The organism is Streptomyces sp. NPDC098789 (assembly GCF_044759975.1).
GTDB lineage: Bacteria > Actinomycetota > Actinomycetes > Streptomycetales > Streptomycetaceae > Streptomyces.
Map to the genome: position 1 here is coordinate 57,672 of NZ_JBIWAJ010000027.1, position 57,671 is coordinate 115,342.

The 57,671-nt window shown below is 75.3% G+C and carries 26 protein-coding genes (2 of these 26 cut by a window edge); 2 read left to right on the top strand and 24 right to left on the bottom strand.

Annotated features, from left to right (window positions below; translation table 11 throughout):
- Together lanL and ACIQWR_RS36940 are read right to left on the bottom strand one after the other, a co-directional pair.
- Positions 1 to 799: the beginning of a class IV lanthionine synthetase LanL gene (lanL, locus tag ACIQWR_RS36935; RefSeq protein ID WP_404019076.1), read on the bottom strand. Its footprint begins 2,114 nt before the window's first position; the window shows 799 of its 2,913 coding nt (coding positions 1-799); its start codon is at positions 797 to 799; its stop codon lies beyond the left edge, outside the window.
- 48 nt (positions 800 to 847) lie between these two features.
- Positions 848 to 1,039, bottom strand: a complete 192-nt coding sequence (locus ACIQWR_RS36940) for a hypothetical protein (RefSeq protein ID WP_404019078.1) — start codon at positions 1,037 to 1,039, stop codon at positions 848 to 850.
- A 217-nt stretch (positions 1,040 to 1,256) separates the two neighbouring features.
- On the opposite strand from ACIQWR_RS36940, the gene ACIQWR_RS36945 reads away from it, so the two are divergent.
- Positions 1,257 to 2,432 carry a hypothetical protein gene (locus ACIQWR_RS36945; RefSeq protein ID WP_404019081.1) on the top strand — a complete coding sequence of 392 codons (1,176 nt, stop codon included), beginning with the start codon at positions 1,257 to 1,259 and terminating at the stop codon, positions 2,430 to 2,432.
- Between the two features lie 36 nt (positions 2,433 to 2,468).
- On the opposite strand, the gene ACIQWR_RS36950 is transcribed toward ACIQWR_RS36945, so the two are convergent.
- From ACIQWR_RS36950 to ACIQWR_RS37050, 21 genes are all read right to left on the bottom strand, one after another.
- Positions 2,469 to 3,371 (bottom strand): hypothetical protein, encoded by a 903-nt coding sequence (locus tag ACIQWR_RS36950; protein WP_404019084.1) that lies wholly within the window; start codon positions 3,369 to 3,371, stop codon positions 2,469 to 2,471.
- Between the two features lie 119 nt (positions 3,372 to 3,490).
- Positions 3,491 to 4,450 (bottom strand): GNAT family N-acetyltransferase, encoded by a 960-nt coding sequence (locus tag ACIQWR_RS36955; RefSeq protein ID WP_404019087.1) that lies wholly within the window; start codon positions 4,448 to 4,450, stop codon positions 3,491 to 3,493.
- A gap of 277 nt (positions 4,451 to 4,727) precedes the next feature.
- A complete protein-coding gene (locus ACIQWR_RS36960; RefSeq protein WP_404019090.1) occupies positions 4,728 to 6,134 on the bottom strand; it encodes an MFS transporter in 1,407 nt (468 codons plus the stop codon).
- A gap of 358 nt (positions 6,135 to 6,492) precedes the next feature.
- On the bottom strand, positions 6,493 to 17,031 hold the full coding sequence (locus tag ACIQWR_RS36965; RefSeq protein ID WP_404019093.1) for an amino acid adenylation domain-containing protein: 10,539 nt from the start codon (positions 17,029 to 17,031) through the stop codon (positions 6,493 to 6,495).
- A gap of 283 nt (positions 17,032 to 17,314) precedes the next feature.
- Entirely contained in the window at positions 17,315 to 18,346 is a 1,032-nt protein-coding gene (gntD, locus tag ACIQWR_RS36970; protein WP_404019095.1) for a guanitoxin biosynthesis L-enduracididine beta-hydroxylase GntD, read from the bottom strand.
- Positions 18,347 to 18,403: 57 nt separating this feature from the next.
- Positions 18,404 to 19,513 carry a capreomycidine synthase gene (vioD, locus tag ACIQWR_RS36975; protein WP_404019098.1) on the bottom strand — a complete coding sequence of 370 codons (1,110 nt, stop codon included), beginning with the start codon at positions 19,511 to 19,513 and terminating at the stop codon, positions 18,404 to 18,406.
- 143 nt (positions 19,514 to 19,656) lie between these two features.
- Positions 19,657 to 26,097, bottom strand: coding sequence for an amino acid adenylation domain-containing protein (locus ACIQWR_RS36980; RefSeq protein WP_404019101.1), 6,441 nt, complete (start codon positions 26,095 to 26,097; stop codon positions 19,657 to 19,659).
- 89 nt (positions 26,098 to 26,186) lie between these two features.
- Complete coding sequence (locus ACIQWR_RS36985) at positions 26,187 to 30,764, bottom strand: amino acid adenylation domain-containing protein (RefSeq protein ID WP_404019104.1); 4,578 nt, start codon at positions 30,762 to 30,764, stop codon at positions 26,187 to 26,189.
- 36 nt (positions 30,765 to 30,800) lie between these two features.
- Complete coding sequence (gene glyA / locus ACIQWR_RS36990; RefSeq protein ID WP_404019107.1) at positions 30,801 to 32,165, bottom strand: serine hydroxymethyltransferase; 1,365 nt, start codon at positions 32,163 to 32,165, stop codon at positions 30,801 to 30,803.
- Positions 32,162 to 35,521: an amino acid adenylation domain-containing protein gene (locus ACIQWR_RS36995; RefSeq protein WP_404019109.1), complete on the bottom strand. Its 3,360-nt coding sequence runs from the start codon at positions 35,519 to 35,521 to the stop codon at positions 32,162 to 32,164. The genes glyA and ACIQWR_RS36995 overlap by 4 nt, the downstream gene beginning before the upstream one ends.
- Entirely contained in the window at positions 35,518 to 36,873 is a 1,356-nt protein-coding gene (locus ACIQWR_RS37000) for a cysteate synthase (protein WP_404019112.1), read from the bottom strand. The genes ACIQWR_RS36995 and ACIQWR_RS37000 overlap by 4 nt, the downstream gene beginning before the upstream one ends.
- Complete coding sequence (locus tag ACIQWR_RS37005) at positions 36,870 to 42,299, bottom strand: amino acid adenylation domain-containing protein (protein ID WP_404019114.1); 5,430 nt, start codon at positions 42,297 to 42,299, stop codon at positions 36,870 to 36,872. The genes ACIQWR_RS37000 and ACIQWR_RS37005 overlap by 4 nt, the downstream gene beginning before the upstream one ends.
- A gap of 94 nt (positions 42,300 to 42,393) precedes the next feature.
- On the bottom strand, positions 42,394 to 42,630 hold the full coding sequence (locus ACIQWR_RS37010) for an MbtH family protein (protein ID WP_399256485.1): 237 nt from the start codon (positions 42,628 to 42,630) through the stop codon (positions 42,394 to 42,396).
- Positions 42,631 to 42,882: 252 nt separating this feature from the next.
- Positions 42,883 to 44,178 carry a hypothetical protein gene (locus ACIQWR_RS37015; RefSeq protein WP_404019116.1) on the bottom strand — a complete coding sequence of 432 codons (1,296 nt, stop codon included), beginning with the start codon at positions 44,176 to 44,178 and terminating at the stop codon, positions 42,883 to 42,885.
- A 302-nt stretch (positions 44,179 to 44,480) separates the two neighbouring features.
- Positions 44,481 to 45,506 (bottom strand): TauD/TfdA family dioxygenase, encoded by a 1,026-nt coding sequence (locus ACIQWR_RS37020; RefSeq protein ID WP_404019145.1) that lies wholly within the window; start codon positions 45,504 to 45,506, stop codon positions 44,481 to 44,483.
- Between the two features lie 30 nt (positions 45,507 to 45,536).
- Entirely contained in the window at positions 45,537 to 45,806 is a 270-nt protein-coding gene (locus tag ACIQWR_RS37025; RefSeq protein ID WP_399256481.1) for a phosphopantetheine-binding protein, read from the bottom strand.
- Positions 45,807 to 45,811: 5 nt separating this feature from the next.
- On the bottom strand, positions 45,812 to 47,263 hold the full coding sequence (locus tag ACIQWR_RS37030) for a type III PLP-dependent enzyme (protein ID WP_404019119.1): 1,452 nt from the start codon (positions 47,261 to 47,263) through the stop codon (positions 45,812 to 45,814).
- A complete protein-coding gene (locus ACIQWR_RS37035; protein WP_404019122.1) occupies positions 47,253 to 48,833 on the bottom strand; it encodes a class I adenylate-forming enzyme family protein in 1,581 nt (526 codons plus the stop codon). The genes ACIQWR_RS37030 and ACIQWR_RS37035 overlap by 11 nt, the downstream gene beginning before the upstream one ends.
- Entirely contained in the window at positions 48,830 to 49,888 is a 1,059-nt protein-coding gene (locus ACIQWR_RS37040) for a ketoacyl-ACP synthase III family protein (RefSeq protein WP_404019125.1), read from the bottom strand. The genes ACIQWR_RS37035 and ACIQWR_RS37040 overlap by 4 nt, the downstream gene beginning before the upstream one ends.
- 416 nt (positions 49,889 to 50,304) lie before the next feature.
- On the bottom strand, positions 50,305 to 53,082 hold the full coding sequence (locus tag ACIQWR_RS37045) for a penicillin acylase family protein (protein ID WP_404019128.1): 2,778 nt from the start codon (positions 53,080 to 53,082) through the stop codon (positions 50,305 to 50,307).
- 188 nt (positions 53,083 to 53,270) lie between these two features.
- Entirely contained in the window at positions 53,271 to 54,263 is a 993-nt protein-coding gene (locus ACIQWR_RS37050) for a BTAD domain-containing putative transcriptional regulator (protein WP_404019131.1), read from the bottom strand.
- 357 nt (positions 54,264 to 54,620) lie between these two features.
- Between ACIQWR_RS37050 and ACIQWR_RS37055 the strand changes: the two genes are divergently transcribed.
- Positions 54,621 to 54,800, top strand: a complete 180-nt coding sequence (locus ACIQWR_RS37055) for a hypothetical protein (protein WP_404019134.1) — start codon at positions 54,621 to 54,623, stop codon at positions 54,798 to 54,800.
- 109 nt (positions 54,801 to 54,909) lie between these two features.
- Here the strand turns inward: ACIQWR_RS37055 and ACIQWR_RS37060 are convergent, their stop codons facing one another.
- A protein-coding gene (locus tag ACIQWR_RS37060; RefSeq protein WP_404019137.1) for an AfsR/SARP family transcriptional regulator crosses the window boundary here: on the bottom strand, positions 54,910 to 57,671 show its 3' portion. The gene runs 247 nt beyond the window's last position; only the last 2,762 of its 3,009 coding nucleotides appear in the window; the start codon falls outside the window, past its right edge; it ends in the stop codon at positions 54,910 to 54,912.

Consider the following 57,671-nt stretch of genomic DNA (forward strand, 5'->3'; position numbering starts at 1 on the left):
CGCCCTTGTTGGAGTGTTGGATGGCGCCGCGCACCAGGTACCGGCCGCCGAGCAGGACCGGCTTGGCGGTGGCGGCGCTGCGGACGGGAGCCGCCGCACGCTCCGGGAAGGGATCGCCCGCCCAAGCGGGCGGACTGAACCAGGCGTTGCGCTCGTCGGCCACCTTGCGCCCCTCGGGGTCGGTCAGGAGAGTGGCGAAGCAGCCGTCGGCGGTGAGCTCCTGGACGCCGGCGAACACCCCGAAACGGTAGGAGACCTGACTGTCCGGCAGGTAGCGGCGGTCGGAGAGGACTGCGGGCCCGGGCAACCCCAGGGTGGCCCGGTGGAGTTCCTCGGCGAGCACGCGGAACTGGTCGTCGTCCGAGGGGTACACGGTGATGAACTTGCCGCCCCCGCCCCGGGCGAAGCGCCCCGAGACCAGGGCCGCGACCCGGGCCGGCGTCCCGGCGAACTTGAAGGCGGCGCGGTGGGCCACCAGCACCTCGGCGGCGCGGGCCAGGGCCAGCGGCGCGGCCAGCGGGGTGGCCGAGACGTGCAGCTTCCACCCCTGGGTGCGCCGGACCGGGGCGCCCGGCATCACGTGGCACCAGAACTCACCAGGAGTCACCGCCCAGTCGACCGTCCGCGCACCCTCGCCGTCGGACCCCGCCGAGCCGCCGTCACCCCGCTGCGCCCGCGGCGCGGACCGGGCGATCACGGCGCGCACCAGGTCGGGCAGGAGCGCGAGGTCCGCCGGACTCTCGGCCCCCTCTCGGGGCCCGTGTCCGGACCGGGAGGGGGTCACAGGCAGGGATGACACGTTCTGGGGCCTTTCACTTCGGGTCGGACGGGACTGGGGTGCGACCCCCTAGTGCTGCGGCGCGATGTAGCCGTCGCCCCAACTCGTGTCCAGGGGCCTGGCCGCGAGCGTGTTCACCGCCGCGGATCCGTCCCGGTGCCCCGCGGCGCCGGGTCCGGGCCCGTCCCCCACGGTGAGCGCGGACGCACCGCACGCCAGCAGGACCGTGAGGGCGAGGAAGCAGCGGCTGGCTCCGGGCATGGTGCGACTCCTGAGTCGGGAGGTGGTTGCATGGATCGCGAACACCACCGGTGGGGGATTCGCCATGCGATGTCCGCCTGAGGGGGTTTGTGTGGCGGACACCCGAATCTCCTCACGCCACGCCCCGTGGGTCCAGCGCTCCGATCTGGCAATACCCTGCAGGGCACGGAAGTAGCAGGGCCGCATAGGGGGTACGAGCATCGATACCGGGACAGAATTGACCGACTTGCCGCGACTGGACGCGGCTGCCGTGGCCGTCTTCGAACACGTCCTGGCTCGGGGGGCCCTCCCGCGGTACCCGCTCGACGTCCCCTCTGACCTCGGCTTGAGCACGCAGGAGGCGGAGCGGGCGTGCCACACGCTGCTCCGGCTGCGGCTCCTGCGCACGGTCCCGGGAAGCCCGGACGAGCTGATGGCGGTCAGTCCGGACGCCGCCGCGGCGGAGGCGGTCGGTCCGCTGGAGGCGCGGCTCGCGCGCAGCGCCGCGCACGCCCAGTCCGTCCGGGACGACCTGCGTTCCCTGATGCCGCGCTACCGGGCCACCCGGCACGAGCAGGCCCGCCGCGAGGGCATCGACTCGCTGCCCGACCTGGCCGCCGTATCGGCCCTGCTCGCCCAGCACTCGGCGCGGTGCCGGGAGGAGGTCTTCACCATCCAGCCGGGCGGCGGGAGGCCGCCGCACCGGCTGGGCGACGCCATCGAGCGGGACCTGGCGATGCTCGACCGGGGCGTGCGCATGCGCACCCTCTACCAGCACCCGGCCCGCTCCAACCTGGCCACCCAGGGGTACGTGGAGACGCTCACCGCGGCCGGCGCGGAGTACCGCACCGCCGCCGAACTCCCCGACCGGGCGATCGTGTTCGACCGCAGCGTGGCGTTCCTGCCCCGTCGTTCGGACGGCGGGAGCGGCGAGGGGGCCGTGTTGGTCCGGGACCCCGACGTGGTGGCGTACCTGTGCCGGGTCTTCGAGCAGCACTGGTCCGCCGCGGACCCCTTCCTGGGCAGCAGCGGAGCCGCGTACAAGGAGGTCGGCCACAGCCTGCGGCGGGCCCTGGTGCGGCTGCTGGTGGAGGGCGCCAAGGACGAGGTGATCGCACGGCGGATGGGCATGTCGCTGCGCACCTGCCGCCGCCACATCGCGGAGCTGCTGGAGGAACTGGGCGCCGAGAGCCGCTTCCAGGGCGGCGCGCTGGCCGAACGGGCCGGCCTGGCCGCCCCGGACGCACCCGCCCCGGAGGACGAAGCCCCGGTGGCCGGCTGTCCGGACGCACCCGGGCCGGACGTCCGCGGGTCGGACGACCTCCTGCCGGACGAACTCCTGTCGGACGACCTCGTGTCGGAAGCGCGCGTCCAGGAGGCCCGCGCCCGGGAGGCCCTCGCCCCGGACGCCTGACCTGCCGCGCGGGCCGCGGTCCGGCCGGCGGCGGTGCTACTTCGCCGACAGCACGATCCGGACCAGGTACGGCAGTACCTCGTTCACCCGGGCGTCGTGGTCCAGCAGCACCGCGACCGGGCTGTGGCCCTCGGAGTGCAGGGCGTCCAGCGGGCGGGACCACTGGGCGCAGGGGGCCGGGCCGGGGGCGTCGCTCTCGCGCTCCCGGCCGACGGCGGGGAAGGCGCGCGGGACCGGGCGGCCGGCCTCGTGGGCCCGGCGGCGCGACAGCGCGCGCTCCACCGCGGTACGGGCCGCCTCGGCCAGGGTCGCGCCCGTGGCGATGACGGTCTCGCACCCGCCCTCGCGGCCGTCGCCCCCGGGGCGCGGGGCGAGCGCGACGGCGCAGGCGGGCAGGGAGAGCAGCTCGGTCAGGTCGTGCGCGGCGGGCTCCCCCTCGGCGTGCACGTCGCGCAGCAGCGCGTGGGGCACCTCGACTCCCCCGTCGCCGAGGCGCAGCCGGGGCACCCGGGTCCCGGGGGCTTCCAGGCGGCGCGCGAGGAGCGCCGCGCAGTGCTGGGCGAGACCCTCTTCGAGCGCGCCCACCCAGGTCAGGCCCGCCGCGACGCCCACCGGGGAGCCGGACCCGGCGACGCGCACCCGGCGCAGCCCGCCCGTGGCAAGATCGAGGCCCCAGGAGGTGGGTTGCGCGGACCCGGCGGGGCCGGCCGCCACCGGGTGCGTCGCCGCGCGGGCGGCGAGGTGGCCCAGTACCGCCTCGATGTCCGTGGTGGCGGCGTCCACCGCGCCGGGCAACAGTTCCGGAGCCCGCTCCAGCACCGTGCGCGCGCCGACCGCCGGGCCGCCGGCCCGGGAGAGGAAGGCGGCCCGGGCCTCGGCTTCGGTCACGGCGGCGGCCTGGGCCGCGGGCCGGTCGGCGGTCAACTCTTCGGTGCTCATCTTCGGTCGTCCCTCTCCACGGCGTTCTTCACGGGGCCCATGGAAGCGAGGGAGGATATTCACCGGATAGACGCGCGATCTCGGCCACCCGCTCGCACGGCGGTGGCCGGGCCCGCGTCTCAGTGCGCGGACAGCACCAGGCGTCGGGCGTCGTTGCGGTAGCCCACCCGCTCGAAGGCAGCGGCCATCGGCACGTTGGTCAGGTCGGTGTCGGCGCGGACCTTCTCCGGATCGGTTTCGACCACCAGGATCCGGGTGATCTCGGCGAGGATCTCGTCGGCGTACCCATGACCCCGGTGCTCGGGGACCACGCCCAGGTATCCGACCACCGGAAAGGCGTGGTTGCGGGAGGGGAGGCCGAAGCCGACGGGCTCGCCCTCGGGCGTACGGGCGACCCGCCACCAGGAGCGGTCCCCCGGCATCGTGTCGCGGTAGAACTCGACGTCCCCGCGGGCCTGGGCCTCGGCGCCCATGCTCTCGGCCTCCTTGGTGGAGTCCGTGTCCAGACTGTCCGTCAGGACCCGGCGGAACAGGTCGACGAAGACCTCGTCGTCGGGCTCGGCGGCGAAGACCAGGCGCCCTTGGGGCTCCGGAAGACCGCACTGCGGCGTCCATTCGTAGCGCAGCCGCTCCAGCGACACCGGGAGCCCCGCGCGGCGGGCCGCTTCCCGCCGCCAGGTCACGGCCTCGACCACATCGGGCCGTTCGCGCCAGTCACCGGGGAGGGAGAGGTGGTAGTCGGGCGCGGTATCCGCACCGGCGGCGGCGTAGGCCTCGTGTCCGGCGGCGAGCAACTCCGCCGCCCATCCGGTGCGTTCGGCGGCGGGCCCGGTCGACTCGGCGACGAAGAGGCCGTCCAGGGCGTTCGGCAGGGCGTCGTCCGGGCCTCCCCACCACACCGCGAGGGCGAGCGGTGCGCCGCCCGCACCGTCTTCGGCCACCCAGGTCCACTCGGGGCGGTACTCGCCCGCGGCGAGCCGGGTCGTGTAGGTGTCGGCGGTCATCCCGCCCGCCGCGTCGGTGACGATGAGCGGGAGGAAGCGGTCGAGGTCGGACGCGAGGGTGGGGCGGAAGATCACAGTGACTCCGGATCGGTGGGAGGGAGATCGGTGGAGGAGGATCGCGGGACCCCGAGCCTAGGGGGTGTCCGACGGATGTCCGCGGCGTCGCGGCGCCCGGCACGCACTCTCGCCGCACCGACCGAAAGCCCGAGTACGTCCAGTACGCGGACTTCCGCTCGGCACGCCGAGAGCACGCACCGGACACCGCTCCTTCCCCACGGACATCCGTCGGACACCCCCTTGGCGGATCAGGCCGTCGGGGCGGGGCGGGGCGGAGGATGCGGTGCGCAGGCGCTCAGGGGCGGGCCGCAGGGCCCGTGGCGACCGGGGGCCCGGCCCCGTCCGCCGCGCCGTCCGGTTCCGCGGGTGACGGGCCCCGCGCGGCTGACGCCGTCCCGGTGGGCGTCGCCCCCTCGTCCGGTGGCGCCGGCAGGGCGGTGATGGTGTGGCGGCGCCCGATCAGGGCGGTGACGGCCAGGATCAGTCCGGTACAGCAGAGGAGCAGGGCGCTGCCGCGGTCGCGGGTCGAGCCGAGCAGCCGGCCCAGGGTGGCGGCGAGCGGTCCGCCGGGGTCCACCAACGGGCCGAACACCTGCGAGGCGAGCGGTCCGGCCAGCAAGTAGCCCAGCAGGATGCCGCCTTGGGTGAACATGCGCCGCAGGGCGAAGACCCGTCCCTGGGCCTCGGCCGCCACCGCGGACTGCCAGAGCACCTGCGCACAGCTACTGACCACCGGTAGGCCGAGGAAGAAGGTGAAGGCCGCCGCCGCCAACGGGACCGGGCGCGGGAAGAACCCGGCTTGGAGCACCGCGAGGCCGCTCACGAGGGTCGCGGCGGTGACCCAGGCCAACGGGCGGCGCGGGGTCCCCCAGATGGACATGGCGATGCTGCTGATCGCGAGGCCGAGCCCGCCGGCGGTGCTGACCATGGCCACCGCGGCGTTCTGGTCCGCCTCGGGGGTGGCCGCCAGGACCAGGGGGAGCAGCAGGGCGGTGGCGGTGGCCTCGGCCGCGTTGAGGACCGTGACCAGGCGGAGCAGGTACTTCAATCCGGGTTGGCTGGTGAGCAGCCGGCGCCCTTCGGTCAACTCCGCTCGCCAGCCCGGGCCTTGTTCGTGCGGTCCGGCGCGTTTCGGGGAGCCGGGCGGTTCGGGGAAGCGGGCGGCCAACAGGGTGAGCACGCCCAGCGCGAACGAGATGACGTCGACCACCAGGACGGCGCGGAGCCCGCCCGCGCCGAGGAGTACGGCGGCGAGCATCGGACCCAACAACTGGGCTCCGGCGAGCGCGGTTTGGGTCATCGCGCTGGCCCGGCCGCGTTGTTCGGGCCGGACCATGCCGGTGACGGCGGCGGCGAGCGCGGGCCATTGGAAGGCCGCGCAACAGGATTCGACGACGATGACCGCGTACACCTGCCAGACGGCGAGGTGCCCGGTCGCTTGGGCGGCGAACAGGGCCACCGCTCCGAGCATGGCCACCGCGTCGGCGCAGAGCAGTACGATGCGGCGCCGGTGCCGGTCCACCAGCACCCCGGCGACCGGGGCGGCCAGCATCCCCGGGGCGAAGGCGAGCAACAATCCGGTGGCGAACTGGGTGACGGAGCCGGTCTGTTGATAGATCCACAGGCCGAGGGCGAAGCCGGAGATGCTGGATCCGAGTGCGGTGACCAGGCGGCCCGCCCAGACGAGCGCGAAGGTGGTCATGGCAGGCCCACCAGGGGCGGGGCGAGGGACAGGGTCAGGGGCAGGGGCACGGGTGAGCTCCGTTCGGGGGCCGCGGCGGGACGGGACGTCATGGGCCGGGCTGGGGGGCGGTACCGAGGGCCGGGCAGGGGAAAGCGCGTCCGGGCAGGACGAAGCGGGGCAAGGCGAAGCGGGGCGAGGCGAAGCGGAACGGGGCCTGAGGGGGACGACACGGGGCCGGGCAGTGCGCCGGGCGGCATGCGGTCGGGCGCGGCGGGGCGGGTGGCGGGGCGGGGCCGGGCGGCGCGCCCGGCGCCGGTGCGTGGGGCACCGGGCACCGGACGCCGGACGCCGGACGCGTCACCCTCGGGGCGGCCGGTCAGCGCAGGTGGGCGGCGAGGACCGGGCCGATCTCGGCGAGTGCCTCGGGGGTGGTGAAGCGGCTGTGCGGGATGTCCAGCGGGTGGTTCTCGACCGGGCCGTCCACGTGCGCGGCCCACAGCTCGGCCAGCGGGGTGCCGTCGGCGCCCCGGCCCGGCAGGGCTTCGAAGAAGAGCACGGGACCCCGGTAGCGGCCCGGCCGCTCACCCTGGGCCAGCGCGATGTTGTTGGCCGTCACCCGCACCAGCCGAACCAGCGCCGCCGGATCCAGGCCGCCCAGCACGCTGCCGCGCTCCCGCAGCAGCTCCAGCACGGCCGTGGCACCGGGCAGACCGTCACCCAGGGCCTCCTCGCCGTCCTCCGGGGCGGTGGCTGCGAGGGCGTCCAGCCCGTCGAGGTCGAGTCCGTCCAGCGCGAGGGAGAGGATCTCCTTGGCGCTGGGGCGGCCGGCGTGCCGGAAGCGGCCCGTCGGGTGCGAGTCGAGCATCGCCAGCAGCGCGACCTCCTCGCCCGCCTCCTGCAGCTGTCGCGCCAGCTCGTGCGCGACCGTACCGCCGAAGGACCAGCCGAGCAGGTGGTACGGGCCCTCGGGCTGGACCTCGCGGATCAGGCGCAGGTAATCGGCCGCCATCTCGGGTACGGAGCCCGGCAGTTCACCCACGCCGTCGAGACCACGGGCCTGGAGGGCGAACAGCGGCCGGTCGCGGTCCAGGTGGCGGGCGAGGCCCGAGTAGCACCAGCCGAGGCCGCCGCCGGGGTGCACGGCGAAGAGCGGGGCACGGGTGCCGCCGGTGCGCAGCGCCAGCATCTGCCCCAGGCCGTCGGAGGATCCGGCGCCGCCGTCAGCGCCGATCCGCTCGGCCAACAGGGCCACGGTGGGGGTCTCGAAGAGGGCCCGCAGGCCGATCTCGACACCGAGTTCCTCACGGACCCGGGCGGTGAGTCGGGCGGCGAGCAGGGAGTGGCCGCCGAGGTCGAAGAAGTTGTCGTCGATGCCGACGTGGTCGACGGCGAGGGTGGTGGCGAAGAGGCCGCAGAGGACGTCTTCCCGCGGGGTGCGCGGGGCCCTCGTGGGGGCGGTGGTCGTGGTGGGGGCGGGCAGGGCCCGGCGGTCGAGCTTGCCGTTGGGAGTGAGCGGGAGCGTGTCCAGCAGGACCACGGCGGAGGGCACCAGATAGGCGGGCAGGTGCGCGGCGGCGTACGCGCGCAGCTCCGCCGCGTCCGGCACCGCACCCGAACCGGCGGCGGGGTCGGCGGCGGGGACCAGGTAGGCGACCAGGCGCTGATCGCCCGGGTTGTCCTCGCGCAGCAGCACCGCGGCCTGCGCGATGTCACCGCGGCCCGTGAAGTGGGCCTCGATCTCCGCCGGTTCGATCCGGAAACCGCGCAGCTTGATCTGGTCGTCGGTACGACCCAGGAACTCCAGCCGCCCCTCACCCCGCTCGTCGTACTGCCAACGCCCCAGGTCACCCGTGCGGTACATCCGCCCACCCGGCTCACCGAAGGGATCCGGCAGGAACCGCTCCGCCGTCAGCCCCGGACGCCCCAGATAACCCCGGGTCACCAGGTCGCCGGCGATGAAGAGCTCGCCGCCGACCCCGACCGGAAGCGCCCGGAAGGACTCGTCCAGCACGTACATCCGGGTGTTCCAGATCGGACGCCCGATGGTGATCACGCCGGAGGGCGCGGTGTCGCCGGGCTCGATGCGGAACTCGGTGCAGCCGACCGTGGTCTCGGTCGGGCCGTACTCGTTGATCACGGTGGCACCGGGGTGGTGGCGCCGCCACTCGTCCAGCACCTCTCCCATCAGCGATTCCCCGCCGAGCACGAGCTGCTCGCTGGGCGAGAAGCGCTCGGGCAGTGCGGTCAGCAGGGCCAGGTGGCTCGGCGTGGCCTTGACGAAGGTCGGGCGCTCCCACTCCCCCGCCGTGGCCGCGCGCTCGTCCAGCTCGATGAGCTGTACGGCGCCACCACTGGTCAGCGGGGCGAACAGGCCGGTCACGGTGAGGTCGAAGGAGACCGGCGAGTGGACCAGGGCCCGGCCGGCGACGCCGGCGTACGCCTCACGGGCCCAGGCGAGGTAGGCGTCCAGGGAGTGGTGCTCGACCACGACGCCCTTGGGGCGTCCGGTGGAGCCCGAGGTGTAGATCACGTAGGCCGGGTTGCGCAGCGACAGCGGAGCGGACCGGTCGTGGTCGGTGAGGTCGTGCGCGGGCAGGGCGGCCAGCGCGGCGGCCGTGTCCGGCGCGTCGAGCAGCAGGAGCGGGTCCTCGGTGACGGGCAGTTGTCCGGCCGCCCCGACGGTGGTGAGGACGCACAGCGGTCGGGCGTCGGCCAGGGTGTAGGCGATCCGCTCGCCGGGGTGGGTGAGGTCGATCGGCAGGTACGCCGCCCCGGACTTGAGCACCGCCAGCACGGAGACCAGGGTCTCCACAGAGCGCGGCACGGCCAGCGCGACCAGGCGCTCCGGGCCCGCTCCCCGGGCCACCAGGTGGCGGGCCAGGCGGTTGGCGGCGGTGTCGAGCTGGGCGTAGCTGAGGCTGCCGCTCTCGCAGACGACGGCGGTGGCGTCGGGGGTACGGGCGACCTGGGCGGCGAACAGCTCCGGCAGGGTGCGGCCGGGGAGGGCGCGCGACGGGCCGTTCCAGTCGGTGAACAGGGCCCGGCGCTCGTGCTCGGCGAGCAGGTCGATGTCGTGGAGGCGGGTGTCGGGGTGCTCGGCGGCGGCGCGCAGGATGCGCTGGAACTGCTCCGCCAGCCGGGCGATGGTGGTGGGATCGAACAGGTCGGTCGCGTACTCGATGGTCACGGTCAACCCGCCCTCGGCGCCCTCGGCGTCGTGGTGCTCGGTCACCGTGAACGACAGGTCGAACTTCGCCGCGCCCTCCGACGCGACATCGCTCTCACCATGGCCGTCGGCGGATCCGGCGGCGCTGTTGAAGGTGAGGACGGTCTGGAAGAGCGGGTGCCGGTGCGGAGCACGGCCCGGATTCAGGGCCTCCACCACACGCTCGAACGGCAGGTCCTGGTGCGAGAGCGCCGCCAGGTTCACCTCACGCGCACGACCCAGCAGCTCCGTGTGCGTCGGATTGCCACGCGTGTCCGTCCGCAACACCAACGTGTTCACGAAGAATCCGATCAAACCGTCCAGCTCACGGTGCCCACGACCCGCAGTCGGCGTACCGATCGTCACGTCCGTCCCCGCACCGTTGCGCGTCAACAACACCGCCAGAGCCGCGTGCACCGCGTGGAACACCGTCGCCCGCTCACCCCGCGCATGCGCCGCCAGCTTCCCGTGCACCACACCGTCGACGAACCCGGTGTGCACCCGAGCCCGCAGCGTAGGCCGCACCGACCGGGAACGGTCCACCGGAAGCGCGATCTCCTCCGGCAACCCCGCCAACTCGTCGCTCCAGAACGCCAACTGCTCGTTCAACACCGTCCCCGGCGTCTGCGGATCACCCAGATACCGGTGCTGCCACAACGCGAAGTCCGCGTACTGCACCGGCAACGGCGCCCACCCCGGAACCTCACCCCGCACCCGAGCCCGATACGCATCCGTCACGTCCCGCGTCAACGGACCCATCGACAAACCGTCGCCCGCGATGTGGTGCAACACCACCACCAACACGTGCTCCCGCTCGCCCAACACGAACAGCGCGGCACGCAAAGGCAACTCCGACGACAGATCGAAAGGCCGCGCGGACAACTCCGCGATCCGCTCCCGCGCACCACCCTCGTCCGTCACCACCACCTCCAACGGCACCAGAGCGGCAGCCGCCGGCAACACCACCTGGCACGGCTCACCACCCGACTCCGGGAACACCGTCCGCAACGTCTCGTGCCGCTCCACCACATCGTCCAACGCGGCCTGCAACGCCACCGCGTCCACCGCCTCCGCCAACCGCAACACCACCGGGATGTTGTACGAGGCGCGCTCGGTCTCCTCCATCCGGTTGAGGAACCACAGCCGGGCCTGCGCGTAGGAGAGCGGTACGGACTCCGGGCGGGGCTCGACGCGGGTCAGCGGCGCCACCGCGGCGGCGGTGTCGGCGTCGCCGATCAGCTCGGCCAGCAGGGCCACCGTCGGCGCCTCGAACACGTCACGGACACCCACCTCCACGCCCAACTCGCCCCGCACCGCGGCCACCAACCGCATCGCCAGCAGGGAGTGGCCGCCGAGGTCGAAGAAGTTGTCGTCGATGCCGACGTGGTCGACGGCGAGGGTGCTGGCGAAGAGGCCGCAGAGGACCTCTTCCCGCGGGGTGCGCGGGGCCCTCGTGGGGGCGGTCGTCGTGGTGGGGGCCGGCAGAGCCCGGCGGTCCAGCTTGCCGTTCGGAGTGAGCGGGAGCGTGTCCAGCAGGACCACGGCGGAGGGCACCAGATAGGCGGGCAGGTGCGCGGCGGCGTACGCGCGCAGCTCCGCCGCGTCCGGCACCGCACCCGAACCGGCGGCGGGGTCGGCGGCGGGGACCAGGTAGGCGACCAGGCGCTGATCGCCCGGGTTGTCCTCGCGCAGCAGCACCGCGGCCTGCGCGATGTCACCGCGACCCGTGAAGTGGGCCTCGATCTCCGCCGGTTCGATCCGGAAACCGCGCAGCTTGATCTGGTCGTCGGTACGACCCAGGAACTCCAGCCGCCCCTCACCCCGCTCGTCGTACTGCCAACGCCCCAGGTCACCCGTGCGGTACATCCGCCCACCCGGCTCACCGAAGGGATCCGGCAGGAACCGCTCCGCCGTCAACCCCGGCCGCCCCAGATAACCCCGGGCCAGTCCCGCGCCGGCGATGAACAGTTCGCCGGGCACGCCGGGCGGGACCTGTCGCAGCGTCGGGTCCAGCGCCTGGACGCGCATGTTGTCCAGCGGGCGGCCGATCGGCACGGTGGCGCCGAGCGGGTCCCCGGCGGTGATGGAGTGCCGGGTGGCGAAGACGGTGGTCTCGGTCGGGCCGTAGCCGTCGACCACCCGCAGCCCCGGGTGGGCGGCGAGCACGCGGCGCACGGCGGCCGCCGGGACCACGTCTCCGCCGGTCATGACCTCGCGCACGCCGGCCAGGCTCTGCGGAGCGTCTTCGGCGAGCAGCCGGAACAGGCCCGCGGTGAGCCAGAGCGCCGTGATCCGGTGCTCGGCGACCAGTCGCCCGATCCGCTCGGCGTCCAGATCGCCGGCGGGCGCGACCACGACCTGGCCGCCGCTCAGCAGCGGCACCCACAGCTCGTAGGTGGCGGCGTCGAAGGCCTGCGGGGAGTGGAAGAGCACCCGCTCGTGGTGACCGAACCGCTGCCACCAGCGGTCGGTGGCCAGCGCGGCGACGTCCGCGTGGGTGACGGCTACGCCCTTGGGGGTGCCGGTGGATCCGGAGGTGTACATCACGTAGGCGAGCCGGTCCGGCTGGACCGCGGGGACGGGGCGGGCGGGGGCGTCCGGCAGCGGGGCGCTGACGTCCACCACCCGCACCCCGGCGGCGGCGCGGGCCCGTACGACCGGCAGGTCGCGGGTGGCCGCGTCCACCAGCAGCAGTTCGGCGCCGGTGTCGGCCAGGACGAGGGCGACGCGCTCGTCGGGCCAGCTCTCGGACAGCGGCACGTACGCGCCGCCCGCCCGCACCACGGCGAGCGTGCTGGTCACGAGCGCCGCCGAGCGCCGCATCAGCAGGGCGACCCGGTGCTCCGGGCCCGCGCCGAGGGCGGTGAGGTGGCGGGCGAGCCGGTCGGTGGCGGTGTCGAGCTGGGCGTAGCTGAGGCTGCCGCTCTCGCAGACCACGGCGGTGGCGTCGGGGGTACGGGCGACCTGGGCGGCGAAGAGTTCGGGCAGGGCGAGCGCGGGGAGCGGGTGCACCGCTCCCGTGGCCAGGGCGGCCAGTTCGGTGCGGCCGGTCGCGCCCAGCAGGTCGATGTCCTGGAGGCGGGTGTCGGGGTGCTCGGCGGCGGCGCGCAGGATGCGCTGGAACTGCTCCGCCAGCCGGGCGATCGTCGCGGGCTCGAAGAGATCGGCCGCGTACTCGATCGTCACGGTCAACCCGCCCGCGGCGCCCTCGGCGTCGTGGTGCTCGGTCACCGTGAACGACAGGTCGAACTTCACCGCACCCTCGGACGCGACATCACTCTCACCCCCGCCCTGCTCCTCGGCAGTCCCGGTCACGCTGTTGAAAGTGAGGACGGTCTGGAAAAGCGGGTGCCGGTGCGGAGCACGCCCCGGATTCAACGCCTCCACCACACGCTCGAACGGCAGGTCCTGGTGCGAGAGCGCCGCCAGGTTCACCTCACGCGCACGACCCAGCAGCTCCGTGTGCGTCGGATTGCCACGCGTGTCCGTCCGCAACACCAACGTGTTCACAAAGAATCCGATCAAACCGTCCAGCTCACGGTGCCCACGACCCGCAGTCGGCGTACCGATCGGCACATCCACACCCGCACCGTTGCGCGTCAACAACACCGCCAGAGCCGCGTGCACCGCATGGAACACCGTCGCCCGCTCACCCCGCGCATGCGCCGCCAACCGCGCATGCACCCCACGATCCGTGAACCCCGTGTGCACCCGCGCCCGATGAGACGGACGCACCGGCCGCGAACGGTCCACCGGAAGCGCGATCTCCTCCGGCAACCCCGCCAACTCGTCGCTCCAGAAAGCCAACTGCTCGTTCAACACCGTCCCCGGCGTCTGCGGATCCCCCAGAACACGGTGCTGCCACAACGCGAAGTCCGCGTACTGCACCGGCAACGGCGACCACCCCGGCACCTCACCCCGCACCCGAGCCCGATACGCGTCCGTCACGTCCCGCGTCAACGGACCCATCGACAAACCGTCACCCGCGATGTGGTGCAACACCACCACCAACACGTGCTCCCGCTCGCCCAACACGAACAGCGCGGCACGCAACGGCAACTCCGACGACAGATCGAAAGGCCGCGCGGACAGTTCGGCGATCCGCTCCCGCGCACCACCCTCGTCCGTCACCACCACCTCCAACGGCACCAGACCCGCAGCCGCCGGCAACACCACCTGGCACGGCTCACCACCCGACTCCGGGAACACCGTCCGCAACGTCTCGTGCCGCTCCACCACATCGTCCAACGCCGCCTGCAACGCCACCGCGTCCACCGCCTCCGCCAACCGCAACACCACCGGCATCGCGTAGGCGCTGGTGTCGCCCTCCATGGTGTTGAGGAAGCGCAGGCGCCGCTGGGCGAAGGAGAGGGGCAGGACCTCCGGGCGCTCCGCCCGGACGAGGGGTGCCAGGGTGGTGGCGGGGCCGGACCCGGCGATCAGCTCGGCCAGCAGGGCCACGGTCGGCGCCTCGAACACGTCACGGACACCCACCTCCGCGCCCAACTCGCCCCGCACCGCGGCCACCAACCGCATCGCCAGCAGCGAGTGGCCGCCGAGGTCGAAGAAGCTCTCGTCGATGCCCGGCTCGCGCTCGGTGCCCAGCACCTCGGCGAAGACCCGGCACAGGGCGGCCTCGTGCTCGTCGCGCGGGGGACGCCCGGCGGCGGCCTCCTGGCGTGCGGGGGCGGGCAGGGCCCGGCGGTCCAGCTTGTTGTGCGCGGTGAGCGGCAGCGCGTCGAGGACGACCAGCGCGGACGGCACCATGTAGCCGGGCAGTGCCTTCGACAACTCGCTGCGCAGGGACGGCGGTTCGAGGTCGACGCCGGGCTGCGGGACGACGTAGCCGACGAGTTGACGGTCCCCCGGCCGGTCCTCGCGGACCACCGCGGCCGACGCGGCCACCGGCGCCAGGGCGGCCAGCGCCGCCTCCACCTCGCCCAGCTCGATCCGGAAGCCGCGGATCTTGACCTGGTCGTCCAGGCGGCCGAGGAACTCGATCTCGCCTTCCGGCAGTCGGCGGGTCAGGTCGCCGGTGCGGTACATCCGGGCGCCGGGGGCGCCGGCCGGGTCGGGCACGAACCGCTCGGCGGTCAGGCCCGGGCGGCCCAGGTAGCCGCGGGTGACCTGGGCGCCGCCGATGAAGAGCTCGCCCGGCACGCCGACCGGGACCGGCTCGCCCCGCTCGTCCAGGACGTACGCCCGGACGTTGCCCAGCGGCCGGCCGATCGGCACGGTCGGGGAGCCGGCGAGTTCGGCGGCGCGCGGGCGGTGGGTGGTCACGCCGACGGTGGTCTCGGTCGGGCCGTAGTGGTTGAGGACCGCGCACTCGGCCCGCTCCAACAGGTCGCCCACAAAGGTGCTGGTCGAGCCCTCGCCGCCGAGGATCAGGCCGCGGCGGGGCAGGACCCGGTGGGCGCCGCCCGGGCCCTCCAGGGCCGCGAGGTGGGAGGGGCTGATCTTCAGGTAGTCGATCGCGTGCTCGGCGAAGTAGGCGGCCAGCAGCCGGCCGTCCGAGGCGGTGTCGGCGTCCACCATGTGCAGCGTGCCGCCGCCCAGGAGCGCGGAGGCCAGGACCGTGACGCAGGAGTCGAAGGTGAACGGCTGGACCATCGCGTATGCGGCGGGCTCCAGGCCCAGCGCGGACCCGACCGCGGTGTGGTAGTTGAGCACCTGGCGGTGCTCGACGACCACGCCCTTGGGCCGTCCGGTGGAGCCGGAGGTGAAGAGCACGTAGGCGGCCTGGCCGGGGTCGACGGTCACCGCGGGGGCGGTGTCGGGGGCCGCGTCGAGGGTCAGTTCCTCGACCGCGACCGCCCGCACGCCCTCCGGGAGCCGGTCGGCGAGGTCGCGCCGGGTGATCACCACGGGGGCGGCGGTGTCGGCGAGCATCATCGCCATCCGCTCCTGCGGCTGGGCCGGGTCGACCGGGACGTAGCAGCCGCCGGCCTTGAGCACGGCGAGCAGGGCGACGACCGTCCAGGCGCCGCGTTCGAGGCAGATGCCGACGGGGGTCTCGGCGTTGACGCCGAGCCCGCTCAGGTGGTGGGCGAGGCGGTTGGCCAGCCGGTCCAGTTCGCGGTAGGTGTGGGTGGCGTCGGCGCCGACCACCGCGACGGCGTGCGGGGTGCGGGCGGCCTGTTCGGCGAAGCGTCCGTGGAAGGTCCCGGCGGGCACGTCGAGGGCGGTGGCGTTCCAGGTGTCGAGCAGCAGCGTGCGCTCGTCCTCGGCCAGCAGCGGGAGGTGGGCGACCGGGCGGTGCGGGTCGGCGCAGACCTCGCGCAGCAGGGTGGCGTAGTGGGCCAGCAGCCGCCGGGCGGAGCGCTCCTCGTAGCGGTCGGCGCGGTGGACGAGGGTCAGCGTCAGCGTGTCGCCGGTCTCCGAGACGGTGAAGGTCAGGTCCCGCTTGGCGTCGGCCGGGCCGGTCCCGTCCAGCGGGCGCAGGACCAGTTCACCGGCGTCGGCGGTGTCCGGGGCGGCCTGCGGGGCGCCCTGGTCGAGTACGAGCATGGTGCGCGCCAGTCCGTCCGGCGAGCCGGCGCGCAGCTCGGCGGCCAGCTGCTCGAAGGGCACTTCCTGGTGCTGGAAGTCGCGTCGGGTGGCTTCGGTGGCCCGGTCCAGCACGGCGGCGAAGGTCGGCCGGCCGGAGAGGTCGCCGCGCAGCAGCAGGGTGTTGACGAAGCAGCCGATCAGGCCTTCCAGTTCGCTGCGCCCGCGCCCGCCGACCGGGGTGGCGATCACCGGGTCGGCGCCGCCGCCGTACCGGTGCAGGAGGACCTGGAGGGCCGCCAGGGACACCGTGAAGAGGGTGGTGCGGTGCCGGGCGGCCAGGTCGCGCAGGCCGGTCGCGATCTCGGCGGGCAGCTCCAGGGTGTGCGTGCCGGCCGCGGCGGCGCCCTCGGGGCGGCCGGTGGCGGTGGCGCGCGGCGGGGTGTCCGTCAGGCCGGCGAGCCGCTGCCGCCAGTAGCCGAGGCTCTCCTGGTGAGCCGCTCCGTCGAGGCGGCCGCGCTGCCAGGTGGCGAAGTCGGCGTACTGCACGGGCAGCGGGGGCAGCGCCGCGACGGCCGCGTCCGCCAGCCGGTAGGCCGCCCCTGCCTCGGCGAGGAGCACGTTCACCGACCAGGCGTCGGCGGCGATGTGGTGGATCGTCAGGAGGAGGACGTGTTCCTGCTCGCCGGTGCGCAGCAGTGCGGCCCGCAGCAGCGGTCCGGTCGCCAGGTCGAAGGGGGTGTTCGCCTCCTCGGTCAGCCGGGCGCGCACCCGCTCCGCCCGCTCGGCCGCCGTCAGGTCCCGCAGGTCCGTCACCGGGAGGACGAACCCGGCCTCCCGGTGCACGTGTTGGACGGGCAGGCCGTCGGCGCCGGGGGCGAAGGTGGTGCGCAGCACCTCGTGCCGGTCGATCACCGTGCGGAAGGCCCGGGCCAGGCGTGCGACATCGAGGGGGCCGGTGCAGGTCAGCGCCATCGGCACGTTGTACGCGGCCGATCGCGGGGCGAGCTGCTGGGCCAGCCAGATCTGCTCCTGGGTGAGGGAGAGCGGCGCCGGCGCCCCTTCGGGGCGGCGCGGCACACCGGTGGGTGCGGCCGGGCGGCCGGCCGACCGCTCGCGCAGACGGGCCTCCAGCCGGGCCCGCAGCTCGGGCGACAGCTCGGCGATGCGGCGGGCGGTGTCGGCGGTGGTGGCGTCGGCGGCGATCTGGGTGGTGCTCACGGTTCTCTCCCCGGAGAAGGTCTGTTGGGCCCTGAGGCCCTGGGGCCTGTCGTCGAAGTCGGGTCGTCGCCCGGAGGGCGGCCCCGCGGCGTCTGGTGCGTGCTCTCGGTCCGCCGGGCGGAAGCCCGTGTACTGGTCGTACTCGGGTTTTCGCCCGGTGGAGCGAGAGTGCGTGCCGGACGCCGCGGGGCAGACGCGACTTCGACGACAGGCCCTAGGGCCGTGGGTGGTGTGCGGAGTACTGTCGGCGGCGGACGCGGTGGGCGCGGCCGACCGGTCCCGGTCAGAACAGGACGCGGGAGGCGGCGGTGGCCCGCGCGTCGCGGGACTTGCGCAGGTCGCGGGCGACGTTGACCCGCTTGAGCCAGCGGTCGGTGCCGTCGAAGCGGGCCGCGAAGGAGCTGCGTCCGTGCACCGCACGGTAGTTGTCGACGAAGACGATCTCGCCGGTGTCGAGCGCCGCGCCGCCGAGGCGGCGGTCGATCTCGTCGGAGAGCCGCTGGAGGGCGCCGCGGGCCTGCGGGTCCAGTCGGTCCAGGTCCATGAAGTACGGGTCCAGGCACAGGTACGGGTCGGTCTCCGAGCCGAACAGCACGGGGACCGGGGCCGCGTCGTCGCGCATCTGCTTCAGGCGCTCGTAGGCCGCGTCCAGCAGCCGCGTACCGCCCTCCAGGGGGCGACCGGGGCCGGCGTCGAGCATCTGCAGGTGCGAGTTGTCGGGCAGCATGTAGAAGCGCGGCTCGGCCAGCACCCGCCGGTCCTCGGCGGAGATCTCCAGGTCCTGGACCCCGACGAAGGTGGTCGGCACCCGGTCCGGGTTGCGCAGGCAGAGCAGGCCCACGTAGTCGCCCCGGTAGGGGTGGAAGGCGTCCTCGACGTGCCAGAAGATGGTCTGGTTGCTGCCGGTGCCGATCTGCTCGTCCTCGTGGCCCTTGACCGGCAGGACGTCGTGCACCAGGTAGCCGTCCTGCTGGGTGGCCCAGGCGACCGGTTCGCCGAGCAGCGCGCCGCACAGCAGCAGGAAGATCTCCTCGCGCAGCGCCGGGGAGACCCCGGTGCGGTGCTGCCAGTGCGCGGGGGTGGCGCCGATGCGGTCCTGGTCGACGCGGTAGCCGGAGACCACGCAGGCTCCGGCGGGCTCGTGCAGTCGGAAGTCGGTGAGGAAGCGGCGCAGTGCGAGCGGCAACCGGTGCGACTGGACGGTCAGTTCGTCCTGGAGCGCCTGGTCCTCGACGCTGTCGTGCCGCTCGGCGAGTTCGTCGAGCAGGACGCTGATCGCGTCGGCGTCGACGGGGTCGAGTGTGAGGGTGTGCATGGGGTGGATCACCTCGGGAATCGGGTCTGCAGAGTGCGGGTGCGGAGGGCGCGGTGCTCAGCGCGGGTCGGGCAGCAGCGCGGCGAGCCGGTCGAGCCCGGCGGTCAGCTCGTCGGCGGGTCCGCCGAAGCCGAGTCGGATGTGCCGCGGTGCGCCGAAGCAGGCGCCGGGTACGACCAGCACGCCGTGCTCGCGGTCGAGCCGGTCGGCGAAGGCGCTCACGTCGGCCACGGTGGTCAGCTCGGGGAAGGCGGTGACCCCGCCGGCCGGGAGGTCGGCGGAGACCCGGTCGCGGTGCGCGGCCAGCCAGTCGGCCAGCACGGCCCGGTTGGCGGTGGCCTGGGCGAGGCGGGGGCGCATCAGGTCGTCGGCGTGCCGGACGGCGTGCGTGGCCACGGCTTCGACGAGCGGCGACAGGGCCAGGCTGGTGTAGTCGCGACGGCGCACGCAGCCCGCCAGGACCTCGGGCGCGGCCAGGGCCCAGCCGACCCGCAGGCCCGGGAGTCCGTACGCCTTGGAGAGGGTGCCGAAGGAGATCGCCCGGGGGTAGCGGGCGGTCGGGTCGGGCAGCGGCCGGCGGTCGTACACCAGGTGCTGGAAGGCATTGTCCCAGGCGAGCCAGGTGTCGTGGCGGGCGCAGGTCTCGATGATCGCGGCCTGCTGGTCCTCGGTGACGGTGGCGCCGGTCGGGTTGTGCGGGAAGTTGACCACGACCATGGCGGTGTCCGGCGTGATCAGGGAGAGGAGTTCGTCCTCGTTGGTGACCACGCCGTCCTCGGTGCGCATCGCCCAGGGCACGAGTCGGCAGCCCAGCGAGGCGGCCACCTCGACCAGTGCGTGGTAGGCGGGGGTCTGCACCACGACCTCGTCGCCGGCCTTCAGCAGGGCGTGCATGACCAGGTAGATGGCCTCGCTGGAGCCCTGCGTGGCGATCACCGAGCCGGGGTCGGTGTCGTACCGCTCGGCGAGGGCCGCGCGCAGCGGCTCCCCGCCCAGCGAGTGGCTGTCGCGGAACATGACCCCGCCGAGGGAGGCGGCGGTGGTCCCGGCCAGGGCGAGCACCTGGTCGACGGTGTAGTTCTCGACGCCGCTGCTGCTGATGTCGTAGGTGGTGGTGAAGTACCGCTCGCGGAGCCAGTCCTCCAGCAGGGCCGGGGCGATGGGCATGGGTTCCTCCAGTGGCCGGAGCGGCCGGGGTTCCAGGGGCTCCGGGGTGGGTGGGGCGGGGCGGGGCCGCCCGGCGGGCGGGCGGCCCCGGACGGGGCGGGCGGCCCCGGACGGGGCGGGTGGTGCGGGTGGTGCGGGGGGGCTCAGGCGGTGGTGAGGCCTTCCTCGGCCTCCAGCTCGGCGAGCAGCCGCAGCAGCTCCTCCGGGTCGCTCTCCTCGGCCTGGAGCTGGACGACCCGCAGGGCCAGCTCGGCCACGGTGGGGGCCTCGTAGAAGACCCGCAGGGGCACCTCGACCCGGCAGGTCTCGCGCACCCGGGCGGCGAACCGGGCGGCCAGCAGCGAGTGCAGGCCCAGGTCGAAGAGGTCGTCGTGGACGCCGACGGCCGGCAGGCCGAGCAGTTCCCCGGCCAGCTCCGCGATCTCCGTCTCCATGGGGGTGCGCGGCGCCACCGCCGCGGCGCCGGTCAGCTCGGCCCGGCCGGGCCGGGGCAGCGCGCCGCGGTCGAGCTTGCCGTTGCCGTTCAGCGGCAGCTCGGGGAGCAGCACGATCGAGGACGGCACCAGGTACTCGGGCAGCCGCTCGCGCAGCGCGGCGCGCAGCGCGAAGACGTCCGGTGTGGTGTCGGGGGCCGCCACCACGTAGCCGACCAGGCGCTTCTCGCCCGGCTCGTCCTCGCGGACCACCACCGCGGCGGCGCCGACCTCGGGCCGTTCGGCGAGCCGCGCCTCCACCTCGCCGGGCTCGATCCGGTGTCCGCGGATCTTGACCTGCTGGTCCGCGCGGCCGATGAACTCCACGGCTCCGTCGGCCCGGTGGCGCGCCAGGTCGCCGGTGCGGTAGAGCCGGGATCCGGGCTCGCCGTACGGGTCCGGGACGAAGCGTTCGGCGGTCAGGCCGGGGCGGCCCAGGTAGCCGCGGGCCAGACCGGCGCCGCCCAGGTGGAGTTCGCCCGGTGAGCCGATCGGTACGGGCGCCGCGGCCGCGTCGAGCAGGTAGACGGTGGTGTTGGCCAGCGGGTGCCCGATCGGCAGTCCGTCGCCGTCCACCGCTTCGGCGCCGACGTGCAGGGTGGTCGAGGTGCAGGTGACCTCGGTCAGCCCGTACACGTGCACCAGCTCCACCCCGAGCCGCTGCCAGGAGGCGAGCCGGTCCCGGCGCACCCGCTCGCCGCCCATCGCGACGAACCGCAGGTCGGCGGGGAGCTCGGCGCCGGTGCGCGCCAGCTCGGCGGCCCAGTCGTGCCAGTAGGCGGTGGTCAGTTCCAGGCCGGTGATCCGGTGCTCGGCCAGGTAGCCGGTCAGGTCCACGCCGGCGGCCAGCAGACGGGCCCCGGGCAGCACCACGGTGGCGCCGGCGGCCAGCGCCGGGAACAGCTCCTCCAGCAGCACGTCGAAGCCGGTGGAGGCCAGTTGCAGGAAGCGGTCGCCGGGGGCCAGGCGGAACTCCTCGGCCATGGCGAGGGTGAAGTTGACCAGGCCCTCGTGGGTGAACATCGAGCCCTTGGGGGAACCGGTGGTGCCGGAGGTGAAGAAGACGCAGGCCAGCGCGGCGGGTTCGGTCACGGCGCCGGTCGTCGGCACGCTCCCGCCGGGAGCTGCCGGCGCCTCGATCGGTGCCACCGGGACGGTGTCCAGGAGGGCGCCGCGGGCGTCGCCGTCGCTCAGCACGAGCTGGGCGCCGGACAGTTCCAGCAGCAGCCGCAGCCGCTCCTCGGGCAGCGCCGGGTCGAGCGTGGTGAACGCCGCGCCGGCCTTCAGCACCCCGAGCAGGGCGGTGACCAGCCGGGGCGTCGGGGCCGCGTGGACGGCGACGACGCTCTCCGCTCCGATGCCCAGGTCGCGCAGCCGGGCGGCGCAGCGCTCGGCGTCGGCCTCCAGCTCGGCGTAGCTGGTAGTCCGGCCCTCGTGCTCCAGTGCCGGGGCGCCGGGGGTCCGGGCGGCGGCGGCCGCCACCAAGTCGTGCAGGCCGCCTGTGGGCAGCGGACGCTCGGTGGCGTTCCAGTCGGTGAGCGCGGTGCGGCGCTCCTCGGCGTCCAGCAGCGGGAGTCGGGACAGGGCGGTGCCGGGGGCGTCGGCGGCGGCCTCCAGCAGCAGGCCGAAGCGGTGTGCCAGGCGGGCGACGCTCGGGGCGTCGAACAGGTCCGTCGCGTACTCCACCGTGAAGGCGGTGGCCCCGTCGCGCTCCGCGGCGGTGAACATCAGGTCCATCAGGCAGGAGCCGGTCTGCGCCTCCACGGGCTCCACGCGCAGGCCCTGGAAGCCGGCCCGCGGCGGGCGGGCGCTCTGCAGGGTCAGCATGGTCTGGAACACCGGGTGCCGGGCGGGGTCGCGCTCGGCGCCGACGGTGTCCAGCACCTGCTCGAAGGGGACGTCCTGGCCGTCGAAGTCGGCGAGGACGCGGTCGCGGGTGCGCTCCAGCAGCTCGGCGAAGGCGGGGTCGCCGGACAGGTCGCCGCGCAGCGCGAGGCTGTTGACGAAGCAGCCGACCAGGCCGTCCAGTTCGCGCTGACCGCGGCCCGCGACGGGGGTGCCGACGACCACGTCGTCGGCGCCGGAGAGCCGCCCCAGCAGGGTCTGGTAGCCGGCGAGCAGCACCATGAACAGAGTGGCGCCGTGCCGGGCGCCGAGGGCGCGCAGCCGTTCGGTCAGCTCGGCCGAGAGGTGGAACTCGTGGACCGCGCCGGCCAGGCTCGGGGTGGCCGGGCGGGGCCGGTCGGTGGGCAGTTCCAGGACCGGCAGCGGTCCGGCGAGCCGGCCGCGCCAGTGCTCCAGCTGCGCGTCCCAGCGGCCCTCGGCCGCCCGGTCGGCCTGCCAGCGGGCGTAGTCGGCGTACTGGACGGGCAGCGGCTCCGGCGTGTGGCCGTCGTAGAGCGCGGCCAGGTCCTCGACCAGGACGCCCATCGACCAGCCGTCGAGCGCGATGTGGTGGATCACCAGGACCAGCAGGTGCTCGGTCGGGCCGGTGCGCAGCAGCAGGGCCCGCAGCGGTGCCTCGGCCGCCAGGTCGAAGGGGCGGGTGACGAAGGCGTCGACCAGGTCCGTCGCCCGCTCGCCGGCGGCGATCTCGCGGACGGTCAGCGGGGCCTCGCCGACCGGCAGGACCCGCTGGACCGGGGCGCCGTCGGTCTCCGCGACCACCGTGCGCAGCACCTCGTGCCGGGCCATCAGGGCGCGCAGGGCGGCGGCCAGGGCCACCGGGTCCAGCGGGCCGTCGATCCGTACCGCGGTGGGCACGTGGTAGGCCGGGTTGCCGGGGGCGAAGCGGTCGAAGAGCCACATCCGCTGCTGGGCGAAGGAGAGCGGCAGGGGGCGGGAGCGGTCGGCGGGGGTGACCGGCGGCAGCGGGGCCGGGGCGGGGTCGCCCTCGGCGGAGCGCAGCCGTCCGATCAGCGCGGCCTGCGCGGCCACCGTGGGGGCGGCGAAGACCTCGCGCAGCCGCACCTCGACGGCGAACTCGGCGCGCAGCCCGCTGACCAGCCGGTTGGCCAGCAGCGAGTGGCCGCCGAGGGCGAAGAAGTCGTCCAGCACGCCGACCTCGGGCAGCTCCAGCAGCCGCTGCCAGATCGCGGCGACGGCGGCCTCGTCGGGGGTGCGGGGGGCGAGGCGGTCCGCGGTGTCGGGCGCCGCCGCCGGTTCGGGCAGCGCGGTCCGGTCCACCTTGCCGTTGGGCGAGAGCGGCAGGGCCGCCAGCTCGGTCCACAGCGCGGGGACCAGGTGGGCCGGGAGCCGCTCGCGCAGCCAGGCGGCCAGCTCGGCCCCGCTCGCGGGGGCGGCGTCCTGGCTGGTGGCGTCCGGGCGGGTGGCGTCCGGGCGGGCCGCGGGCACCCAGTAGGCGGCCAGGCGGCGTTCGCCCGGGCCGCTGCCGCGGGCCACCACGACCGCGTCGGCCACGGCGGGGTGCCCGAGCAGGACGGCGGTCACCTCGCCCGGCTCGACCCGGAAGCCGCGGATCTTGACCTGGTTGTCGGAGCGGCCGAGCAGTTCCAGCTCGCCGTCGGCCCGGCGTCGGGCGAGGTCGCCGGTGCGGTAGAGGCGCTCGCCCGGCGCCCGGCCGTGCGGGTGCGGCACGAAGCGCTCGGCGGTCAGGCCGGGGCGGCCCAGGTAGCCGCGGGCCAGGCCCTCGCCGGCCACGCACAGCTCGCCGGGGACGCCGACCGGGACGGGCCGCAGCAGCGTGTCCAGCACCAGCAGCCGCTGGTTGAGCAGCGGGCGGCCGTAGTGCACGGGGCCGGCCCCGGCGTCCTCGGGGACCAGGTGCTCGTTGTTGCAGAAGGCGGCTTCGGCCACGCCGGCCGAGTTGACCACCCGGCAGCCGGGGGCGGCGGCGCGCAGGCGCGGCGGCAGCGCGGGCGGCAGGACGTCGCCGCCGATCATCGCGGTGCGCAGGCTCTCCAGGGCCAGGCCGTGCTCCTCGGCGGCGGCCAGCATCGCCTCGGTGCCGGCGGGTCCCATCGACCACACGGTCACCCGGTGCCGGGCGACCAGCTCGGCCCAGTGCCGCGGGTCGCGGTTCGCGCCCTGCGCGGGGAAGACGGCGGTGGCTCCGACGACGAGGGGGGCCAGGCAGTCGTGCACGGCCGGGTCGAAGCTCGGCGAGTGCAGCGCGATCATCCGGTCCCCGGGGCCGAAGCCGTGCGAACGGGCCAGTCCGGCGAAGGTGTTGGCGATGGCGCGGTGCGTGACGGCGACGCCCTTGGGGCGTCCGGTGGAGCCGGAGGTGTACACGAGGTAGGCGAGGTTGGTCTCGCCCGCCGTCGTCGACTCCCCCGCCGGGGAGCCGGGTTCGGCCGCGGTACGACCGAACTCGGCTCCGTCGTCGGCGATGTCCTCCAGGAGCAGCACCGGGGTGCCGGGCGGCAGCACGCCGGCGGTGGACCGGTGGGCCAGCACCACGGCCGGGGCCGCGTCGGCGAGCATGTAGGCCAGCCGGTCGGCCGGGTAGGAGGGGTCCAGCCCGAGGAAGGCGCCGCCCGCGCGCAGGGTGCCCAGCATGGCGGCGCTGAGTCCCGCCCCGCGCTCCAGGCAGAGCGCCACCGGCACGTCGGGGCCGACGCCGGCCGTCCGCAGCCGGTGGGCGATCCGCGCGGCCCACGCGTCCAGGGCCCGGTAGGACAGGGCGCCGGTCGCGTCGATGACCGCGTCCGCGTCGGGGGTCCGGGCCGCCTGGCGGGCGAACAGCTGGTCCACGCGCAGCCCGGCGGGCAGCTCGCCGTCGGTGTCGTTCCAGGTGTGCAGTTCCCGCTCCAGCTCGGCCGCGGTGAGCATCGGCAGTGCGGACAGCCGGGTGTCGGGGGCACGGACGGCGGCGCCGAGCAGGGTGGTCCAGTGGCCGAGCAGTCGGGCCACCGACGGGGCGTCGAACAGGTCGAGGGCGAATTCCGCGAACCCGGTGAAGCAGCCGTCCTCTTCGGCGAGTTGGAGGTCGAGGTCCATGTGCGCGCTGTCCCGGGTCACGGGCACCGTCTCGACGGCCAGGCCGGTGAGCTCGGGGGTGGTGGCGGGGGCGTTCTGGAGCACGAAGCCGACCTGGGCCAGCGGGTTGCGCGACAGGTCGCGGCTGGGCGCCAGCTCCTCGACCAGCCGGTCGAAGGGCAGCTCCTGGTGGTCGAAGGCGTCCAGCGCGGTGCCGCGCACCCGTTCGACGAGCTCGGCGTAGGTGGGGTCGCCGGCCAGCGAGGTGCGCAGCAGCACCGTGTTGACCAGCGAGCCGACGAGCAGTTCGGCGCCCGGCGCCCGGGTGGCGGGCCCGGTCGCCACGACCACCTCGGCGGTGCCCGCGTGCCGGGCCAGTACGGCCTGGAAGGCGGCGAGCAGCACCATGAAGGGGGTGGCGCCCGCGCTCTTGGCCAGGTCGCGCACCGCCCGGGAGGCGGCCGCGTCCAGCCGCACCGGCACGCTCGCACCGCGGAAGCTGCGCACCGGCGGCCGGGGCCGGTCGGTGGGGAGCTCCAACGCTTCCGGGGCGCCGGCGAGTTGACCGCGCCAGTAGCCGAGCAGCCGGTCGCCGAGGGCGCCGTCGAGCAGGGCCTGGCGGCCCGCGACGTGGTCGGCGTAGCGCACCGGCAGCTCGGGCAGCCGCGGCTCCCGCCCCTCGGCCCGGGCGGCGTAGGCCTCGGAGAGTTCGGACATCAGCAGGCCGAAGGACCAGCGGTCCACCACGATGTGGTGCAGGACCACGACGAGCAGGTGCTCCGCGGGCCCGAGGGAGATCAGTTCGGCCCGCATCAGCGGCCCCTTGGCCAGGTCGAAGGGCTGCTCGGCGAGCCGGCCGGCCAGCGCGCGGACCTCGTCCTCGCCCGCCCCGGTGGCCTCCGTCAGGCCCAGCTCGAAGGCGCGGCGCGGCAGGACCAGCTGGACGGGGGCGCCGTCGCGGGCCGGGAACACGGTGCGCAGGGCCTCGTGCCGGTCGACGAGGAGCTGGAAGGCCTGGCGCAGGTGCTCGGTGTCCAGCGGTCCGCGCAGCCGCAGTGCGGCTGCGGTGTTGTAGACGCCGCTGGGCCCTTCCAGGCGGTCGACCAGCCAGAACCGGCGCTGGGCGGCGGAGGTCGCGAGCACCTCGACGGTGCGGGGGGTGGTGGCCACGGGGTGCTCCTTCACGGGGGTGGGTTCGGGGTTCGGGGCGGGGTTCGGGGCGGACGCGGGGTCCGGGGCGTGGGTCCGGTCGGGGGCGCTCACAGCTCCCCGCCCATCAGCGCGGCCAGGTCCTCGGCGGACAGGTCGTCGAAGCCGGCGTCGGCGGCCGGTACGGCCTCGCGCACCGGTGCGACCGGCTCGGCGGGGACTTCGGCGACCGGGGCTCGGCGCACCGCCTCGGCGTACTCGCCGAGGACCGGCGCCTCGAACAGCGCCCGTACGGTCAGCTCGCGGCCCAGCGCCTCGCGGACGGCGGCGGTCACCTGGACGGCGAGCAGCGAGTGGCCGCCGAGGTCGAAGAAGTCGTCGGCGAGACCGATCCGGGCCACGCCGAGGACGGCGCTCCAGATCTCGGCGAGGGCCCGTTCGGTGTCGTCGCGCGGGGCGAGCAGGGCGGAGGAGCCGGTGGACCAGTCCGGTGCGGGGAGCGCGGCCCGGTCGAGCTTGCCGTTGGCGGTCAGCGGGAGCGCGTCCAGGGTGACGAAGGCCTCCGGAACCATGTACTCCGGCAGCCGTTCCCGCAGGTGGGTGCGGAGCCGGGGCACCAGGCCGCGGGCGGCGCGGCCGCGGTGCGGGTCGTTGGCCCAGTGCGGCCACGGCAGGCCCGCGCTGTCCCCGGCGGGCGCCGCGGCGCTCTCCCGGGTGGTCCCGGCCGGGCGGAAGGCCGCGTCGAAGCGGCCGAGCGGGTCGCCGCCCGCCCAGCTCAGGTCGACGGTGAGACCGAGCGCGTCGGCCAGCTCGCGCAGCTCCTGCGGGTCGAGGGCAGTGGTGTCCTCGGCCTCGCCCGCGGCGGTGGCGGCGAGGCGGGCGGCGGTGCGGGCGTCCGCGTGCACCCGGGCGTTGGGGATGCCGGTGACCACGAGCGGGGAGCCGTCGAGCAGGGTCCGGAGGTCGCCGCCGGTCCACGCCACCGTGCGGGCCGGGGCGGTGGGCTCGGGCGCGGTGTCCAGGTGCAGCACCACGTCGTAGCGGTAGCGGGTCATCTCGTTGGGGTCGCGGCCGGGCTTGAGCGTCACCTCGACGCGCCCGATCCGCGGGATCTCCCGGCGTAGCGCCTCGAAGAAGCGCGGGTCCAGCAGCAGTTCGTCCTCCTGCCGCACGGCGAGGCGCACCTGGCGGGCCAGCTCCGACCCGGCCGCTCCGGCGGGCAGGCCCGGCCGCAGGACCGAGACCTGGAAGGCGTCCAGCAGGGCCAGGTGGCGCACGTCGCCGACCACGATGCGCCCGCCCGGGGCGAGCACGGCGGCGGCCTTGGTGAGCACCTCGACCAGGTAGCCGGCGCTCGGCAGGTACTGCGCCACCGAGTTGACGATCACGGTGTCGAACTCCTCGGCCGCGAGGTCGTCCACCTCGTGCCCGGCCCGGCGCAGCAGCCGTACGTGCTCCCAGTCCTCGGGCAGGTGCCGGCGGACGTGGGCGACCGCGGTCTCGGAGAGGTCCAGGCCCGTGTACCGCTCGCAGGCGCCCGCCAGCCGGAAGAGGAGCAGGCCGGTGCCGCTGCCGATCTCCAGGACCCGGCGCGGGCCGGTGCGGCGGACCAGCTCGACGGTGTCCTCGACCCAGCGCCGCATCTCCTCGGCGGGGATCGGCTCGCCGGTGTAACTGCTGCTCCAGCCGCGGATGTTGAAGGTGGGGTCGGCGCCGCCGACCTGCTCGTACTGGTCGTAGGCGGTGTCGAAGACGGTGCGCCACTGGGCGACCTGGGCGGTGTCGGCCGCGCGGACCTCGTCCCGCTCCGGCCGCTCTCCCGCCTCCTGGTCGGGGACCAGGTAGGCGACGAGTCCGGTGGCGCCGTCCGGGGCCCGGCTGGGCAGCACGGCGACGTGCCGTACGCCCGGGGCCGCGCCCAACTCCGCTTCGATCTCGCCGAGTTCGACCCGGTGGCCGCGGACCTTGACCTGCTGGTCGATGCGGCCCAGGTACTCCAGCGTGCCGTCGGGCAGCCGCCGGGCCAGGTCGCCGCTGCGGTACAGGCGCGCGCCGTCGCCGAGCGGGGAGGGCACGAAGCGTTCGGCGGTCAGGCCGGGGCGGCCGAGGTAGCCGCGGGCCAGGCCCGGACCGCCGACGCACAGTTCGCCGGGGACCCCGGGCGGCACGGGCTCGCCGCGCCGGTCCAGCAGGTGCACCGCGAGGTCGGCGAGCGGGTGGCCGATCACGCTGCCGGGGGCGGCCAGGTCGGCCGCGCCGAGGGTGTGCGCGGTGACGTGCACGGTGGTCTCGGTGATGCCGTACATGTTCACCAGGCGCGGTCCGTCGGGGTGCCGGGCGGCCCAGTCGCGCAGCGTGCCCGGTTCCAGGGCCTCGCCGCCGAACACCACGTGCCGCAGCGCGAGCGGGCCGGTGTCGCGGGCGCCGGCCGCGGCGTCCGCGTCGGCGAACTGGCGGAACGCGGTGGGCGTCTGGCTGAGCACGGTGACGCCCTCGGCGCGCACCAGCGCGTGGCAGGCGGCGGGGGTGCGGCGGGCCTCCTGCGGCACCACGGCGATCCGGCCGCCGTGCAGCAGTGCGCCCCAGATCTCCCAGACCGAGAAGTCGAAGGCGGCCGAGTGGTAGAGGGACCAGACGTCGTCCGGGCCGAAGGACACGTCCCCGGCGGCCGCGTCGAACAGCCGCAGCACGTTGGCGTGGGTGAGCAGCGCGCCCTTGGGCCGGCCGGTGGTGCCGGAGGTGTAGATCACGTAGGCGAGGTGGTCCGGCCCCAGCGGGGCCGGCTCCAGCGGCTGCGCGGACAGCGGCTGGTCGGCGTCCAGGACGGGGATGGCGGCGGCGCCGTCGGCGCCGGCGGCGAGTCCGGCGTGCTCCGGGTCGGCGACCAGGGCCGTGGCGCCGCAGTCGCCGAGGGTGAAGGCCAGTCGATCGGCCGGGTGGCGCGGGTCGAGCGGGACGTAGGCGCCGCCGCTCTTGAGGATGCCGAGGATCCCGGTGACCAGGCGCACCGAGGGTTCGACGCAGATCGCCACGCGGCTCTCCGGCCCCACCCCCAGCTCGCGCAGCCGCCGGGCCAGCGCGTCCGAGCGGCGGTCCAGCTCGGCGTAGGTCAGCCGCTCCTCGCCGCAGCCGACCGCGATCGCGTCGGGCCGCAGCCGGGCCTGGGCGGCGAAGGCCGCGGGCAGGTCGGCGGGCCGCGCCGCGGCGGGCCGCCGGGCCGCGCCGGCATCGAGTTCGGCGCGGCGCTCGGCGCCGGTCAGCAGCGGCAGCGCGTCCAGGCGGGTGTCCGGGGCGTCGACCGCGGCCGCCAGCAGGCACAGCCACTGGTCGATGAACCGGCGCACGGTGCGCTCGTCGTACAGCTCGGTGCTGTAGTCGGCCAGGCCGGTCAGGCCCTGCGGGGTCTCGGTGACCTGGAGGTGCAGGTCGAACTTGGCGGTGCCGGTGTCCACCGCGGCCACGTCCATCCGCAGCCCGGGCAGCTCGATCCGGGTCTCCGGGGTGTTCTGGAGGACCAGCAGCAGGTTGGCGAAGGGGGTGCGGCCGCCCGCGTCACGGTCCGGGCGGGTCTCCTCGACGATCCGCTCGAAGGGCACGTCCTGGTGGGCGTAGGCGGCGAGCGCCGACTCCCGCACCCGGGAAGTCAGTTCGCGGAAGGTCGGGTTGCCGGAGAGGTCCGCGCGCAGCGGCAGCATGTTGACGAAGAAGCCGATCAGACCCTCGGTCTGGGGGTGGTTGCGGTTGGCGATCGGCGAGCCGATGACCAGGTCCTCCTGCCCGCTCCAGCGGTGCGCCACGGCCGTGAAGCCGGCGAGCAGGATCATGTAGAGGGTGGCGTCGTGCTCGCGGGCGAGTGCGGTCAGTCGGGTGGCCAGGTCACCGTCCAGCCGCCAGGGGAAGCAAGCTCCCGCGAAGCCCTGGCGGGCGGTGCGCGGCCGGTCGGTGGGCAGGTCCACGGTGCTGGGCGCGCCCGCCAGCCGCTCGCGCCAGTGGGCCAGTTGGCCCTCCAGCGTCTCGCCGCCGACCCGCTCGTGCTGCCAGAGCGCGAAGTCGGCGTACTGCACGGGCAGTTCGGGGAGCTGGGCGGCGTCCGCACCGTAGTGGTGGGCCAGTTCGCGCACCAGGATGTCGAGGGACCAGCCGTCCGCCACGATGTGGTGGACGGTGAGCACCAGGACGTGCTCCTCCTCGGCCAGCCGGACCAGCACGGCGCGCAGGAGCGGTCCGGTGGCCAGGTCGAAGGGGCGGCGGCTCTCCCGCTCGGTCAGCTCGGCGAGCGCGTCCCGCCGCGCGTCCCCGGTCAGGTCGGACAGGTCGGTGAGCGGCAGCGCGATCCCGGCCGGGGCGAGGACGACCTGCTCGGGGCGGCCGTCCTCGACGCGGAAGGTGGTGCGCAGCGCCTCGTGCCGGGCCACCACCCGGCCCAGGGCCCCCTCGAACGCGGCGGCGTCCAGCCGTCCGGTCAGCCGGACGGTGCAGGCGATGCTGTAGAGCGGGCTCGGACCGGCGAACTGCTCGACGAACCAGAGGCGCTGCTGGGCGAAGGACAGCGGCAGCCGGACCCCTTCGGGGCGCCGGGCGATCAGGTCGGCGGCGCCGGCGCGGGCGATGCCCTGCTGCTGGAGCAGCTTGGCGAGCAGCCGGCGCTTGTCGGAGGAGAGCGCGGTGCGCTGGGGTGACTGGCTCATTGGGTGGTCCCGGGAGGGTCGGTGGCGGGAAGTGGGTCAGGCCGGCAGGTGGTGCGGCATCGGGAACTCCCGGCAGAGCCGGGTGACTTCGCCCCGCACCTCGGCGCGCACGGCGTCGTCGAGGGTGAACTCGCGCTCGCCTCGGGGCACCACGGCGGTGAGCACCCGGTCGATCAGCGCGGCGCAGCGGCGCATCTCGACGGGGCCCATGGCGCGTAGCGCGAGGGTGTTGGTGCCGAAGCGGATGCCGCTGGTGACCCGGGGGCCGTGCGGGTCGTCCGGGATCCGGTTGCGGTTGACGACGATCCCGCACTCGGCCAGCGCGGATTCCGCGATCGCACCGGTCAGACCGCGGGGGCCGAGATTGAGCAGCACCATGTGGTTGTCGGTGCCGCCGGTGACCAGGGTGTGGCCGAGCCCGGTGAAGGCGTCCGCGAGTTCGCGGGCGTCGGACACCACGCGCTCGGCGAGGGAGCGGAACTCCGGCTGGGCGGCGATGTCGAAGGCGCGGGCCTTGGCCGCGACCGCGCCCAGGTCCGGGGTGCCCTGGAGGAAGGGGAAGGTGCCGTGCGACATCGCCTGGGCCAGGGTGCGCCGGGTGCCGGGCACGGGCAGGTCGGCGTCGCGGCCGAGCAGGATCAGGCCGCCGCGGGGCCCGTACAGCTGCTTGTAGGTGCTGGTGGTGGTGGCGTGCGCATGGTCCACCGGGCTGGGGTGCAGTCCGGCCGCGACCAGGCCGGCTATGTGGGAGATGTCGGCGAGGAGGAAGGCGCCCACCTCGTCGGCGATCTGCCGGAACCGGGGGAAGTCCACGGTGCGCGGGTAGGCGCTGGCGCCGCAGACGATCACCTTGGGGCGGTGCTCCCGGGCCAGTGCGGCGACCTGCTCGTAGTCGAGCATGCCGTCGGCGTCGGTGCCGTAGCCGACCGCGTGGAAGAAGCGGCCGGAGACCGAGGCCGGGGAGCCGTGGGTGAGGTGCCCGCCGGCGCTGAGCTCCATGCCGAGCAGGGTGTCGCCCGGCTTCATCAGGGTGCACAGGACGATCTGGTTGGCGGTGCTGCCCGAGTGCGGCTGTACGTTGGCGTACCGGGCGCCGAACAGCGAGCGGGCCCGGGCCACCGCCAACCGCTCGACCTCGTCGACCAGTTCGCAGCCGGCGTGGTAGCGGGCGCCGGGGTAGCCCTCGGTGGTGACGTTGGAGATGCTCGCTCCGGCGCAGGCCAGGACCGAGGGGTCGGCGCTGCTGGAGGCGGCCACCATGGCCAGGGTGTCGTTCTGCCGGGCGTGTTCGCGCTCCAGCAGGTCGCTGAGCAGCGGGTCGGCGGCGGCCAGGCGCTGGGCGCCGTAGCCCGCGTAGTCGGCGAGGACCCCGGTGCCCGCGGTCGTTGTGGTGGTGCTCATGCCATGCTCTCCTCGTGTTCGGCGAGCAGCCCGAGGGCCTCCTCGTCGGTCATCTCCAGCAGTCCGGCCGCGATCTGGGCCACGGCCGCGACGTCCGTTCCGCCCTCGTGGCCCCGGGCGACGAGGCGCTGCGCCTGCTCGGCGAGGGTGGACGCCTCGAAGAGGTCGCGCAGGGGCAGTTCGACGCCGAAGGTCTCCAGCAGCGCCGAGGCGAGCCGGGTGGCGAGCAGCGAGTGGCCGCCGAGTGCGAAGAAGTCGTCCTCGGCGCCGACCCGGTCGGTCTCCAGCAGCTCGGCCCAGAGCGCGGCGAGCACCAGTTCGACGTCGTCGCGGGGGGCCACGTACGCGGCGCTCGCGCGCTCGGCCAGGCCGTCGGGCTCGGGCAGCGCGCTCCGGTCCACCTTGCCGTTGGGCGACAGGGGCAGCGCGTCCAGCGTGACGAAGGCCGTCGGGACCATGTGCTCGGGCAGCTCCGCGCCCAGCAGTGCGCGCAGTTCGGCGGCCGACGGGACCGCGGCGGCGTCCCCGGTGGGCACCAGGTAGCCGATCAGGCGCCGGTCGTCGCCGCTGCCGTGGGCGCTGACCACGGCCCGGTCGATGTCGGGGTGGCGGCGCAACACGGCCTCGATCTCGCCGAGTTCGATGCGCAGGCCGCGCAGTTTGACCTGGTGGTCGAGGCGCCCGATGAGTTCGATCACCCCGTCGGCGCGGGTGCGGGCGAGGTCGCCGGTGCGGTACAGCCGCGCCCCGCTCGGCACCGGGCCGGTGCCGGCGCCCGGGTGCGGGCGGTAGCGGTCGGCGGTCAGCGCGGGTCGGTGCAGGTAGCCGCGGGTCAAGCCGGTGCCGGCCAGGCAGAGTTCGCCCGGCACGCCGATCGGGGCCGGTGCCAGGCCGGGGGTCAGGACGACGGCCTGCTGGTTCACCATGGGGCGGCCGTAGGGGATGCTCGTCCACGTCGGGTCGGTTTCGATCACCGGGTAGGTGATCGAGTGGATGGACGCCTCGGTGGCGCCGCCGAGCGCGATGAAGGCCAGGTCCGGTGCGAGGCGGCGCAGCCGCGCGGGCAGCCCCACCGGGATCCAGTCGCCGCCGAAGAAGGCCGCCTTGAGCCGGGGCAGTCGGACCCCCCGCTCCTCCCCCGCCCGGACGAAGGCGTCGGCCAGGGCCGGCGCCGAGTTCCACACCGTCACCTTGTACCGGCGCACCAGGTCCACCCAGTGGTGCGGGTCGCGGGCCCGGTCCGGGTGCGGCATGACCACCGCGCCGCCCGCCGCCAGGATGCCGAGCGTCTCGTAGACGAACATGTCGAAGCTGGGGGACGACAGGCCGAGCACCCGGTCGCCGGCCTCGATGCCGTAGGTGTCGTTGAGGTCGAGCAGGTTGTTGACGACGCCGCGGTGCGGGACGGCGATCCCCTTGGGGGTGCCGGTGGAACCCGAGGTGTAGATGACGTAGGCGAGGTGGTCCGGGGCCAGCGCGGCCGGCCGCTGCCGGGTCCCGGGCCACCGCTCGGCGTCCTCCACCTCCAGCACCTCGGCCCCGACGGCGGGCAGCAGCTCGGCCAGCGCCCGCTCGGTGAGGACCACGGGCGGGGCCGCGTCCCGGAGCATGAAGGCCAGGCGCTGCGGGGGATAGGTCGGGTCCAGCGGCAGGTAGGCGCCGCCCGCCTTCAGCACGCCGAGCACGGCCGCCACCAGCGCCGGGCCCTTGGACAGGCAGAGCCCGACGGTGGTGTCCGGGCCCACGCCCAGCTCGGTCAGGCGTCCGGCGACCCGCTCGGCCAGCGCGTCGAGCCCGGCGTAGGTCAGCTCGCCGGCGGGGCCGACGACGGCCGCTGCCTGCGGGTCCGCGGCCGACCGCCGCTCGAAGAGCTCGTGCAGCAGGGCCCCGCCCTGCGGGTGGACGTGGGCCGTGTCGTTCCACTCCACCAGGGCCTGGTGCCGCTCGGCCGGGGTGAGGACCGCCAGTGCCGTCAGCCGGGTACCGGGCTCGGCCACCGCGGCCGCCAGCAGGGTCTGCCAGTGGCCGATCAGGCGCTGGACCGTGGCCGCGTCGAAGAGGTCGCTCGCGAACTCGATGGTTCCGGTGAACGCGCCGTCCACCTCGCGCAGTTGGAGGTTGAGGTCGGTCTGCGCGCCGCCGCGCGGCACTTCCCGCACGGCGACCGAGAGGCCGGGCAGCTCGGGCGCGGCCAGCGGCGCGTTCTGCACGAGCAGCAGTGACTGCACCAGCGGGTTGTGACTGAGCGCCGGGGCCGCCGGCCGCTCCGGGAGCATCCGCTCGAAGGGCAGCTCCTGGTGCTCGAAGGCGGCCAGCGCGGCCGCACGGACCCGGCCCAGCAGCTCCTCGAAGGTCGGGTCGCCGGCCAGCGAGGTGCGCAGCGGCAGGATGTTGATGAAGCAGCCGATCAGCGTCTCGGCCTCGGGCGGGCGCACGGCCGCGCCGGTGCCGACGACGACGTCCTCGCTGCCGCTGTGCAGGCCCAGTACGGCTTGGAAGGCGGCCAGCAGCGCCATGAACGGGGTGACCCCGGCCCGCCGGCACAGGGCCCGGACCCCGGCGGACAGCTCTGCCGGGAGCTCCACCGCGAGCGTGTCCCCGCGCAGCGACTGCACGGCCGGGCGCGGCCGGTCGCCGGGCAGTTCCAGCAGTTCGGGGGCGCCGGCGAGCGCCCGGTGCCAGTGGGCCTGGCCCGCCTCGTCGACGGCGGCCCGGGCATCGGCCTCCCAGACGGCGAAGTCGCCGTACTGAATCGGCAGTTCGGGCAGTTCGTCGGCGCGTCCGGCATAGCCCTGGGCCAGTTCGGCCAGCAGGATGCCGATCGACCACATGTCGGCCACGAGGTGGTGCACGGTGACCGCCAGCACGTGGCGCTCCGGCGCCAGCCGGTGCAGGGCCGCGCGCAGCAGCGGGCCGCGGGTCAGGTCGAAGGGGCGGGCGGCGTCGGCGGCCAGTACGCGCTCCAGCTCGGCGGCCTCGGTCTCCCGCCGCTCCAGGGCGAACGTCGCCCGATCGTCGACCAGTTGGACCAGCTCGCCGTCCACCTGCTCGAAGCAGGTGCGCAGCGACTCGTGCCGGTGGACCAGCCCGGTCAGCGCGCCCTCCAGGGCGGCGGTGTCGAGCGGGCCGTCCAGGTGCAGGGCGAACGGCAGGTGGTAGGCGCTGGTGCCGGGGATCAGCCGCTCCACCAGCCAGATCCGGCGCTGGGCCGAGGTGGCGGGAAAGGCGAACTGCTGCATGGTCTGCTCTGCTTTCTGCCGACCGGATGGGACGGGGACGACGTCAGGGGCGGTGTCGGGAGCGATATCGGGAGCGGGGAGGTGCGCGGGGGTGGCGCCGGGGGTCGGGGTCGTCATGCGCCGGTCACCAGGTAGGCGGCGGCCTCGGCGCCCAGCCCGGCCGGTATCCGCAGGTCGGGGTGGACCGGGACGGGCGGGTGGGTGCGCGCGCGGCGGGCCCGGCCGCCGCCGGTCACGTGCAGCAGTACGGTCTCCTCGGGCCGGATCCGGCCGGCGGCGACCGCCCGGCACAGTCCGGCCACGGCGACCGCCGCGGCGGGTTCGATGTCGATGCCCTCGGCCGCCGCGAACAGCCGCCCGGCGGCCACCGCTTCGGCGTTGTCCACCGCGCACAGCTCGCCACCGCTCTCGGTGACGATCTCGCGCACCCCGCCCGCCACCGCGTACGGCGGCTTGCGCGTGGTCAGTTCCGGGGCGTGTACGGCGGCCACCGCCGCCCGCACCTCGGGGCCGCAGCCGATGACCGGCGCGTCCAGGCCCTCCAGCCACGCATGGACCATCGGCGCGAAGGGCGCGTTCTGGCAGAGCGTCAGCCGCGGCAGTCCGCCCGCCGCGGCGCCCGGGCGCCGGGCCGCCGGGAAGCCGGCCGCCAGCAGCCGCCGGGCCGCCTGGTGCGCGGCGATCGCGCCGGCCCCGCTGCCCACCGCCTGCACGTAGTGGTCGGGCAGGCGGCCGATGGTCTCGGCCGCGGCGAGCAGCGCGGTCCCCAGGCCGTCGCGGCGGGCCACGTTGCGGGTGCCGCCCTCGGCCTGGAATCCGGGCCGGGCGCAGATCGCGTCGGCCAGGTCGATCGCGTCGGTGTAGTCGCCGGCGACGGTCACCAGGCGCACGCAGTCGGCGCGTTCGCCCGCGGCGCCGAGCGCGGGCAGCGCCGCCTCCGGCACCACGAGCACGCAGTCCACGCGCTGGCGCGAACAGGCCCGCAGGAAGGCCGCGGCGGTGTTCCCGGCCGAGGCGACGACCAGGACCGGCGGGCGCTCGGGCAGCCGGGCCAGCACCGCCTGCGCCTCCAGCTCCTTGAAGCTGCCGGTCTCCAGCGCCGCGCCGCGCTCGGGCCAGTAGCCGCTGAAGGCGACCCACAGCTCGGGCAGTCCCAGCTCGCGGCCCAGGGCCTCGGCCCGGTAGGTGGCGCCGATGGCGCCCTCGGGCAGCTCCCGGCCGGCGGTCGGCAGCCAGCAGGCGTAGCGGAACGGGCCGGTGCCGGGCCCGGGGGTGAAGGGGCGGGCGTACTCGGTGGTGAGCAGGCCGGGCCGGTGCGCCCCGGCGCAGTCCAGCCGCAGGCCGTCGTCCTCGTGGCTCTCGCGGCAGACCGGACATCGCAGCAGGTACGAGCGGTCCACCGGGGAGCCGCCGGGGCCGGCGTGCGGCCGCTCGGCCCGCTCGGCCGGGAGGTAGGGGACGGAGGTCATCGCGCTTCCCCCTCGGCGACCGCGCCGGTGAGCACCGGGCGCAGCGCGCCGTCGGACCCGCGGCTGACGGCGTAGCGGCCGCGGTCCACCCGGACCGGGGCCGGCCGCGCCGCCGGGACGGACCCGGGGCCGCGGTCCGCGGCCTCGACCAGGGCGGCCACTGCGGCCACCGTGGGCCGGTCGAAGAGCAGGTGCAGGGCCGGTGCCGCGCCGAACTCGGCCCGCAGGCGCTCGGCGAAGCGTGCCAGCAGCAGCGAGTGCGCGCCGCGGTCGAAGAGGTCCTCGTGACGTCCGATCCGCTCGGCTCCGAGCAGCTCGGCGAGCATGGCGGCGATCCGCTGCTCGGTCGGCCCGACCGGTTCCTCCACGACGCCCGACGAGCGGACGGTCTCCGGCTCGGGCAGGGCCCGCCGGTCCACCTTGGCGTTCGCGGTCAGCGGGAGTTCGTCCAGCGTCACCAGCAGCGAGGGGACCGCGTAACCGGGCAGGGTGCGCCGCAGTTCCTCGCGCAGGGCGGCGGGGGTCGCGGGGCTGCCGTGCTGTTCCAGGTAGCCGACCAGCCGGGCCCGCGCGCCCTCGCCGTCGACGACGACCGCGGCGCGGCGCACCGCGGGCAGCCGCTCCAACGCGGTCTCGATCTCGCCGAGTTCGATGCGGTGTCCGTGCAGCTTGATCTGGGTGTCGGAGCGGCCGACGAAGAGCAGCTCGCCGCCGAGGCCGCGCCGCACGAGGTCTCCGGTGCGGTAGAGCCGGGCGCCCGGGACCGTGCCGAAGGCGTCGGGGACGAAGCGTTCGGCGGTCAGGCCGGGCCGGTCCAGGTAGCCGTGGGCCAGGCCGTCGCCGCCGATCAACAGCTCGCCGGTGACCCCGTCCGGGACCGGCTGGAGGAGCGGATCGACCAGGTAGAGCCGGGTGTTGGCGACCGGGGTGCCCAGGGGCAGTTCCCCGTCGGCCGCGGTCAGTTCGCCGCGCGCCGACCACACCGTGGTCTCGGTCGGCCCGTAGACCTGCCAGAGCCGTGCGCCGCGGGCCAGCAGTTCCGCGGCCTGCTCCACGGGCAGCCGCTCGCCGCCGCACAGCGCGGTCAGCCCGGAGGTGCCCGCCCAGCCGGCGTCCAGCAGCAGCTGCCAGGTGACCGGGGTGGCCTGGAGGTGGCTGATCCCACCGGTCTCCAGGCAGGCCCGCAGCCGGGAGCCGTCGCCCGCCGTGGCCGCGTCGGCCAGGTGCACGGTCGCGCCGTGCACCAGCGGCAGGAAGTACTCCAGCGCGGCGATGTCGAAGGCCGGGGTGGTGACGGAGAGCCAGCCCGCGCCGGGGGCGAGCCCGAGGTCGCGCTGGAAGGAGGCCAGCAGGTTGGCCAGGGCCCGGTGCGGGACCACCACGCCCTTGGGGCGCCCGGTCGAGCCGGAGGTGTGCAGGACGTACGCCGCCGATTCCGGCGCGATCGTGGTGTCGGCGTCGCGCTCCGCCTCGGCGATGGTGTCGAGCGCCAGCACCGTCCAGTCCCCGGCGGGCACCCGGTCGGCGGGCAGGTCGCTCAGCACCGCCGCGGCGGCGCCGTCGGCGAGCACCAGGGCCAGCCGGTCGGCCGGGTGGCCCGGGTCGAGCGGCAGGTAGGCGGCGCCGGACTTGAGCACGCCGAGCAGGGCGGCGAGCAGCCGCGGGGTGCGCGGCAGCAGGACGGCCACCGTGCGGCCGGGGCCGATGCCCAGGGCGCGCAGCCGGTCGGCGACGCCGTCGGCGAGCCGGTCCAGGGTCCGGTAGTCCAGCTCCTCGCCGCCCTCGGGGCCGGCGGCGCGGACCGCCACGGCGCGCGGGGTGCGGGCGGCCTGGGCCTCGAAGCGGCGCACCACCCCGTCGGCGGGGTCGTAGGCGAGGGCGGTGTCGTTGCCCGCGGCGAGGACGGCGGCCCGCTCGGCCGGGGCCAGCAGGGGCAGTTCGCCCGCCGGGCGGGCGGCGTCGGCCGCGATCTCCGCCAGCAGGGTGGTGAAGTGGGCGGCGAAGCGCCGGGCGGTCGCCGGCAGGTAGCGGTCGGTGTCGTAGCGGACCGCGCCGGCCAGGCCGCCCGCCGCCTCGCCCAGGGTCAGTTGGAGGTCGAACTGGCTGCCGCCGACCGGCAGCGCCAGCGTCGAGCAGTCCAGGGCGCCGAGGGCGAAGGGCACGCCGCCCTGACCGGTGGCCATCGCCACCAGGGCCTCGGCGTGCTCGCCGGGTGCCTGCTGGAGGCTGAACAGGCTGCGCACCAGTGGGCGGCCGCCCTGGTCGCGGTCCGGTCGGATCAGCTCGACCAGAGCCGGGAACGGCACCTCGGCGCCGTCCAGCGCGAGCCGCGCGCTCTCCCGCACCCGGGCCAGCAGGGCCGTGAACGGCTCGGCGGCCTCGATCCGGACGCGCAGCGGCACGGTGTTGACCAGGCTGCCGACCGTACGGGCGAAGGCGGCGTCGTCCCGCCCGTGGGTCGGGGTGCCGACGACCACGTCGTGCTCGCCGGTGCTGCGGGCCAGCAGGAGCTGGAAGGCGGCCAGCAGCACCGTGTACAGGGTGCTGCCCTCGCGCCGGGCAAGCGCCGTCAGCGCTTCGGTGGTGGCGGCGTCCACCTCCAGCGGCAGCGCGGCGCCGCGCATCCGCTGGCGCCGGGGCGGCGTCAGGTCGGCGGGGAGGGAGGTGCCGGAGCGGACCCCGGCCAGGGCCGTGCGCCACCCGTCCAAGCGGCGTTGCCCGGCCGCGGTGTCGAGCAGGGCGATCTGGCGCCGGGCGTACGCCGCGAACGGGGCGCCCGCCTCGGGATCGGCGGTGGCGGCGGCGGTCGCAGCCGCGTCGCCGACGGCCAGTTCGTCCAGCAGCAGGGACAGCGACCACAGGTCGCCCACCAAGTGGTGGGCGGTCAGGACCAGGTGGTGACCACCCTCGGCCCCGCTGAAGAGCCGGGCCCTGAGCAGCGGTCCGACCTCCAGGTCGAAGGGCTGCTCGGCGGTCTCGGTCAGGCGGGCGGCCAGCTCGGTCGCGCTCCAGCCGGAGGCGTCGACCTGCTCGAAGGCGGGCGGGAGGTCGGCGTGCACCCGCTGGACGGGTCCGGAGTCGGTCCGGGGGAAGGTGCTGCGGAGCACCGCGTGTCGCCGGGTCAGGCCCGCCAGGGCGGCGCCGAGGGCGCTCGGGTCGAGCGCGCCGTGCACGCGGAAGGCGGTGGAGACCAGGTAGGCGGGGCTCTCGGGGGCGACCTGGTGCAGCAGCCACAGGGCGGCCTGGTTCGGCGAGAGCGGGTGGTCCCCGGGCTCGGTGGGAGCGGTGGGCTCCTGCGCACCGGCCGGTCCGGGCGCGGCGCCCGCTTCCTCGAAGCGCTCGGCGAGCAGGGCGGCCAGTCCGGCCAGGTCCAGCGCGAGCGCCTCGGTCAGGGTCAGGTCCACGCCCAGGGCGGTGTGCAGTTCGTGCCGCAGCCGCACCGCGCCGAGCGAGTCCAGGCCCAGTTCGGCGAGCCGGTGCTCGGGGGCGAGGTCCGCCGCGTCCAGTCCGAGCCGGGCCGCGAGCAGGGAGCGCAGGGCGGCCAGCAGCACCGCCGGGCGTTCGGCCGGCTCGGCGCCGCGCAGCGCGGCGGCGTCCAGGGCGGACGCCCGCTCCACGGAGGCGCCCTGCGGGCGTCCGCTGTGGGCCAGCGCGGTGAGGTCGCCCTCGCGGTAGGAGGCGGCGCACACGTGGCGCTGCACCTTGCCGCTGGAGGTGCGCGGCAGCGTCGCGGCGCGGATCAGCACCACCGCGGCCGGTCGTATCCCGTGCGCCTCGGCGACGGCCTCGCGGACCGCGCGGGCCAGCGCGCTCAGGTCACCGTCCTGGTGGTCCCGGGACACCTCCTGGACGATCACCAGCTCGGCGGTGCCGGCCAGTTCGACCTGGACGGCGGCGCCGCAGTTGGCGCGCAGCGCGGGGTGGACGGCGGAGACGCTCTGTTCGATGTCCTGCGGGTAGTGGTTGCGGCCGCGGACGATGATCAGGTCCTTGAGGCGGCCGGTGACGTACAGCTCGCCCTCGTGGAGCAGGCCGAGGTCGCCGGTGCGCAGGAAGGCTGGGTCCTCGTCGGTGGCCGGGCCGGTGGGCTCCCCGCCGGTCGCGTCGGTGGCGAGGCGGGCGCCGAAGGTGGCCGCGGTGTGCTCGGGCCGGTTCCAGTAGCCCTGGGCCACGCTCGGGCCGGCGAGCCAGATCTCGCCGATCTCCCCGGCGGGCAGCACCCGTCGGGTGACCGGGTCGACGATCTCCAGCCGCTGCGAGTCGTCCGGGCGGCCGCTGCTGACCAGCTCGGTGGTCCCCTCGGTCCCCTCGGTCCCCGCGGTCGCCGGCTCGGTGACCAGCTCGTCCGCCGCCCCGCCGGTTCCGGCGAGCAGTGCGTTCGGGGCCGAGAAGCGTGCCGGGGCCGTGCCGTGCGGCTTGCAGGAGACGATCAGGGTGGCCTCGGCCAGCCCGTAGCAGGGGGTGAAGGCCTCGGCCCGGAAGCCCGCCGGGGCGTACGCCTCGGCGAACCGGCGGAAGGTCTCGGCGCGCACCGGCTCGGCGCCGTTGAACGCCACCTCCCAGCTGCTCAGGTCGAGTCCGGCCAGCACCTCGGGGGTGGCCAGGTCGGCGCACAGGTCGTAGGCGAAGTTGGGGCCGCCGCTGACCGTGGCCCGGCTGCGGCTGATCTCGCGCAGCCAGCGCAGCGGGTCCTGGGCGAAGGAGGTGGGGGACATCAGCGAGCAGGAGCCCTGGTAGTACAGCGGCTGGAGCATGCCGCCGATGAGTCCCATGTCGTGGAAGAGCGGCAGCCAGGACATGCCGCGGGTGGCGCCGGTGGTGCGGAAGGCGCGCTGGATCAGGGCCGAGTTGTGCAGCAGGTTCCCGTGCGTGAGCACGACACCGCGCGGCGCCGAGGTGGAGCCGGAGGTGTACTGGAGGAAGGCCACGGTGTCGGGGCCGACCCGCGGGTGCTGCCACTCCCCCGCTTCCTCGTCCGGCACCCGGTCGGTCGCCAGGAGGCGCAGTACGTCCATCACCGCGCCGTCCGGGTCGTCGGGCAGCAGCCGGTCGCGGACGGCGGCGGTGGTCAGCGCCACCGTCGCCCCGCAGTCCGCGACGATGTCGACGAGCCGCTCCAGGGAGCGCGGCCGACGGTTGGGCGGGTAGACCGGCACCGCGACGGCCCGGGCGTACAGGCAACCGATGAAGGAGACGACGTAGTCCAGACCCGGCGGCTGGAGCAGCAGGACCGGGCGGTCGGTCAGACCGAGGCGCTGCAACCGGGCCGCGACGGCGCGGGCCCGCCGGTCGAGCTGTCCGTAGCTGAGCCGCTCGACCGGCGCGTCCTCCTTCCCGGAGAACTCGAAGGCCGTGCGGTCCGGATCGGCCGCCGCGGTGGCGGAGATGGCCGAGATCCAGTCCTGATGCTCAAGTCGCGGGTCCACGCGTTGTTCCCTCACCGTTCGGTGTCCGATGCCCTGTTCCTGCTGCCGCCGTCGGCGACCGTTGCGCCCTCAGGCGGTCGTGCTCGGCGCGTGCTCAGCCCGCGGTCGCCGGCGCGGCGGCCTCGGCGGCCTGCCGCTCCATGGCCACGCGCAGGCTCAGCGGCCGCATGTCGGTCCACACCTCGTCGATGTGGGCCAGGCACAGGGCCTTCTCGCCCTGCGGACCCTCGCCGCGCCACCCGGCCGGCAGTTCCCGGTCGGCCGGCCAGATCGAGTACTGCTCCTCGTCGTTGACGACGACCTGGTAGACGGTGCTGTCCTCGCTGCTCATCACTGCGCTCCGATTTCGCTGGGTGGGTTGGTGCCGGCGGGCCCGTGTGACCGCCCGGTGCGGTGCTGGCCGTACGGGCCGGCCGTTCTGTCTTCGATGCTGTCGCCCGGCCCTGATCGGGATCTGGGCCCGCGCTGGGCCCGCGCTGGGCCCGCCCTGGCCGGGCGCGGACGTTCTTCCGGCGGCTTCCGGGCGCCGGTCCGGCGCCCGGCCGGCGGCGCGGTGACCGGTGCCCGGCGACTCACTGACGGCTCACTGAACGCCGACTGAAGGCCGCGCGGCCGGGCCGAGGGCGGGGAACAGCCGGGCCTCGGCCGCGTCGCGGAGGTAGGAGGCTCCGGCGGTGCCGCCGGTGCCGCGCACCTTGCCGATCACCTTCATCGTGATGCCCCAGTGGGTCCGCTTCATCGCTCCCCAGGAATCGTCCAACTTCCGCATCGTGGAGTGGAGTTCCTCCTCGGCGAGCGGGCCGCGCAGCAGGGCGCGGTGCAGCTCCGGCGAGGACTGCTCGACGGTCCGGTAGGCGATGGACTGCACCGCGCTGCGGCCGTCGGTGTTGGCGCGGATCACCGCGAAGGCGTCCTTGGGCATGGTGGTCAGCACCCGGAACACCGCGGAGGTCCCGGTGACCTGCCGCGTCGCGTCCGTCAGCAGCTCCCGGGCCAGGTCGGCCCGGCCGGTGGCCACCGCGTCGGTGGCGGCCCCTATGGACCGGGCGACGGCGGCGAAGACCGCCTCGAAGACCTGGATGATCCGGATGAACATCTGCTCGTCGTGGCAGCGGGTGGTCGGGGTCAGCGTCAGTTCCACCGCCCGCAGCACGTCGGCCGGCACCGCGTCCCGCGCCGCCGCGACCGCGTCGGCGCAGGCCCGGACCAGCTCGGCCGGATCGTCCGGCGCCGCCTGCGGCCCGGCGGCGTCCGCGCAGCCGGCCGGGAGACCGGCCGCGGCGGTGAGGGCGCGCAGGGCCGCCCGGGTACGGGCCCGCCCGGCCGGGGCTCCGACCAGCGTGGCGGCCTCGACGGCGACCACGTCGGCCAGCAGGGCGGTGATCACCTGCTCCGTGCGGGCGCCGGCCCCGGAGGCGGACAGGGACGCGGCCGCGGAGCCGGAGCCCGACGCGGCCAGCGAGGCGTAGACCGGAGTGCCGAGGTAGCTGTCGTAGTCGCCCTGCGCACCGTCCACCACCTGCGGCAGCCAGTCCGCGAGCAGCCGCGCGGCGGCCCCGTCCGGCGTGGCGGGTGCGACGGCGCGCAGGGCGCCCAACAACTCCGCGCCGACCTCGTTCTTGCCGACGGCCCGGTAGTGGCCGAGGACCGCGCGGTAGGGGAAGCGGGCGGCCTCCCGGCCCTCGACCCGCCAGTGCGCCAGTGCGCGCAGCGCGCGGTGCGGGTCCAGATCGGCCGGGTCCGGCCGGGCGGCGGCCAGGCTGGGGCCGCCGACACCGGGCGCCCGGGTCGGGTCCACGGCCGGTTCGAGGGCCGGGGCGGTGGCGGGAGCGGTGCAGACGGCCCCGGCGGCGGGGGCCGGGGAGAGGGCGGTGGTCACGGGTGGCTCCGATCGGTGGACGGCCGGGCCGGGAACGGCCCGGTGGGGCGGCGGCCGCGGGACAGCGGCCTGCCGGTGGTTGCGGGGAGCGCCGCGCACGGCATCGACGTACGGGCGCAGGGGCATGCCGGCGTACGGGCGTACGGGCGTACGGGTGCAGCGGCGTACGGGCGTACGGGCACGCAGGTGTCCCGGCCGACCGGCGGACCGGCGTCGGGAGGTGCGCCCGCACGCGGGCGTGACGGCGCAGCCTGGCCGGGGCCCAGGAAGGGCCGCCCCGGCCAGGCTGCGGAGGTGGTGGATCAGGCGGGGTGCGCGGCGGGGCCGGTCGGGTCGGCCAGCACGTAGCCGTCGCCCGCCCGGTGGGCGCGCGAGCGGCGCAGGTCGGCGAGGACGAAGGTGCGCTGGAGCCAGCGGTCGGTGCCGTCGAAGCGCGGGCTGAACGCGGTGCGCCCGTGCACGGTGATCCGGTTGTCGACGACGGCGAGGTCGCCGGGCTCCAGCCGGGCGGTCCGGGCGGTGCGTTCGAAGAGGAGTTGGAGCTCGGCCAGCGCGGCCGCGGCCCGCTCGGTGAGCGGTTCGGTGGCCGCCATGTCCACGCGCAGGTCCGGGTCCTCGTACGCCCCGGTGAGCACCGCGTGCGGTGCGGCGGGGCCGACGCCGACGCCGAAGGACGGCGGCGGCGCGGTGCGGAACTCCGGCCGGTGCAGCGCCGAGCGGGTCTGCGCGTCCAGCAGCGGCAGCACCTCGCGCACGCAGGAGGTCCGCAGTCCGGCCAGCCCCTCCGGGTCGGCGCGCAGGCACAGCAGCATGACGAAGTCCGGCCGGTGCGGGTGGAAGGCGTTCTCGTTGTGGAAGGTGAGCAGCACCGAGCCCGCGTTGCCCTGGAACTCCTCGCGCCCCGGCACCGGGACGACGTCCTGCACGAGCGCGCCGGTCTTCTCGGGCCGGAAGGCGGCGGGGTCGCCGAGCCCGCAGGCGACGAGCATCAGCACCGACGCCGGTACGGTCGCGGTGCGCTGCACCGAGCCGTCGCTCAGCGGTGTGTCGCCGAGCTCGGACCCGGCGACCGGCAGCCCGCGCACGAGCAGGGCGCCACCGGGTCCGGGCGCCCGGCGGAAGTCCCGCAGGGCCCGGCGCAGCCGGGTCGGCAGTTCCTCCCAGTGGTCACGGGCCGAGTCCACCCAGGCGGGGTCGTCGACCAGGGTGCCTTCCGGCCGGTCGCGGAGCAGTGCGGCGACCCGTGCGGTGGCGGCCGTCTCGGCCCCGGTGAGCACCAGGTCCGGTGCTGATATTTCGATGTCCAGTGATACCGGCACGGATGCCAGCCTTTCTCTCAGCGGTGGTGTGCGTGCCGGTCAGCGCGGTACGGCCGGGTCCAGCCGCCCGGAGACGACCTCCCACAGGCTGCCGACGGTCTCGAAGGCCTCCGGGCCCAACTCCTCGTCCGGGATGGACACCTGGTAGGCCTCCTCCAGCCGCACCAGCAGCTCGACGATGGCCATCGAGTCCAGCCCGGCGCCGCGCAGCCCGGCCTCGGCGGACAGCGGCCGCTCCTCGGCGAGCCGCGGCAGCAGCTCGGCCAGGACGTCCTCGTACCGGTCGTCCCAACGGGGTCGTGTGGTCATGCGGTTCAGCTCCTTGCGGTGCGACCGACGAGGTCGCGTCGGTCACTCTGGTGATCGTTCTGGTGGTGGTCGTTCTGGTCGTGGTCGCTCTGGTCGTGGTCGCTCTGGTCGTGGTCGTTCTGGTGGTCGGGCCGGTCATGGACGGGCAGCGGCCGGCGGGTCAGGGCCAGCCGGTCGGCGCTGACCACGCGGCCGTCCCGGACGGTGATCTCCGCCGGGGCCGGACGGCCGAGGAAGCCGAGCAGGCTCGCGGTGGCGCCGTACGCACCGACGTTCGGCACGGCCAGCAGGGCGCCGGGCCGCGGCACCACGGCTTCCGTGGCCCGGCTGATCACGTCGGCGGGGGTGCACAGCGGCCCCACCAGGGCCACCCGGCGGGTCACGGGGCCTGCCACCGCCGGGTCGGCGTCCGGGTCGGGGTCGGGGTCGGTGAGGTGCAGGGGTTCGGCGCGCAGCGAGGGCAGTCGGCCCACCCCCGACAGCCCGCCCAGGTGGTTGATCCCGCTGTCCAGCACGCCGTAGGTGGTGCCGCGGCTCTCCTTGACCTCGGTGACGGTGCAGACCAGTCGTCCGCTGTCGCCGACGAGGTAGCGGCCGGACTCGAAGGCCAGCTCCAACCGCCCCCGCCAGCCCGGCAGGTGCTCGTCCAGCGCGGCCTCCAGCGGTGCGCGCACCACGTCGTAGAGCGGTCGCTCGCCCGGCGCCGCGTACGGGCAGGCGAAGCCGCCGCCGAGGTCGAGCATCCGCAGCGGACGGCCCCAGTGGGCCTCCAGCGCGGCGGCGGTGCGTATCGAGGCGACGGCCTCCGCGAGCAGCCCCTGCGGATCGACGGCATTGGTCAGCGGGAAGAAGTGCAGCCCCCACAGCTCCGTACCCTCGACCGTGAGTTCCGCGATGTCGGGCAGACCGTCCGCGATGTCGTGGCCGAACTGCGAGGCGCCGCCGGTCATCCGCAGACCGACGCCCGCTCCCGCGCCCGCACCGTTGATCCGCAGCAGGCAGCGCGCCGTCACGCCCCGGGCGCGGGCGGCGGCGCCGACCCGGCGCAGGTCCGCGGGCGACTCGACCGAGAAGGTGCGCACTCCCGCGGCCAGGGCCTCGCCCAGCTCCGCGGCGGTCTTGCCCGGGCCGCCGTAGAGGCAGTCGGCTCCGTCGAATCCCGCGGCCAGGGCGGCGGCGAGTTCGCCGGTGGAGCAGATCTCCGGGCGGCAGCCGGCCAGTCGCAGGGTGCGGACCAGCTCGGGGTGCGGGTTCGCCTTGAGGGAGTAGTACAGGTGGGAGCGCTCGGGCAGGGCGGCGCGCAGGTCCGCCGCGGCCCGCTCGACCCGGGTCAGGTCGTACACGTACAGCGGGCTGCCGTAGCGCAGCGCCAGCTCGGCGGCCAGCACGTCCTCGGCGCGGGGGTCGGTCGTGGGGGGCGTGGTGGGTGGGGTCGTGGCGGGTGGGTCAGTGCGCATCGCTCTCCAGCGCCTTTCGGTCGGTCTTGCCGTTGGGGGTGAGGGGCAGCCGGGCGACGACCCGGCAGTCGGCGGGCACCTTCGCCGCCTCCAGGCGTTCTTCGAGCCCCTCGATCACCCGGCGGGCGGTGAGCCCGTCCGCACCGGTGACGACCAGGCGCAGGTCGAGCCCGTCCCGGGGCGGCAGCGCGGCGGCGGCCCGTACGCCGGGCACGTCCAGCGCGGCCGCCTCGATCTCCGTGGTGCTCATGCGGACGCCGCGCCGCTTGAACTGGTCGTCGACGCGCCCGCTGATGTAGAGGTGGCCGTCCGCGTCCAGCCGGCCGTGGTCACCGGTGTGCAGTCGGGTACGCCCGGTGTGCGGGTCCGGGCGGTAGCGGCCGGCGGTCGGTCCGGGCGCGTTCCAGTAGCCGGTCATCACGTGCGGGCCGCCGACGACGATCTCGCCGACCTCGCCCGGCGGCAGGGGTCGGCCCCGCCCGTCGAGCACCTCGACGGTGGTGCCGTCCAGGGGCAGGCCCACCGACCCGGGGCGTTCCCGGTCGACGTCCGGTTCGGCGATGGTGACCCGCTTGCACTCGGTGATGCCGTACATCGCCACCACGGCCGCACCCGGGAAGCCGGAGCGCAGCGCCTCGATGGTGGAACCGGCCAGTGCGGCGCCGGTGTTGGTGAAGAGGCGGACGTGCTCCGGCGGCGCGCCGCGGGCCGCGAGGCGGCACAGCATCTCGGCGAGCGAGGGCACCACCGGCACCACGGTGGCCCGGTGCGTGCGCAGCAGCGTCAGGACGCGGACCGGCGCGGCGGCGTCCGCCAGCACCACCTCGGAGCCGCCGATCGCGGCCAGCAGGAGTTGGTAGAGCCCGTAGTCGAAGGAGAGCGGCAGCGCGGCGAGCACGACGTCCCGCGGTCCGTAGCCGAGCCGGTGGGCGATCGCGCGGGCAGCGAAGACCACTTGGCGGTGGGTGCAGACCACGCCCTTGGGGGCGGAGGTGCTGCCGGAGGTGTAGATCAGCTGGGCGATCGCGTCGACCGGCGGCCGGCCGTCGATCGCGCGGGCCGCCCCCACCTCGGGTCCCGCGTCCGGGGCGGGGCCCCGCAGGAGTTCCTCGGGCGTGACCGTACGGGCGCCGCAGGCGGCGACCGCCGCGCGGACCGGCTCCGTCTCGGCCGGGTCGAGCACCACCACCGCGGGAGCCGCGTCCGTCAGCACCCCGCCCAGCACGAAGGCCTTCAACTCCGGGTTCAGCGGCACCGCGACGGCGCCTGCGCGCAGGACGCCGTAGTACAGCGCGACGAACTCCCGCCGGTTGCCGAGCCGCAGGACCACCCGGTCGCCGGGTACGACGCCGGCCCCGTCGCGCAGCCGGGCGGCCACCGTGCGGCTGGCCGCGGCCAGTTCGGCGTAGCTCCAGGCGCCGGAGGCGTCGCGGACGGCGCTCGCGGCGGGACGGGCGGCCGCCGCGGCGTCGAGCAGGTCGACGACGAGCGTGCCGTCGTCGGACGCGGGCACGGGCACGGGCGCGGGCTCGGTGGCGTCGCCTCGCGTGCCGAGGGCGGTGGCGCTCATGCGGACCAGCCCGAGGGGTCGGTGATCTCGACGACCGCGCTGGTGCAGCTGTAGCCGGTGCCGCCGCCGACCAACAACACGCGCTCCCCCGCGCCGACTTCGCCGGTCTCCAGCAGTTCGTTCAGTCCGGCGAAGTGGTCGCCCGCGCCCAGGTGGCCGACCTCGCGGCAGAACTCCCAGTTGGAGTACTTCTCCTCGATGCCCAGTTGGTGCTCCAACTGCCAGGTCAGCCGCTGGCGTCCGGTGGCGTTGAGCACCACCCGGTCGATCCGCTCGATCGGCGTGTCGGCATCGGCCAGCGCGGCCCGGATCGAGTCGGCCGCCACCTCGGCGGTGCGCAGCGTCGCCGCCCGCATGTTGCGGTGTGCGCGGAAGTACTCCTCGGCCCGCGTCCCCAGGTCGACCGGCCTGGGCTCGTCCTGCGGCCCGGACCGGAAGCCGGCGCCCCGGGCCAGGCCCTCCAGCGAGTTGTCCACCCGGGTCGCGGTGGCCAGCAGGCGGGCGGTCGCCGCTTCGGGCGAGGAGGTCAGCACCAGCGCGGTGCCGCCGTCGCCGTAGACCATGCCCCGTTCGGCCCGCCACCGGTCGAAGGCCGGGGGCGCGAAGCGGTCGGCCGTGGTCAGCAGCACGGCCTCGTCCTCGCCGGCCGGGCGCGAGCGCAGCTGGCGGGCGGCCAGCTCCAGCCCGGCCAGGCCCGCGTTGCACTGCTGCAAGAGGTCGAAGGCGGGCACGGCCGACCCGACCGCGTGCTGCGCGACGTAGGCCGCGGACGGCCACAACTCCGCTCCTTGGAACCACAGGTAGCTGTGGAACACGGCGGCGACCCGCTCCGCGGCCGGGCCGGAACGGCGCAGCGCGGTGCGGGCCGCGCGGACGGCCATTTCCGGTGCCGACAGGTCGTCCGGCCCGTCGGCCACGGCCGAGCTGACCGAATGGATCTGGTTCACGGCGTGTTCCGCGGCGTCGTACGCGCCCGTCGCGACCGCCTCGGCGGCGTTCGTGCGGTCGGCCAGCCAGACACCCGTGCCTGCCAGGTACACCTGCTCCCAGCGCATGTCTCTCCGATCTCCGGCCCCGCGGCAGGGCGCCCGGGGCGACTGTCGGTCCCGATGTTTCCGCCCGCCGCCTGCCGCACGGTTGCCCTGCACTGACGGCCCGGTCGGTGTCGCCCTGACCGCGCACCGACCGCGCGCTGGCCGGGCACTGGCCGGGCACTGGCCGGGCACTGGACCCTTGCTGGCCCGTTGCTGACGGTGCGCCGGCCATGTGCTGGCCGTGTGCTGACCGCGCGCCGACCGGGCACGGGCGAGGAAGTGACGGGGTACCGGCGGGGCGCCGGTCGCGCGCTGACGGGCCGCTGACGCACGACGGGCCGTCGACGGTGACACCGCCGACGGCCCGCGTGTGCCGGACCGGAGTCCGACGGAAGCCCTGCTGAATCGCTACTGAAGCCCTACTGAATCCCGCCGCCCTACGAGGGGGCGACCGCGGGGGTGAGGCGCAAGCGATCGCGCGCCGCCGCTTCCACGGCCGCCGCTCCGTACGGCCACGGCAGGCTGCCGCCCTTGACCCACGGGCCGATCTGGTCGGTGTAGGTGTCCGCACCGGCGTGGCCCGACGCACCGGTCAGGTTGATCCAGCGGGAGCGCTCGAAGTCCGCGAGGTCCACCACCATCCGCATCGACGGCACCCAGATCACCTCGAAGCCCTTCTGCGGGTCCCAGCCGTTGGCCAGCACCGAGTCGGTGCCGCCGCCCACGCCGACCGGGTCGGCGTTCAGCAGCCACTGGAGCGGCGCGGGACCGCCGGCGCCCAGGGTCGGGTTCTCCAGCGTGAGGGTGTGCAGGGCACCCCACTTCCACTTCTTCGGATCGGCGCCGAGCCGCCCGCGCAGCTCCTTGGCGGCCTCCTCCATCGCCTTGCCCAGCATGGCGTCCCGGCCGTGCACGGACGGGTCGGTGGCGCTGGTCCACCAGATGCTGTCGGGCCGGTCGAGCAGGCCGCGCACCACGTCGAACCAACGACCGCCGCCGTCCGGGTAGGCGTAGCCCTTGACCCCGGCCTCGGCGAGACGGTCCGTGAAGGCGCTCTTCAGCAGCTCGCGCCAGACCGCGTTGAAGTAGGCGGCCGGCGCCGAGTCGGCGCCCTGGGAGAAGTCCCAGCCGCGCAACAGGTCCTGGGCTGACTTGGCGTCCGCGCCCACCTCGACCTGGAGCAGCCGCGGCGCCAGGGTGGCGGCGTTGCCGTTCCAGCTGTCCTGGGTGATCCGCTCCATGGCCGCGACGTCCAGCTTGCCGCCCTGCTCGATCAGCTGGGCGATCCGCTGGCTGCGGTAGCCGGTGCCCCAGCTGCTGCCGATGAGGTGCGGGTAACCGGGGCCGACCACCGCGTTGTTGGCGGTGACGATGTAGCCCTCGGGCGGATTGAAGCTGGTGGGCAGCTGGTCGAAGGGCAGGTAGCCGGTCCAGTCGTAGGCCCCGGTCCAGCCCGGCACCGGGTGCCGGCTGTCGCCCGCCTTGCGGACGGGTATGCGGCCCGGGGTCTGGTAGCCGATGTTCCCGGCCGTGTCCGCGTAGATCATGTTCTGCACGGGCGAGGCGAAGACCGCGGCGGCCGCGCGGAACTCGTCCCAGTTCTTGGCCCGGTCCAGGGCGAAGAGGGCGTCCATGGTGGGGGCCGGGTCCAGCGCCGTCCACTGCATCGCGACCGCGTAGTCCTCCTGCGGGCCGCGCGGCGGTACGTCGGGCTCCTTGCCGTCGTCGGCCACTTCGTCGGCGGACTTCAGCACGTCGGAGATGAGCGGGCCGTGCAGGGTCGAGCGGACGGTCAGGTCGACGGCGGGGGCGCCGGCCACCTTGATCCGCTCCTGGCGGACGACCAACGGCTTCTGCTCGCCCTGGTGTTCGTAACTGGAGCCCTTGACCTTCTCCACGAAGAGGTCCGAGTCCGCGGCGCCCAGGTCGGTGAAGCCCCAGGAGATGTCGGCGTTGTGGCCGATCACCACGCCCGGCATCCCCGCGAAGGTGAAGCCGGTGACGTCGTAGGGGCACTCGGGGCCGACCCGGTTGCAGTGCAGGCCGACCTGGTACCAGATGCCCGGGAGGGAGGGGGTCAGGTGGGGATCGTTCTCCAGCAGCGGCTTGCCGGTGGTGGTGCGACTGCCGGACACCACCCAGGAGTTGGACCCGATGCCGATGCCCTGCGGGCCGAGGACGGCGGCCAGCACCTTGCGCACCCCGGCGCTGTCGGCCAGCGCTGTCGAGGCCCCGGCGGGAACGACGGGCGCCGCTCCGGCGGCGGGCGCGGACGGCGCGGCGGGCGCCGCGGACGGGGTCGACGCGGCGGACGGGGTCGCGGTGACCGGAGCGTTCGCGGGAGCGTTCGGCGGGGCGGGCGCCCGGTCGGGGACGATCGGCGACCAGCGCGTGAAGTCGTAGCCCGGGTGGAGGTCGTCGGCCGTGCCGGCGGGCAGCTTGGCCGCCAGCATCGCCTGCTGGAACTGGTCGATCATGCCGGTGTTGAGGTTCCAGGCCATGGTCTTCAGCCAGGACACCGAGTCGGCGGGGGTCCACGGCTCGGGCCGGTAGTCGCCGGAGACGAATCCGAGCACCGGGTACTCGACCGACAGCTCGGCGCCCTTGTTCTGGGCGAGGTAGGCGTTCACCCCGTCGGAGAAGGCCCTCAGGTACGCCTGCGTCTGCGGTGACAGCATGGCCACCTCCTGCTCGGCCACCCGGTACCAGCCGAAGGTGCGCGCCACCTTGTCGGTCTGCACCTGGCTCGGGCCGAACATCTCGGCGAGCCGGCCCGCGGTGACGTGCCGCTGGGTGTCCATCTGCCAGAAGCGGTCCTGGGCCTGCGCGTAGCCCTCGGCCATGAACAGGTCGTGCGCGGTGTCGGCGTAGATCTGGGGGATCCCGGAGGCGTCCCGCACGATCCGGGCCTCGCCCTTCAGGCCGGGGACGCTGGTGCTGCCGGCGAGCTGGGGCAGCGAGCGCTGGACCGTCCACTGCACGTACCCGGCCAGGCCGGCGACCGCCAGCACCAGCAGCGCGGTGAACGCCACCACGGTGCGCAGGAGGATCCGCCGCAGCCGACGGCGGCGGGCGGGGCGCGCGGGGGCCGGAGCGTCCTGGTCGGGGGTCCCGGGGTCGGCCGGTGTCACGGCGGCCCCGGGGCCGGGGGCCGGACCGGAACCGTCCGGCGGGGCCGTGTCGGCGGTGTCGGCCGTTTCGGGCTGGACTGTCATGGGGTGGCGCTTCCTTGTCTTTGCGGATCCACGGATCCACGGATCTACGGATCTACGGATCTACGGCCATGGCGAACACCGCCGTGCGCGGGCCACGGGCGCGGCGCACGGCGGTGGGGCGACGGACGGGGTCGGGAGGGAGAGGGAGAGAGGGATGGAGGGAGAACGGGGTGGGCGGGCCGGCGGCCTCAGCGGGCCAGCCGGGCCGCGCCTTCGGCCCAGGGGTCGCGGGCGGGGGCGGTGGGGGCGGGCCCGACCAGGGTCAGGTGGGGGCGGCCGGTCTCGGGCCCCGCGCCGAACGGCGCGGCCGCCGCGCCGGTGTGGCCCGGTTCCCCGGCCGCCGCGGCCGGGGCGAGGCGCGCGAAGGGGTCGGGGCGGCGCGCGAGGATCGCCTCCTCGATGCCGCGCAGTTCGGGTCCGGGCAACAGCCCTAGGTTCTCCATCAGGGTGTGCCGGGCCCGCTGGTAGGCGGCCAGCGCGTCGGCCTGACGGCTGCCCCGGTAGAGCGCCACCATGAGCAGGGCCCAGAGGCGTTCGCGGTACGGGTGTTCGGAAGTGAGGACCAACAGGTGGGGCACCAGACGGGCGTGGCCGCCGAGTTCGAGCGCCAGCTCGGTGTGCTCCTCGACGACCGCCAGGCGCAGCTCCGCGAGCCGGGTGCGCTCGACGTCGAGCAGCGGGCCGCTCACGCCCGTGAGCGCGGGACCGGGCCAGGCGGCCAGGGCGGTGGCCAGCGTGCGCTCGGCCGCCTCCGGTCGGCCGCCGGACCGCAGCGCCCGGGCCTCGGCCACGGCCTGCTCGAAGCGCCCCAGGTCGCACTGCTGGGGGCCGATGGAGAGCCGGTAGGAGGCGCCGACCCGGGTGAGGACGCCCCCGGCGGTGCGCGGCGCCCGGTCGGGCTCGACGAGCTTGCGCAGTTTGGACACGTACGCCTGCACGAGGTTGGCGCCGTCCAGCACGGCGGTGTCGCCCCAGATCCCGTCGATCAGGTGGTCACGGCCGACGGGCGAGCCCGCGCGGAGCAACAGGACGGCCAGCAGGGCCCGCTGACGGGGAGCACCGAGCGGGAGTTCGACGCCGTTCCGCCATCCCCTTACCTCGCCCAGCAGTTCGAAGCTGAGGTCGGCCGGGTGCGCGGCAGAGGTGGGGTGCGCGGTCGAAGGAGACAGAAGGGCAGTCATGGCAACCTCCGCTGGCCCGGGTCCATCGTGTGGCGGTTCGGGGGCAGCTGTGGGGAGTACGGTGCGGGGTCGGGTCGGCCGGGGCCGGGGTGCGGTGCGCGGTCCGGACGGACCGGGTGGGTCCGGCGCCAGGCACCGGCCCAGTGGCCGACCACCGCACGGTTGGAATGGTGCACCTGGCGCATATACGGAGGATCCTCGGGCGCGCAGACAACGGGCGCGACAGCGGTGATCGCGCATATATCCGTCGTAGAGCGGCCTGGATCACTCTTGTTCCAGAGCAGCCGGAACCGACACGGTGTGACCGGCTCTCCCCTACATACGCAGGCATCGATCCACGAAGCGGACGGCAACCCCATGAAGCGCTCCATCACCACCCTGGCCCTGCGCAAGACCGCGATCGTCCTCACCGTCGGCTGCGCCGCCGCGCTGTTCTCGGTGGCGGTCTCCCCCTCGGACGCCCCGGCACCGGGCCACGCGGTGACCGTCGTCGCCGGCGGCCCGGTCACCCCGACCGAGTGGAACAGCCAGGGCTGATCCGCGGCCCCCGCCGCACGCCCCGTTCAGCCCGATCAGCCCGTAGAGCCGCTCGCGCTCACGGGCCGACGGCGTTCACGGGCCGATGGTGTTCACGGGCCGGCGATGCTCACGGAGCGGTCGCCAGCTCCAACGACCGGGCCAGCTCCTCGGCCTGGTCCACGTCCGGCAGCCCGAGTTGGGCGTAGACGTCACGGGCCTGCTGGGCCCGGGCCGACGCCCCCGCGGTGTCCCCGGTCTCGGCCAGGGCGCGGGCCAGGGCCAGCAGGCAGTGCCCGCGCTGCTGTTGGGAGCCCAGCTCCTCGCTCAGCGCCAGGGCCCGCCCGGCCTCCGCGAGGGCCTCGTCGTAGCGGCCCAGGTCCAGCAGGCTGCCCGAGAGCATGAACCTCGCCTGGGTCTCGCGTCCCCGCAGCCGGGCCGCCGCGCACACCTCCAGGCAGGCGGTGTAGCTGACGACGGCGTCGGCGTGCCGCCCCAGCTCGTGCAGCGCCATGCCGTGCACGTACCAGGCGTACGAGGTCACGTGCGGGTCCCGCTCGGTGCGCAGCCGGTCCAGCGCGGCCTCGCACACCTCCACCGCGTCGACGGGGCGGCCGCTGCGCACCCGGGCCTGGGCCGCGTTCAGTTCGGTGGTCAGCTCCCCCGAGCGGTGTCCCAGCCTCCTGGCGAGCTCCACCGCCCGGTCGTAGAACATCGCCGCGTCCGTGAAGCGCCGCTGCCACTGCGCGATCAGCCCGCGGTCGTTGAGGATCTGCCGCAGGATGACCTCGTCCCCGGCCCGCGTACAGGCCTCGGTCGCGAGGCGGGTGTGCAGCTCGGCCTCGGCCAGCCGGGTGTACTGCAGGGCGGCGTTGCCGCACACGAAGCGCGCCCGTGCCTCGGCGTGGTCGTCGCCGCGCGCCGCCGCCGCGTCGGCCACCTTGCGGGCGGCGGTGGCCAGTTGCAGGTAGGGGATGTCCTGCCCGAAGGGGCTCATCGCGACCAGCAGGTCGGCCGCGGCCCGCAGGGTGCGGGAATCACCGCCCGCGGGGCCCTGCGCGGCCAGGGCGGCCGCGTTGGCGGCGCAGTCGAACTCCTGCGTCACCCAGGCGCGCGCGTCGGCGAGCGCGGCGAAGCGCGGCCCCGCCTCGGGCCGGCCGCCGAGGATCGCGCCGACCGGGTCGCCCGGCACCATCGTCTGGAAGGCGGCGCACGAACCGTCCAACAGGAAGTCGAGGAGCCGCCCCAGCGCCGCCGCCCCGTCGTCGCCGTCCGCCTCGTCGGGTCCCGGCTGCTCGGGCCCGACGAGCTGGAGCGCGAAGGAGCGCACCAGGTCGTGGTAGCGGTAGTGGCCGGGCCGCGGCGCCTCCAGCATCGCCGCGTCGACCAGCGCCTCCAGCAGCTCCTCGGCGTCGTACTCGTCCATGCCCAGGGTCGCCGCGGCGGCGGCCGTTCCGATGCCCTGCCGGGTGACCGGCGCGAGCAGCCGGAACGCCCGTGCCTGGGCGCGGGTCAGCTGGCGGTAGCCGAGCTCGAAGACGGCCGCGACGGCCAGGTCACCGGCGCGCAGCTCGCCGATGCGCAGCCGTTCGTCGGCGAGGCGGCCGGTCATCGTCGCCACCCGCCAGCGGGGCCGGGCCGCGAGCCGCGCCGCCACGATGCGCACCGCGAGCGGGAGGTGCCCGCACAGGGCGACCAGCTCGACGGCGGCCTCCGGCTCCTCGTCGATGCGGCCGGCCCCGACGATCGCCCGCAGCAGGGCGATCGCCTCGCCGGTGTCGAAGACGTCGAGGTCGCTCTGCAGGGCGGTGGAGAGCCCGGCGAGCACGGCCCGGCTGGTGACGATGACCCCGCAGTCGGCGGAGCCGGGGAGCAGCGGCCGGATCTGCGCGGGGTCGCGGGCGTTGTCCAGTACGACCAGGATGCGGCGTCCGTCGAGGGTCGTGCGGAAGAGCAGCGCCCGGTCCTCGGTCGAGGCGGGCATCCCGTGGCCGGGGATGCCCAGCGCGGTCAGGAAGCTGCCCAGGACGGCCCCCGGGTCGGCGGGCTCCAGGCCGTTGCCGCGCAGGTCGGCGTAGAGCTGGCCGCCCCCGAATTCCGGTTTGGCCTGGTGGGCGACCTGGAGGGCGAGGGTGCTCTTGCCGATCCCGCCCATGCCGGTGACGGACACCACCGCGAGGGAGGGGCGCGCCGGGTCGGTCAGCGCCCGGTAGAGGCCCTGGACCTGCTCCTGGCGGCCGGTGAAGTCGGAGATGTCGGCGGGTAGCTGGGCGGGCCGGGTGGGTGCGGGCGCCTCCTTGGACGCCTCGGCCACCGGTTCCGGTTCGGGTCCGCCGGGATCGGCCGGGTGGTCCCGGACCTCGGCCGGCTGGCCCATCAGGAGCGGGTCGTTCGCGAGGATGCGCTCGTGCAGGGCGCTCAGTTCGGGACCGGGGTCGATGCCCAGTTCGTCGGCCAGCACCCGGCGGGCCCGGCCGAAGGCGGCGAGCGCGTCGGCCTGGCGGCCCATCGCGTACAGCGCGCGCATCAGGAACCCGTACGGCCGTTCCTGGAGCGGGTGTTCGTGCGTGAAGCCGATGAGGTCGGGGATGACGAGCCCGTGCCGCCCCTGGCGGAGGTCGTGCTCGAAGCGCTCCTCGACCAGGGCGAGCCGCAGCGCGGAGAACCGCGAGCGCTGCTGCTCGGCGAACGGACCGGGCACGCCCGCCAGCGGCTCGCCGCTCCACAGGGCGAGGGCCTCGGCGAGCAGCCTGCCGCACTCCTCTTCCTGCCCGGTCGCCCGGGCGCGCGCGGCCCCGGCCGCGAGCTCCTCGGCGTACAGCGCGTCCACCGAGCGGGGCGGCACCAGCAGCTGGTAGCCGTCGCGCAGCGATACGAGGACCTTGGGCGCGG

Coding starts and splice junctions, on each gene's coding strand:
- ACIQWR_RS36940 (WP_404019078.1), bottom strand. CDS start 1,039: ATGCCCGGAGCCAGCCGCTGCTTCCTCGCCCTCACGGTCCTGCTGGCG.
- ACIQWR_RS36950 (WP_404019084.1), bottom strand. CDS start 3,371: ATGAGCACCGAAGAGTTGACCGCCGACCGGCCCGCGGCCCAGGCCGCC.
- ACIQWR_RS36960 (WP_404019090.1), bottom strand. CDS start 6,134: ATGACCACCTTCGCGCTCGTCTGGGCGGGCCGCCTGGTCACCGCACTC.
- gntD (WP_404019095.1), bottom strand. CDS start 18,346: ATGCACACCCTCACACTCGACCCCGTCGACGCCGACGCGATCAGCGTC.
- vioD (WP_404019098.1), bottom strand. CDS start 19,513: ATGCCCATCGCCCCGGCCCTGCTGGAGGACTGGCTCCGCGAGCGGTAC.
- ACIQWR_RS36985 (WP_404019104.1), bottom strand. CDS start 30,764: ATGAGCCAGTCACCCCAGCGCACCGCGCTCTCCTCCGACAAGCGCCGG.
- glyA (WP_404019107.1), bottom strand. CDS start 32,165: ATGAGCACCACCACAACGACCGCGGGCACCGGGGTCCTCGCCGACTAC.
- ACIQWR_RS36995 (WP_404019109.1), bottom strand. CDS start 35,521: ATGACGACCCCGACCCCCGGCGCCACCCCCGCGCACCTCCCCGCTCCC.
- ACIQWR_RS37000 (WP_404019112.1), bottom strand. CDS start 36,873: ATGACCTCCGTCCCCTACCTCCCGGCCGAGCGGGCCGAGCGGCCGCAC.
- ACIQWR_RS37010 (WP_399256485.1), bottom strand. CDS start 42,630: ATGAGCAGCGAGGACAGCACCGTCTACCAGGTCGTCGTCAACGACGAG.
- ACIQWR_RS37025 (WP_399256481.1), bottom strand. CDS start 45,806: ATGACCACACGACCCCGTTGGGACGACCGGTACGAGGACGTCCTGGCC.
- ACIQWR_RS37030 (WP_404019119.1), bottom strand. CDS start 47,263: ATGCGCACTGACCCACCCGCCACGACCCCACCCACCACGCCCCCCACG.
- ACIQWR_RS37035 (WP_404019122.1), bottom strand. CDS start 48,833: ATGAGCGCCACCGCCCTCGGCACGCGAGGCGACGCCACCGAGCCCGCG.
- ACIQWR_RS37040 (WP_404019125.1), bottom strand. CDS start 49,888: ATGCGCTGGGAGCAGGTGTACCTGGCAGGCACGGGTGTCTGGCTGGCC.
- ACIQWR_RS37045 (WP_404019128.1), bottom strand. CDS start 53,082: ATGACAGTCCAGCCCGAAACGGCCGACACCGCCGACACGGCCCCGCCG.
- ACIQWR_RS37050 (WP_404019131.1), bottom strand. CDS start 54,263: ATGACTGCCCTTCTGTCTCCTTCGACCGCGCACCCCACCTCTGCCGCG.
- ACIQWR_RS37055 (WP_404019134.1), top strand. CDS start 54,621: ATGAAGCGCTCCATCACCACCCTGGCCCTGCGCAAGACCGCGATCGTC.